Raw genomic sequence first — 57671 nt, forward strand, 5'->3', positions numbered from 1 at the left:
ACTGCCAGGGTGCCAGCGGCGCGTCGTCGCACATGATCCACGGTGGTATCCGCTACCTGGAAAACGGCGAGTTCCGCCTGGTGAAGGAATCTGTGGTGGAACGCAACCGCCTGCTGCGGATAGCACCCCACTACGTCAAGCCGCTCCAGACCACCATCCCGATCTTCAGCACCTTCTCCGGCATTCTTTCTGCCCCGGTGCGTTTCCTGACCCACAAGCAGGGAAAGCCGAAGGAACGCGGCGCTTTCCTCATCAAGCTCGGTTTGAGCATCTACGATTTCTTCTCCCGCGATGGCGGCAGTGTTCCGAAGCACCAGTTCCTTGGCCGCGACAAGGCCCTGGCCGCGTTGCCGCAACTGCACCAAGGCATCAAGTACACCGCCACCTACTTCGACGCTTCCGTGCACAACCCGGAGCGGCTCACGCTGGATGTCCTCCAGGACGGCGAGAAGGCAGGACACGCGGCAGGCGGAGCAGCAGGGGGCAGCGCCCGTGCCAGCAACTATGTTTCACTGGTCTCCATGGGGGCCAACGGGGTGCGGCTTCGCGATGAACTGACCGGTGCGGAATTCGATTTCCAGGCGGACGTCATCGTCAACACCACTGGTGCGTGGGTGGATCTCACCAACCAGGCCATGGGTGCTGCCAGCACCTTCATGGGCGGCACCAAGGGATCGCACATCGTCCTGGACCACCCGGAACTCCTCGCCGCCTGCAACGGCAGGGAAATCTTCTTCGAGCACACTGATGGCCGCATCGTCCTCATCTACCCCATGGGCGACCGCGTGCTGGTGGGAACCACCGACGTCGACGCGGACATGTCCCAGGATGCGGTGTGCACCGAAGAAGAGGTGGACTACTTCTTCGACTTGGTGGGCCACGTGTTTCCCACCATCGCCGTGGACCGCAACCACATCGTCTACAGCTTTTCCGGCGTCCGACCCCTGCCGCGGCATGACGCCACCCAGCCCGGGTTCGTCTCCCGGGACTACCGGATCGAACGCTCGGTTCGCACCGGCGAAGGCGCGGCCGCGACGCCGGGCGGCAAGGCCGCCGTCGTACTGAGCCTGGTGGGCGGCAAATGGACAACGTTCCGCGCGTTGGCCGAACACATGACCAACGACGTCCTCCGGGAACTCGGAAAAGAACGCAAGGTCTCGACGGCGAAACTCGCCATCGGCGGCGGCGCGGGCTTCCCCGTGACCGCCCAGGCCGAACAGGAATGGATCAAGTCGCATATGGGACCGGGGTTGGATGCGGGCCGGGTTGAAGGGCTGCTGACCCGCTACGGCACCCGCGCCGGGGAAGTCATCGCTTTCCTGAAAGCCGGCGAGGACGCCCCGCTGCGGTCCACCCGCGAACTCAGTGTCAGGGAACTGGAATTCATGGCACATAACGAGCAGGTAGGGCACTTGGTTGACGTGCTGATCCGCCGCACCTCGCTCGCATTCCGTGGCCTGGTCACGGGCGAACTGCTGAACGAGATTGCCGAGGCACTTGGTGGCCCCCTCGGTTGGGACGCCACGAAACGGCAGGCGGAAGTCCGCCTCGCGCAGGAGGTCCTGCACCGTTACCACAAGGTCAACGTGCACAGCCTGGTGGACTGAAACCCACCACCGGAACGGCACTGGCGACGGTGCCGTTCCAACAGCCTCTTCCACCCGCGAGGGGGCTGATAACAGAAGAATGAGGAGTCAAAGATGTCTCTTGGAATTGTTTTCCTTTCCGAAGTATTCGGAACCATGATGCTGACCCTTCTGGGTTGCGGTGTCGTGGCCAACGTTGCGCTCAAAGGCACCAAGGGCAACAACGCTGGATTCTTGATGGTGACCTGGGGCTGGGGAATTGCGGTCTTCGCGGGCGTCTTTGTGGCCGCAAAGTCCGGGGCCCACCTCAACCCCGCCGTCACCCTGGGCCTGCTCGTCAAGGGCAGCAAGGAATACGCCCCCGACGTCGCAGTCACCTTTGGATCCACGCTGACCTACTTCGGCGGCGAACTCCTGGGCGCCTTCCTTGGTGCCGTGGTGTGCTGGCTCGCGTACAAGCAGCACTTCGACGCCGAGCCCCTTCCGGCCAACAAGCTGGGCACCTTTTCCACCGGCCCCGCCATCCGTTCCACGCCGTGGAATCTGATCACCGAAATCATCGGCACCTTCGTGCTGGTCTTCGTGATCCTGACCTTCGGCGGTACGCCTTCGGGCCTTGGACCGCTGGCCGTGGCACTGCTCGTTGTCGGCATTGGCGTGTCGCTTGGCGGACCCACCGGCTACGCCATCAACCCCGCGCGTGACCTGGGCCCGCGCATTGCGCACGCTGTCCTCCCCATCCAGGGCAAGGGTTCCAGCGACTGGGCCTATTCCTGGATTCCGGTAGTGGGACCCCTTGTTGGTGGCGCCCTCGCAGGCCTCGTGGCCATCTGGGTTCCGGACATCATGCCCGCCGTCGCCGGCTGATCCCTTTCCAAACAGGCAATACCCAACCACCCAACCACAGACAAGGACGTCACCATGAACCAATACGTCATCGCCATTGACCAGGGCACCACGAGTTCCCGCGCCATCGTGTTCGACCACGCGGGAACCATCGTTTCCACGGGCCAGATGGAGCACGAGCAGATCTTCCCGCAGGCAGGATGGGTGGAGCACAACCCGGCCGAAATCTGGGACAACACCCGCGAGGTCATTGCCTCAGCCCTCTCCAAGGCGAACCTGACACGGCACGATATTGCCGCCGTCGGAATCACCAACCAGCGCGAAACCGCGGTGGTTTGGGACAAGAACACCGGCGAGGCCGTCTACAACGCGATCGTCTGGCAGGACACCCGCACCCAGCCGATCGTCGACGAACTGGCCAAGGACGGGGGAGTGGAGCGGTTCAAACAAAAGGTAGGCCTGCCGCTGGCCACGTACTTCTCCGGGACCAAGATCAAATGGATCCTGGACAACGTCGAAGGAGCCCGGGAGAAGGCCGAAGCGGGAGACCTCCTCTTCGGAAACACCGACGCCTGGGTGCTGTGGAACCTCACCGGCGGGACCGACGGCGGCGTGCACGTTACCGATGTCACCAACGCCTCACGCACATTGTTCATGGACCTGGAGACGCTTCAGTGGGACCAGGAGATCCTGGACGTCTTTGGGGTTCCGGCCTCCATGATGCCGGCCATCAAGTCCTCCTCCGAGGTCTACGGCCAGGTCCACACGTCCCAGTTGCTCCGGGAAACCCCGGTTGCCGGCATCCTGGGCGACCAGCAGGCAGCCACGTTCGGCCAGGCGGCTTTCCAGCCCGGTGAAGCCAAGAACACCTATGGCACCGGATGCTTCCTGATCTTCAACACCGGCGAGGAGATTGTCCATTCCAAGAACGGCCTGCTGACAACGCTTGGCTACAAGTTGGGAGACCAGAAACCGCACTACGCGCTGGAAGGATCCATCGCGGTCACGGGCTCGCTCATCCAGTGGCTCCGGGACAACCTCGGCATGATCAGTTCGGCCCCGCAGGTGGAAGAACTTGCTGCCGCGGTGGAGGACAACGGCGGCGTGTACATCGTGCCCGCCTTCTCCGGCCTCTTCGCCCCGTACTGGCGTGCCGACGCACGCGGCGCGATCGTAGGTCTCACCCGGTACGCCAACAAGGGCCACATCGCCCGGGCAGCCCTGGAAGCCACGGCCTTCCAGACCCGCGAGGTACTCGACGCTGTCAACGCGGACTCCGGCGTGCCGCTCACCGAGCTGAAGGTCGACGGCGGCATGGTCGCCAACGATGCCCTCATGCAGTTCCAGGCGGACATCCTGGGCGTGCCGGTGGTCCGGCCGAAGGTTATTGAAACCACCGCCCTCGGTGCGGCCTACGCCGCTGGCCTGGCTGTGGGCTTCTGGAACGACCTCGGCGAGCTCAGTGCCAACTGGGGCGAGGACAAGCGCTGGGAACCGCAACTGGATGCGGCAGAGCAGGAGCGGCAGTTGCGGTTGTGGAAGAAGGCTGTGACCAAGTCCATGGATTGGGTGGACGAGGATGTGAAGTAGTTCAAAAAAGGGGCCGATGACTCCCGCCTGCCCGTCCCCAGCTGCTCCCGCCGCTCGCAAGCTCGCGGTGGGGCCCTCGCAGCTGGGGGCCCACCGTGGGTGCCCACCACACCATGGCGGGAGTCCCCGGAACCTCTGTCTGCCCAGGCTCCGCGCCGCACCAACCGCATGGGCTTGGTGCGGTAAGGTATGTGTATGCGTGCGAACCTTCTGCTTAGTTAGCCGCCCGGCAATCTTCGCCGTGCGGCCGCCCCTCCATTGTCGAGGGGCTTTTGTGTGTCCGGGGGTTTTTGTGCCTTTGGGATCGTGCGACAACAGCAGAAGGTAATTCCGCCATCGAGAACAGAAGAGGGCAGCAGTGAGCGTTCAGCCGGAGACAGAGACCGGAACAGCACAGGCAACGGCAGCCGGAGCACCCGAAGAGGGCGTCTACAGCTTCGCGGCCATGGAAGCCAAGTGGCCGCAGGTCTGGGACGACCTCAAGGTGTTCACCCCCGTAGATGACGGTTCGCGGGAGCGCCGCTATGTGCTGGACATGTTCCCCTACCCCTCGGGCGACCTCCACATGGGCCACGCCGAGGCTTTCGCCATGGGCGATGTCGTGGCGCGCTACCTCCGGCAGAAGGGCTACGACGTCCTGCATCCGATCGGCTGGGACTCCTTTGGCCTGCCGGCCGAGAACGCGGCCATCAAGCGCAATGCCCACCCCAGCGAGTGGACCTACGCCAACATCGATACGCAGGCCGCGTCCTTCAAGCGCTATGCCATTTCCGCCGACTGGTCCCGCCGCCTGCACACCTCCGATCCCGAGTACTACCGCTGGACGCAGTGGCTGTTCAAGCGCTTCTACGAGCGTGGCCTGGCCTACCGCAAGGACTCGCCGGTCAACTGGTGCCCCAAGGACCTCACCGTCCTGGCCAACGAACAGGTGGTCAACGGTGCCTGTGAACGCTGCGGCACTCCCGTCACCAAGAAGTCGCTGAACCAGTGGTACTTCAAGATCACGGAGTACGCCGATCGCCTGCTCGAAGACATGGACCAGTTGCAGGGCCACTGGCCTGAACGGGTCCTCGCCATGCAGCGGAACTGGATCGGCCGCTCGGAAGGCGCCCACGTCCGCTTCGTCATTGAAGCCGAAGGAAGCCGCCCCGAACGCGAAGTCACTGTCTTCACCACCCGGCCGGACACCCTGTACGGCGCAACCTTCTTTGTTGTCGCAGCAGACGCCCACCTGGCCCTGGACCTGGTCACCCCGGAACAGCATGACGAACTCATGGCGTACCGCGAAAAGGTCAAGGCACTCTCGGAAATCGAGCGCCAGTCCACAGAGCGGGAAAAGACCGGTGTGTTCACTGGCCGCTACGCCATCAATCCGCTCAACGGCGAAAAGCTGCCCGTGTGGGCCGCGGACTACGTCCTGGCCGACTACGGGACGGGCGCCATCATGGCTGTTCCCGCACACGACCAGCGCGACCTCGATTTCGCCAAGGCGTTCAACCTGCCTGTCCGCGCCGTACTGAACACGGGCGAGGACGATCCTGCGGAATCCGGCGTAGCCACCGCAGGCGAAGGCACCCTGCAGAACTCGGGCGCACTGGACGGCCTGAGCAAGGCCGAGGCCATCCCTGCTGCCATCGACATCCTGGAAAAGCAGGGCACCGGTGAGAAGTTCGTCAACTTCCGCCTCCGCGACTGGCTGTTGAGCCGCCAGCGGTTCTGGGGCACGCCGATTCCGATCATTCACTGCGGCGAATGCGGCGAGGTGCCGGTTCCGGATGACCAGTTGCCGGTGAGGCTGCCTGAAGATCTCCGCGGAGAGGCGCTGGCGCCCAAGGGCACATCACCGCTGGCCGCCGCCGTCGAATGGGTCAACGTCGAGTGCCCCAACTGTGGCCGCGCCGCACAGCGCGATACCGACACCATGGACACGTTCGTCGATTCGTCCTGGTACTTCCTGCGTTTCGTCTCGCCGAACTTCACTGAAGGCCCGTTCGATCCGGCGAAGATCAACGACTGGATGCCGGTAGGGCAGTATGTGGGCGGCGTGGAGCACGCCATCCTGCACTTGCTGTATGCCCGCTTCTTCACCAAGGTCATCAAGGACATCGGCCTCATCGAAGCCAACGAGCCCTTCAGCGCCCTGCTCAACCAGGGGCAGGTGCTCAATGGCGGCAAGGCCATGAGCAAGTCCCTGGGCAACGGCGTGGACCTCGGCGAACAGTTGGACAAGTTTGGTGTGGACGCTGTCCGCCTGACCATGGTTTTTGCCTCTCCGCCCGAGGACGACGTTGACTGGGCAGACGTTTCGCCCGCCGGGTCGGGTAAGTTCCTGGCCCGTGCGTGGCGCCTTGGCCAGGACGTCACCAGCGAACCCGGCACCGATCCGGCCACGGGCGACCGTGCCCTGCGGACCGTGACCCACAAGACCATTGCCGATGCCGCGGAACTGCTGGACAACAACAAGTTCAACGTGGTTGTCGCGCGCCTCATGGAGCTGGTCAACGCGACGCGCAAGACCATCGACTCCGGTGCCGGTGGAGCCGATCCCGCCGTCCGTGAGGCCGTTGAGGCTGTTGCCGTGATCCTCAGCCTCTTCGCTCCGTACACTGCGGAGGATCTGTGGAACGCCCTTGGCCACCCTGTCTCCGTGGCCAACGCAGGTTGGCCCGCACACGACGAGTCCTTGCTGGTCCAGGAAACCGTCACTGCCGTTGTCCAGGTGCAAGGGAAAGTCCGTGACCGCCTGGAAGTCTCCCCGGACATCAGCGAAGACGAACTGCGTGAACGCGCGCTGGCATCGGAAAACGTCCAGCGCGCCATGGACGGCCGTGGCATCCGCACCGTCATCGTGCGGGCACCTAAACTGGTGAACATCGTTCCTGCCTAGCGGGGATTGTGCGGCCGCCGGCACTGTGCCGGCGGCCGGCCATCATCTTTGGAGGTTGCGTGCCTGAGCGAGAACCACCCGCGTGGATGTGGCTCAAGGAAAGAGTGGCGCGCCTCCGGCAACCAGCGGCGCCGGTTCCTGTCGCTGAAGAGCCCCTTGCCGCCGTCGTCACGACTGCCGTGGTCACCGATTCGGCAGCCGCGTTGCCCGCCGACTGGGTTTCCGCCTTTACGGCCGACGGTCGTTTGGCTGTTGTTCCCATGCCGGTGATGGTGGGAAACGAAATATACGGTGAAGGTGAAGACGACATCACCCAGACGTTGTCGTTGGCGCTTGCCTCCGGCGCCTCGGTGAAGACCTCACGGCCATCGCCAGGCCAATTCGAGCAGGCGTATCTGGCCGCCCAACGTCGTGGATTTGAGGCCGTAGTCTCCATCCACATCTCGTCCGAACTCTCCGGAACCGCCGATGCAGCCCGCCTGGCTGCAGCCCGCGTGACGATTCCCGTGGAAGTTGTTGATTCCCGGACCGTGGGTATGGCGCAGGGGATGGGTGTTCAAAGCGCTGTTGTTGCCGCGGCCGACGGCCGGGGAGCTGCTGAGGTCCGGGACTTCGCCGTGGAGCGGATGGACCGCACCAAGGTCTACTTCTACGTCCCCAGCCTTGAGCAGCTTCGCCGCGGCGGCCGCATCGGCGCCGCCGCCTCGCTCCTGGGAACGGTGCTTTCCATCAAACCGATCCTCGCCGTCGACGGCGGCAAGATCGTCCCGCTGGAAAAGGTCCGGTCCGCTGTACGGGCCATCTCCCGGTTGGAAGAGATCGTCGTCGCCGACGTCGCGTCCCGCGCTCCCGGCCAGGCGCGTCTGGCCGTACACCACTTCGGGAATCCAGCCGAGGCAAAGTCACTTGCCGCCCGGCTGGCCGAAAAATGTCCCCAGTCTCCGCTTGCCCAGATCAGTTCCCTCCCCGCCGTTCTTGCCGCACACGCCGGTTTGGGTGTGTTGGCCGTCATTGTGGGAGAAAGCAGTACGCCGGGCAATTGACGGCTTTATCCACATAGTCCCGATGGGGAACAGTGCCCGTTCGGACCCGGCCATAGGCTCGATTCATGCCACGCCGGACCCAGGACGCCTCGTCCGATGCCGCAACCGCGGTGTTCAGGCGGCGGCTGTCCCGTCATGTCCAGCCCGCTGTGCAGGCGGAACCGCTGCTGGCGATTGCGGTGGAGGAGCAGACCTCCGACGGCGGTGACAGTGCCGGACTGCCGACGGCGGTCCCTTCCCGTTTCCGGTGGCGCAGCCCCCGCGCCGTGGTGTTCGTGGTGGCTCCGGCCGCCGTGGTGGCGGCCGTGTGCTTTGTCTGGCAAACCGGCCAGGACCAACCATTGATCGAACCGCTCACCCCTGCTGCAACCTCCGAGGCAGCAGTTCCCGGTGCGGAGGCCGGGCAAGTCACGATGACCGGTGCGACCGTGGTTATCCACATCGCCGGTGCCGTGCAAAAACCTGGAGTGGTCTCCTTGCCGGAGGGCAGCAGGGTTTTCCAGGCCATTGACGCGGCCGGAGGTGCTGCCCAGGATGCCCGTCTTGACGGACTGAACCTGGCCGAAGTGGTGGCGGACGGGGCCAAGATCGTGGTGCCGCGTGCGGGGGATGCGCCCGTCCCGCCTCCGGGGCAGGAACAGTCTGATGCGGAAGTCGGAAGTGCCGCGGGGCCGGGAAGTTCGGCCAAAGTCAATATCAACACCGCCAGTGTCGAGGAGCTCGGCACGTTGCCCCGCGTGGGACCCGTCATGGCGCAGCGCATCGCGGACTGGCGAAAGGATCACGGCCCCTTCACGTCCGTCGAGGAATTGGACGCGATCGACGGCATCGGCCCCAAGCTCATGGAAGCGCTCAAGGGCCTGGTGACGGTGCAGGGTGGCTGAGTCCGCCGAAGGAACCTCGGCCAGGCGACTGGACGTACGCCTGGTCCCGACAGCCCTCGCAGCCTGGGCGGCGGCTTTGGCGGGAACGGTGGCTCCCCAGCCGTGGTCCGCCTCGATCTGCGCTGTGCTGGTGGTGGGTGCCTTGGGTTTGACGGTGTCCGGACGGAAACGCCGACGCCGGGGGATGTGGGTACGGACCACGTCGTCCACCCTCGCGCTGGCCTGCGTGGCCGGTGCCGCCGTGGCCCTGCACTGTGCCTTGGACATGGCCTGGCGCGAGCAGGGCCCGCTTGCCGCCGCTGCCGCCCGAAGCGATGGAGTGGTCATTACGGTCCGCGTTACCGGTCCTCCGGCGGCGCTGTCCGTTCCAGGGCATTCCGGGGAAAGCCGCTGGGCCGTCCCGGCGCAGGTGGAACACTTCACCTCCCAAGGCAATACCGTGACAGATTCGGCCGCGGTGTTGGTCATCGGTGGGGACGCCTGGGAGCGCGTGCGGCCGGGACAATCGCTGAGAACCGCGGGAACCCTGGGGGAGGGCAAGCAGGGCCAGCCCGAGGCCGCTGTCCTGGCCGCGTCAACGGCGCCCGTGCTGGAGGCTGATTCCTACGACCCCCAACAAACCGCGGCCCGGGCCCGGGAGCAATTCCGCACAGCGTCGGCTTGGTTGCCCCTGGACGCGGCAGGCCTGCTGCCGGGCATGGTTACCGGCGACACCTCCACGCTGCCGGAGAGCCTCGAAGCGGCCATGAAAACTACGGGCATGACCCATCTGACCGCGGTCAGCGGTGCAAACTGCAGCCTGGTCCTGGGTGGATTCATCCTGCTGGCCCGGACCTTCCGCCTGCCGCGGCCCCTGGCGGCCATCAGTGGGGTTGCCGGTCTGGCGGCCTTCGTGGTCCTGGTCGGACCGGATCCGAGCGTCCTGCGGGCGGCGGTCATGGGCACGGTGGGGCTGGCCGCCCTCACCGCGGGGCGTCGCGGCAGGTCACTGTCCTTCCTCTGCCTTGCGAGCACCTCGCTTTTGCTCCTTGACCCCGGCTTGTCGGTGTCATTCGGGTTCCTGCTTTCCGTCCTGGCCACCCTCGGTATCGTGTTGCTCGCCGGCCGCCTGGCGTCATGGTTTCCGGCATGGGTTCCCGCGTGGTTGGCCACGGGCATCGCCGTTCCACTGTCAGCGCAGTTCATGTGTGGACCCGCCATCGTTGCACTGCAGCCCCAATTCTCGCCCTACTCCCTCGCAGCCAATGTGCTGGCTGGGCCATTGGTAGCCCCCGTCACCATCCTCGGAACCATCTCCGTGCCGTTGGCTTCGGTGCCATGGCTGGCCGCGGCTCCCGTGGCCGTGGCGGGGACCAGCGCCGGAATGGTGGCAGCTGTGGCCCGGTTCTTCGCCGCCCTGCCAGGTGCTGCCATGCCGTGGGCGGAGGGGCCGGTCGGGATCGCATCCATGCTTGCCTTCTCCACCGTTGCTGTCCTCGTAACGTGGAGCCTGCTCCATCCGGCAGGCTTCCGCGTGGCGGTGCTGACCTTCCACAGCAACATCATGAAGGGCCTGGAATCCCTCGAGCGACCTGCTTCGTGCCGGGCTGCGCTGCGGGGTGCCGGTCGACGCCATCAACACCTACGCCGCGGACGTGGCAGACTTAAACCTTGCGCAAACCCGTCCGGAAGGAATCACCAGTGGCTGCTGCCCAGAACACCCGGGCCAAGAACATCCCGGCAAACAACGCCGGATGGCGCGACGCAACGCCTGCCGCCGTAGTGCTGGTCACCGGACCGGAAGAGTACTTGGGAATCCGTGCGATGGACCGCATCAGGTCCCTGGTCCGCTCCTCAACCCCGGATGTGGAGCTGACCAGGCTCAACGCGGGAGCATACGAGGGCGGCTCCTTGGCCATGACGGTAACCCCATCGCTTTTCGGTGAAGGAAAGCTGGTCGAAGTCGAAGGCCTCGAGTCGATGAACGACGCCTTCCTTGCTGACGCCATGAAGTACCTTCCCCAGCCGGAAGACGACGTGGTCCTTGTCCTGCGGCACGCGGGGGGAGTCCGGGGCAAGAAGTTGCTCGACGCCGTCAAGGCCGCAGGCTGGCCCGTGATCGACTGCCAGCCCCTCAAAAAGGACGCCGACAAGACGGCATTCGTCGTAGCGGAGTTCAAAGCCGGCGGCCGGCGGATCGAGGGCGGGGCGGTCCAGGCCCTCGTCAATGCAGTGGGAGCCAATCTTTCGGAGCTTGCCGCAGCATGTAACCAACTCATCGCCGACGCCACCACTGCCGTCACCGCGGACACCGTAGACAGATACTATGGCGGCCGCGTCGAGGCCACGGCCTTCAAAGTAGCGGACGCGGCCATGGCAGGAAATGGTCCGTTGGCCCTCTCCACCCTGCGGCATGCGGTCTCCACCGGAGTTGATCCCGTTCCGTTGGTGGCGGCACTGGCGGCCAAGCTGCGGACCATTGCCAAAGTGGCGGGCGCCAAGGGGTCCTCAGCGACCATCGCGAAGAGCCTGGGCATGCAGCCCTGGCTCGTGGAGCAGGCGCAGCGGGATGTCCGCCGTTGGACTCCCGAGGGGCTCATCCGCTCCATCCAGGTCATTGCCGAGGCTGACGCCCAGGTCAAGGGCGAGTCGAGGGATCCCGTGTATGCCGTGGAGCATGCAGTCACAGTCATCTCGACGTCGGCCCAGCGCAAGTGAGGACGCCCTGGTTGGGCTGGGCGCTGGGCTGGGCTTAAAAGCCAGGAGGCCGGCACCCGTGGGTGCCGGCCTCCTGTTCAGCTCAGTCGAACTGGAAAAACCTTAGAGTGCGTTGACCTTCTTGGAGATCGCCGACTTGCGGTTAGCAGCGTTGTTCTTGTGAATAACGCCCTTGCTGACAGCCTTGTCCAGCTTACGGCTGGCAGCAGCAAGTGCAGTTCCAGCAGCATCCTTGTCAGCAGACGCAACGGCGGTGTTGACGGCGCGGATGGCCGTCTTCAGCTCGGACTTGACTGCGTTGTTGCGCAGGCGAGCCTTCTCGTTGGTGAGGATGCGCTTCTTCTGGGACTTGATATTAGCCACGTATGAACTCTCTTTTTAATGCGGAAATGGTCTAGAGGGTTGTCAGGTTGGCCATCGACTGAGCGGCGTGGGGATGCCTATGGCAGCCAACCATGTGTGGCCGTCGACCTGCACGGACACACAGCTATAAAGAATAGCAGAAAGACGAGCGAACTGCGGAATGCCTCAGTTCCTGGTGGACTTCCCGTCCAGGGCCCGAGCGACATCACCGAAGGCAGCTTTACCGAGTACAGCTCCTTCGCGCCGGACTGCGCCCGGATCCAGTCGGATGACGCGGTCCACTTTAACTTCGCTGGGGCGGCCCTGGCGGTCCCAAGGACCTGCGCCGATGTCCACGTAGTCGTCCGCCCGCATCCCGTTGTCGTGGTCCTTGGAGGTCAGCATCAGTCCAAGAAGCCACTTTCCATCACGTCCCACCAGCAGCACCGGCCGGTCCTTGCCCTGCGCGTGATCCTCCTCGTACGGCACCCAACTCCACACGATCTCGCCCGGATCGGGCTTCCCGTCCGGTTTGGGGGCGTAATGCGGTGTGACCCGGCCGTGGTAGTCGCCGGGATAAGCGCCGCGCAAGGGTTCGACGCCGGTGGGCCGGCTCTGCTGCCTGGCCGCCGGGGTCCCGGAGCGTTGCCGATCCCGGGGAACTGAGGCGGTGCCGTTTCCCCGCAACGCCTTAAGGGAGCGCAGGATGAAGGTGCCGAGGGGTCGCAAGTCCAAAGCCATGGGATAAAGCTACCCCTTGGCCACGGGGTGCGTCGGACCGGAATGTACGTTGAACGGCCGGTTCATGGGACACTGGAGGATCAGATATGCGGTATGTCCTGCGCTGGCCCCTGCCCAGTGAACGGTGAAGCCGCGTGAATGCCGACAGTTAGGACCCTGCGTGTCTCCCATGGCCCGCACCGCACCGGTGCCCGCCGCAACAGATCCGGCCATCATCCGGAACTTCTGCATCATCGCCCACATCGACCACGGCAAGTCCACCCTGGCCGACCGCATGTTGCAGTTCACCGGCGTCGTTCAGCAGCGCGACATGAAGGCCCAGTATCTGGACCGCATGGACATTGAGCGTGAGCGCGGCATCACCATCAAGTCCCAGGCCGTCCGGATGCCGTGGGAAGTCGAAGGCACCGCCTACGCCCTGAACATGATCGACACCCCCGGCCACGTGGACTTTACGTACGAGGTCTCCCGCTCCCTGGCAGCTTGTGAAGGCGCAGTGCTGCTGGTCGACGCGGCCCAGGGCATCGAGGCGCAGACCCTGGCCAACCTTTACTTGGCGATGGAAAACAACCTCACCATCATTCCCGTGCTGAACAAGATTGACCTCCCGGCAGCCCAGCCGGAGAAGTATGCGGCTGAACTGGCCAATCTCATTGGTGGCGACCCGGATGACGTCCTCAAGGTGTCCGGCAAGACCGGCGTAGGCGTCGAGGCGCTCCTGGACAAGATTGTTCACGATCTCCCGGCTCCCGTTGGCGATCCCAATGCCCCTGCGCGAGCCATGATCTTTGACTCGGTGTATGACACCTATCGTGGCGTAGTTACCTATGTCCGGGTGGTGGACGGCAAGCTCAACCCACGCGAACGCATCCAGATGATGTCCACCCGCGCTTCGCATGAGCTGCTGGAAATCGGTGTCAGCTCACCGGAACCCACGCCATCCAAGGGCCTCGGTGTGGGTGAGGTGGGATACCTCATCACCGGAGTGAAGGATGTCCGCCAGTCCAAGGTTGGTGATACGGTCACCAACCTGGCCAAGCCGGCATCCGAGTCGCTCAGCGGCTACGCCGACGCCAAGCCCATGGTCTTCTCCGGTCTCTATCCGCTGGATGGTACGGATTACCCGGTCCTCCGCGACGCCCTGGAAAAGCTGATGCTCAACGACGCGGCGCTCGTGTACGAGCCGGAGACTTCGGCAGCGCTGGGCTTTGGATTCCGGGTCGGTTTCCTCGGCCTGCTGCACCTTGAAATCACGCGTGAGCGCCTGGAGCGGGAGTACAACCTCGACCTCATCTCAACTGCGCCCAACGTGGAGTACGAGGTAACGCTCGAGGACAAGAAGGTGGTCCACGTCACGAACCCGAGTGAGTACCCTGTGGGTAAGATCGCCGAGGTCCGTGAGCCGATGGTGTCGGCTACTGTCCTCGCCCCCAATGAGTTCGTCGGTGCCATCATGGAACTCTGCCAAAGCCGCCGCGGCCAGATGAAGGGCATGGACTACCTCTCCGAGGATCGTGTTGAGCTCAGGTACTGGATTCCGCTTGCTGAAATCGTGTTCGACTTCTTCGACCTCCTCAAGTCCAAGACCCGTGGCTATGCGTCGCTGGACTGGAAGGCGGACGGCGAACAGGTGGCTGATCTCGTCAAGGTGGATATCCTCCTTCAGGGCGAACAGGTGGATGCCTTCAGTGCCATCACCCACCGCGACAAGGCCTACTCGTACGGGGTCATGATGACCTCGAAGCTTCGCGAGCTCATTCCGAGGCAACAATTCGAGGTGCCCATCCAGGCCGCCATCGGCTCGCGGATCATCGCCCGTGAAAGCATCAGGGCCATCCGCAAGGACGTCCTTGCCAAGTGCTATGGCGGTGACATCACCCGTAAGCGCAAGCTGCTTGAGAAGCAAAAAGAGGGCAAGAAGCGCATGAAGATGGTGGGTCGTGTGGAGGTTCCCCAAGAGGCCTTCATCGCAGCCCTCACCACGGACGAGTCCAAGGACAAGGCCAAGAAATAAATGCCCAGCGTCCTTCCTTTGGGCGATCCGGCACCTGCGGACGGGCTCCTGCCCCCGCAGGTGCTCAGTGGCGTCCAAGACCGTAAATTCGGCCTGTATGTCCACATCCCTTTTTGCGCGGTCCGCTGCGGTTACTGCGATTTCAACACCTACACCGCCACTGAACTGGGCGGCGGCGCGTCGCAGGACGCCTATGCCGGCACGGCCGTGGCCGAAGTGGATTTCGCCGTTCGCGCGCTGGAGGCTTCCGGCGTTCCATCCCGCCCGCTGAGCACCGTCTTCTTCGGCGGTGGCACCCCTACGCTGCTCCCGGCGGAAGACCTGGCACGGATCCTGCGTGCCGCCGTCGGACACTGGGGACTTGGGCCGGACGCAGAGGTGACCACCGAGGCGAACCCTGATTCCGTCACGCCCGAGTCCCTCCAAGTGCTCGCGGATGCCGGGTTTACCCGGGTGTCGTTCGGCATGCAGTCCGCTGTGCCGCATGTCCTCAAGGTCCTTGACCGCACCCACACCCCCAGCAGGGTCCCGCTGGTTGTTCAATGGGCACGCGACGCGGGCCTGGCGGTAAGCCTCGACCTGATCTACGGCACCCCGGGTGAGTCCATGGACGACTGGCGGCTGTCCTTGGAAACCGCCCTGTCCTACAATCCTGACCACATCAGTGCGTACGCGCTGATCGTCGAGGATGGCACCAAACTGGCTGCCCAGATCCGGCGTGGGGAAGTGCCGGGAATCGACGACGACGACCACGCAGCAAAGTACGAGCTCGCCGACCAGCTGATTTCAGCGGCAGGCCTCACCTGGTACGAGGTCAGCAACTGGGCCAGGACTCCCGAACAGGCGTGCCGCCACAACCTCGCCTATTGGCGGGGCGACGACTGGTGGGGGATCGGCCCGGGAGCCCATTCCCATGTTGGCGGTGTCCGGTGGTGGAACGTCAAGCACCCCACTGCCTACGCTTCACGCCTGGCGGCGGCAACGTCGCCTGCTGCGGGCAGGGAAACCCTCGACGCCGGTACGCGGGAAGTGGAGCGCATCATGCTTGAGGCGCGCCTTGGCTCGGGATTGGACGTGGATGCCTTGGACAAAGTGGGCAGACATGCCATGGCCGGGCTGATTGCCGATGGCCTGGTGGATCCCGCTGCGGCCTTCAAGGGCCGCTTGGTGCTGACCCTCAAGGGCCGTTTGTTGGCGGACGCAGTGGTGCGCAGGATCCTGCCGGACTGACCGCCCGCGGCGCTATTTGATCCAGCGCAGGTTGAAACGGTAGCGGTGGGGTTGGCCGTGGTTGACGCGGATGCCCGCGGAAACCGAGAAGCACGTCAAGGCCACCCAGATGGCTGTCGCGATGACCGCGAAGATGTTGCCCACAACCGGCAGCAGGACCAGGATGTTCGCCAACACGGCCGCGATGGTGGGCGGAAGCGTGAAGTTCAGGGCTTCCTTGGACTCCTGCGCCGTAAACGGTCCACGCTCGCGGAAGATCAAGTAGATGAGCAAGGACGGAAGGCAGCCGAGGATTCCACCGAAGTGCGCCAACGTGGCCCACTGCCGGTCTTCGCTTGCCGTGAGGGGCAGTGCATTCGCAGGTGCGCCATGGTACTGGGGCTGGCCTGCGGCCCTGCCCTGTTCTTCTGGAGCGTTCTCTGCCACGGTGTCTTCCCTTTGCTGTAAAAATGCGGTGTTGCTGTCCCAGAATACTGGGTCCGGACTCCCTGCAGGGACCATCCGTCCCTGAAACGGGCAGGTGTCCCTGCTCAGGGGGCGGTCAGGAAGTCGATGACTTCCTCCACGCGCCCCAGAAGGGACGCTTCCAGGTCCGCATACGTCCGCACAGCCCCGAGCAAGCGCTGCCAACCAAGCCCGATGTCCTCCGCCGTTTCGTGCGGCCAGCCGAAAGCCCTCAGGATTCCCGTCTTCCAGTCCGTGCCGCGAGGCACGTCGGGCCACTGTTCGATGCCCAGTACCTTGGGGCGGATCGCCTGCCATACATCGACGTAGGGGTGTCCCACGATCAACACGTTTCCCGTGGCTCCCGGTACCTGCATGGCCTCGGCCGCAATGCGTGACTCCTTCGAACCGGCCACCAAGTGGTCCACCAGGATTCCGAGCTTGCGTTGCGGTCCGGGTCCGAAGGCGGCGATGGCGGACCGGAGGTCGTCCACGCCATGTAGCGGCTCCACGACGATGCCTTCCACCCGGAGGTCGTCACCCCAGACCTTTTCTACGAGTTCGGCGTCGTGCTTGCCTTCCACCCAGATCCGGCTGGCTTTTGCCACTTGTGCGCGTTGGCCCTGGACTTTGACAGAGCCCGACGCCGTCCGGCCGGGCTGGACAGCGCCGGCCTGGACAGCGCCGGCCGGTTGCCTGGCGGCCGGGGGGAGCAGACGAATGGCCTGGCCCTCCAGGAGGAAGCCGAACCCCAGTTGGAAGGACCGCGTCTTGCCCCGGCGGTCCTCAAGCGACACGATGTGCATTCCGCCGGACTTCTCTACCCGGACGACCTCGCCCACCCACCCGGATTGGACGTCTTCCAGGACCATCCCGCGCTGGACAGGCACTTCGGGAAGCTGCTGTTTGACGGGTGCGGAAAGGTCCTGCGGACCCCATGTGTCGAAAGCCAAGGACTTCATACCTCTTCGCGCTGGGTTTGATGGGCCGGTAACGGGTGGAGCCGGCTCCCCGGACGTCATCCGCGGGCGTTTTCAATGCTAGCAACGGGGTGGCCCATACTAGACTTGTTAGCACTTAGGCATGTTGAGTGCTAAAAGCAAGGGTCAGTCCGGGTCCATCCCATGCCGGGCAGCCCGCATTCGGAGCGTCGACAGGAGGTGTTGCACATGAGTGAGCCGCGCAAGCTGGAAGTGTTGCGTGCCATCGTCGAGGATTACGTGCACTCTCGCGAACCTGTCGGGTCCAAGGCATTGGTGGAGAGGCACCATCTGGGCGTTTCCAGTGCCACCATCAGGAATGACATGGCCGTCCTGGAAGAGGAAGGCCTCATTGCCGCCCCGCACACCAGCGCGGGCCGCATTCCCACGGACAAGGGCTACAGGTTGTTCGTGGACCGGATTTCCCAAGTGAAGCCGCTCTCGGCCGCCGAGCGCCGGGCCATCCATTCCCTGCTTGAAGGCCCCGACGATCTTGACGACATCCTGGAGCGGACAGTCAGGCTCCTGTCGCAGTTGACCAACCAGGTAGCGGTGGTGCAATACCCGCACTCCAAGCGGGCCCTGGTCCGGCATGTGGAGTTCGTGCTGCTGGCACCCAAGCAGGTGTTGGTGGTCCTGATCGCGGACACCGGCAGCGTGGGACAAAAAGTCATCGATGCCGGAACCGAGGTCAGCAACGAGTCGTTGCTGGCCCTGCGTGCGAGGTTCCTGGGCAGCATTGCCGGCACTCCCTTGGAGCTGTTGCCGCAGGTGCTGCCCTCCGTCGTGGCCTTGTGCAGGCCGGAAGTCCGTGGGGTGGCGCAGGTCCTGGCCTCCGGACTCCAATCCCTCAGCGATACCGGCCGCGAAGAGCGCATCCTGATGGCGGGAACAGCAAACCTGGCCCGCTCCAACGTGGACTTCCCCCTGAGCATCGGCCCGGTACTTGAGGCCCTCGAGGAACAAGTAGTGATGCTTCGGTTGTTGTCTGACATGGGTGATGATCCACGCGGGGTCACCGTCAGCATCGGCCGGGAGAACCCCTATGACGGGCTGTCCGAGGCCTCGGTGGTCGCCACGGGTTACGGCTCCGGCGCCAAGGTGGGCATCCTGGGGCCCACCCGGATGGACTATCCCACCACCATGGCCGCCGTGCGGGCCGTGGCCCGCTACCTTTCCCGTATTCTCGGCGGCTGAGGCCGGCCACCAACGTAAGAACCGCAGCACAACAAGGAAGAGATACTGACTTTGAGCAGCCACTATGACGTTTTGGGAGTCTCCCCGGAAGCCACCGGAGAAGAGATCAAAAAGGCGTACCGCAAGTTGGCGCGAAAACTGCACCCGGACGTGAACCCGGGCGAGGATGTCGCTGAGCAGTTCAAGGCCGTGACGCACGCCTACGAAGTGCTGTCCGACCCGCAGAAACGCCGCGTGTACGACGCCACCGGCAACGAGAACGGAACCGACAACGGTTTCGGTGGCGGCTACTCCGGGCAGGGCTTTGCCTTCCAGGACATCTTCGATACCTTCTTTGGCGGTGGCGGCGGGGGACACGCAGGTCCTGCCTCCCGCGTCCGGCGCGGCCAGGATGCCCTCATCAGCGTCCGCATCGACCTCAAGGACGCGGTCTTCGGCGTCAACAAGAAGCTTGAAGTCGACACCGCGGTTGTCTGCCCCACCTGTGATGGCAGCTGCTGCCGTCCCGGAACGCACCCTGAACGCTGCGACATCTGTGGTGGCAGCGGCCAGGTCCAGCGGGCAGTGCGCTCCATCCTCGGCCAAGTCATGACCACGGCCCCGTGTGGCTCCTGCGAAGGCTTCGGCACCATCATCAAGGACCCCTGCAACGAGTGCAGCGGCCAGGGCCGCATCCGCAGCCGCCGCTCGCTGACCATCAAGGTGCCGGCGGGCGTGGCAACGGGAACGCGCATCCAGCTGTCCGGCCAGGGTGAGGCAGGCCCTGCCGGAGGCCCTGCCGGCGACCTCTACGTTGAGATCCGCGTCAACAGCGATTCCACGTACATCCGCGAAGGCGACGACCTCCACGCAACACTGAGCGTGCCGATGACTGCTGCCGCGCTGGGAACGGAACTGACCCTGGAGACCTTCGATGGCGCCCAGGAAATCGACGTCAAGGCGGGCACGCAGTCGGGTGAAATCATTACCCTCCGCGGTTTGGGGGTCACCCATCTTCGTGGCTACGGCCGCGGAGACCTCAAGGTGCACTTGCACGTCGAGACGCCGGTCAAGCTGGATGCCGCGCAGGAAGACCTGCTGAGGCAGCTTGCGAAGTTGCGCGGTGAGCAGTTCACGGAAGGCAAGCTCGTAGCCAGTGGCGGCATGTTCGCCAAGCTCCGGGACAAGCTCGGTAACCTGTAGCGGTGAGCAACCCCGTCTTCTTCACCCCGGCCGGGAGCCTGGACGGACTGGGGCCGGGTTCCGTGTTCATCCTCGAAGGTCCTGAAGCCCGCCACGCCGTGACCGTGAAGCGGCTGGCCGTCGGCGAACCCGTGGATCTCGCGGACGGGTCCGGCGCCCGGCTCACTGGCAAGGTGTCCGACGCCGGCCAAGGCTCGCTTTCGGTGACGGCAACGGACGTGGTCTTCGAGGAACAACCGTCGGTGCGGCTGGTGCTGGTCCAGGCCCTGGCCAAGGGCGACCGGGACGAGCTCGCCATCGAGACCGCCACGGAACTCGGCATCGACGCTGTCATTCCCTGGCAGGCGGAACGTTCCATCGTGCGGTGGAAGGGCGACCGTGCGGCCAAGGCCCATGCAAAGTGGCAGTCGGTGGTCACCGCCGCTGCCAAGCAGGCACGTCGCGCCTGGATCCCCGAGGTCAGGTCCATCGTGGACTCCGCATCGCTGGCCAAGGCAGTCGCTGAGGCAGACGTGGCCGTCATCCTCCATGAGGATGCAAAGAATGGACTGCGGTCCGTCCTGGAAGGCGCGGCCCAACTGGCCGGTGCCGACCCTCACGCACCCCGGGAAGTCCTGTTGATCGTTGGACCGGAGGGTGGCATCTCGCCGCGCGAAGTAACCCGCCTGAGCGATGCTGGTGCCGTGACGGCCCTGTTGGGCCACCATGTCCTGAGGTCATCGACGGCCGGGCCTGCCGCCGTCGTACTGGCGAGCGATGTCCTGGGGCGCTGGCAGGAGGCTTGACCCAGGGCGTCAGTTGACGTTGAAGAGCCTGGTATCCAGTGTCGATTCGTCGGCTTGCCCGGAACTGTCCACCTGGGTCACGCGAAGCTCGTAGCGCCCGGGCTTCAGCGTGGCGCTGAAGGTGAAGACGCCGAATTGTCCCGGTTCACCGGTGGATTTCACTTGGCCGGTGAGCAGGCTGGTCCTGGCGCCGCCGTTATCCTGCAGGATTTGCCAGTTCACCGGCTTGGAGCTGTCCGTGCTGCGGCCGTTGAACTTGACGGCACCGGCCGGCAAAGTCGTGTCCTCCTGGGGGTCGATGATCCACAGGGGAGCCACCATCGAGGCGTCCCTCGCCATGGGTTGGCCGAGTTTCACTTGGCCGAAGGCCATGAAGTCGGTGTGTCCATCCACCAGGATGACCACCTGGATCTGTTGCCCGGAGTTGATCAGCCCGGAGGACGAGGCTGCTGCAGTGGCTGTGTACACCAACTGCTGGACCGCCCGTTGGGCCATGCCGGCGTCGAGGTTCGAGTTGAAGGCGTCCCGCGAAATGTCCACCGTGATGACGTTCTTGCCTGAGATCGATGTGGCCAGGCTGCCGGGTTCCTGCCATGGGGTGAAGAAATCGTGGTCCAGCGGCTTCTCGGCCATCATGATGCGCAAGGCCGTGGTGACGGGGTTCCCGTCGCCGGAGATGTCCCGGAACTCGCGGTAGAGGTAGACGTTGTCCTTGCTCCGCCCGATCCAATAGACCGGGATCTTGGTGGAGGCCTGGGTGGTTTCCAACGGCGCGTTGCTCGCGGGGGCGTCCTGGACATTGATGGCCGGGCTTGAGGTGGGCGCGGTGGTGCCGCCGTTGGCGATGCAACCGGTCAGGAACAGGACGGCAGCCATAGCGGGCGCGGCAACGGCGGACTTCGTCCGCTTGCGGGCGCCTTGCTGTGGGGTGGCTGACTGCGTGATGTGGGGTTTCCTTGCCTTGCTTCCGCCGGAGTGGGCATCCGGTCCTGCGCGGGCGGACTTTTCACCCCGCCTTGCCAGCTTGGCATACGTCCGACGGCGGCTGGCCGGGTTTTGCCGGGCCGGCACCAACTGAAACAGGATTGATACCGGCTTGATGCCGAGTTGAGACAAACAGCCAACGTAGCGGTGGTGGCATCCGGCTCTTCGTGCGATGGTGCCGTGCCAGTTCGGACGGCAGCTTGCTGGCGTAGGATTGAAGGCATTCCGGCATATGGCCGGACCACGGTGGGCGCGGCGCCTGACCGGGGAAAAGACGATAACCAACCGGAGGAGAACAGGCCGTACGGCCAGCACTATGAGTGAATCCCTGAATGGGCGGCTGCGGACCGGCAACGGGAACCCGGCGGCCACAGAGTTCCCGCACACCTTGCCGGGCACGCGCACGGAAATCGTCACGTTCGACAATTCAGACCAGATGGTTCACTCGCTGGGCAGCCACGACGAAGCCCTGCGTTACATCGAGGACCAGTTCCCGGACGTCAACTTCCATGTGCGGGGCAACGAGTTGTCCATGTCCGGTCCGTCGGCGGTCATCCCGCGGATCATGCGGCTTCTGGAAGAAGTGCGCGGGCTCGTCGCCAAGGGCACTACCGTCACGCCGGACATCCTGCAGCAGCTCGTTTCCCTGCTGGGGGCGCAGTCCGTCCAGAACCCTGTTGACGTCCTGACACACAACATCCTGTCCAGCCGGGGCAAGACCATCCGCCCCAAGACGCTGAACCAGAAGAACTACGTCGACGCCATCGACGACAACACCGTGATCTTCGGCATCGGCCCGGCCGGTACGGGCAAGACGTACCTGGCCATGGCAAAGGCCGTCCAGGCCTTGCAAAACAAGGAAGTCAGCCGGATCATCCTGACGCGTCCGGCAGTGGAAGCAGGGGAGCGGCTGGGCTTCCTTCCCGGTACCCTCAGCGACAAGATCGACCCCTACCTCCGTCCGCTGTACGACGCCTTGCACGACATGATGGACCCCGAGTCGATTCCCCGCCTCATGGCCGCCGGCACCATCGAAGTTGCCCCGCTGGCCTACATGCGTGGTCGGACGCTCAACGATGCCTTCATCATCCTGGACGAGGCGCAGAACACTACTCCGGAGCAGATGAAGATGTTCCTGACGCGCCTTGGTTTCGGTTCCAAGATGGTTGTGACGGGAGACGTGACCCAGATCGACCTTCCCTTCGGCGCAACGTCCGGCCTGCGGATCGTGAGGGAGATCCTGACGGGCATCGACGACGTCAACTTCTCGATCCTGGAGGCGGCCGACGTCGTCAGGCACCGCCTCGTGGCAGACATTGTTTCTGCGTACAGCAAATGGGACGACGCCCACCGCCCGGCGACAGCGGGCACCCAGCACAAACGCGGAGAACACAAATGAGCATTGAGGTCAACAACGAATCCGGCGTGGAGGTGGACGAAGCCCAGCTGGTCACGTTGTCGCGCTTCATCTTCGAGCGCTTGTACATCCACCCCCAGGCCGAGCTGTCCATCTTGTTGGTGGATGAGGCGGCCATGGAGAAACTCCACATCGAACTCATGGATGAGCCAGGGGCCACGGATGTGCTGTCCGTCCCGATGGACGAGTTGACGCAGGGCACGCCGGACCGGCCCACACCCCAGGGCATGCTCGGCGATATTGCCATTTGCCCGCAGGTGGCCGAAGTCCAGGCACGCAATGCGGGACACCCCACGCAGGACGAGATGTTGTTGTTGACCACCCACGGCATCCTGCACCTGCTGGGCTTCGACCACGCCGAGCCGGACGAGAAGGAAGAGATGTTCGGCCTGCAGCGCGAACTGCTGTCTGAGTTCCTGGGCAAGGATGCCCCCATGGAGACCATGCAGTGACCTCGCTCCTCCTGGTCGGCATGGCGCTGGTCTTCCTGAGCTTTGTCGCCCTTCTGACGGCGGCCGAGGCCGCCTTCAATTTCCTGCCCCGGCATGAAGCTGAACAATCCGTGCACCGGAGCAAGGGCAAAGCACTGGGGAGCATCCTCCAGAACCCCGTTGCGCACATCCGCGCGCTGCGCTTTTGGCGCGTATGGTTCGAAATGGCAGCTGCGGTGGCGGTCGCCGTCGTACTTCACAGCCTGTTGGACAACGTATGGCTCGCCGGGCTCGCAGCCACCGGCATCATGGCGGTCATAGGTTTTGTCCTGGTTGGGGTTTCGCCGCGGCAGCTGGGGAGGGCGCACTCAGGTCCGGTGGTGCGGTTCACGGCACCGCTGATCCGGTTCCTCTGCTGGATACTCGGACCAATTCCCGGGTGGCTCGTGGCCCTGGGCAGCGCGGTGGCACCCGGCGCCCCGGGCGGCGACGACGCTTTCGTCAGCGAGGAAGAGTTCCGGGAGTTCGTGGACCGCGCGGCCGAGTCGGACATGATCGAGGACAACGAGGCCGAACTCATCCACTCGGTGTTCGACTTTGGGGATACCTTGGTGCGGTCGGTCATGGTTCCCCGAACGGACATCGTCAGCATCGGTACCGGTTCCGGGCTGGAAGCGGCGATGGCCCTGTTTCTCCGGTCAGGCTATTCGCGGATTCCGGTCATCGGCGAGAACACCGACCAGATCCGGGGCATCCTCTACCTTAAGGACGTTGCTGCGGCGCTCCACCGCAACGAGCACGGCCTGCAGCCGCACGACGTCGATTCGCTGGCCCGCGAGGTCCGGTACGTTCCGGAGTCCAAGCCGGTGAGCGACCTCTTGAAGGAACTCCAGCAGGAATCGACGCACGTGGCCATCGTGATCGACGAGTACGGTGGCACGGCCGGCCTGGTGACCCTTGAGGACCTCATCGAGGAAATCGTCGGGGAAATCGTGGACGAGTACGACGCCGCGGCGGAAGAGGCTGTTGACCTGGGCGACGGAACCTACCGTGTCAGCGCCCGCATGAGCATCGACGATCTCGGCGAACTCTTCGACATGGATCTCGACGACGACGAGGTGGACACGGTGGGTGGCCTCCTGGCGAAGGCGCTGGGCCAGGTACCGATCGTGGGAAGTTCAGTGGAGGTGAACGGGGTGTCGCTCAGGGCCGATAGGCTTGAGGGTCGGCGAAACCGGGTCAGCCACATCATTGCGGCAGCAATGCCAAAAGAAGAAACTGACCTTGAAGACCTTCTCGACGAGGCCGGCACAACGCAACAGGGAGTTCCACGTGAGCAAGCAAAATAAGAAATTCGACGCCGAGGACGCATTCGGCGGCTTCCACGCCGGTTTCTCGGTCCTGGTTGGCCGCCCCAACGCCGGTAAATCCACTTTGACCAATGCCTTGGTGGGGCAGAAGGTGGCCATCACGTCGGCCAAACCGCAGACCACGCGGCACACGATCCGCGGCATCGTGCACCGGGAAGATGCCCAGCTCATCCTCGTGGATACTCCCGGACTCCACCGTCCCCGCACCCTGCTGGGCAAGCGGCTCAACGAACTTGTGGCGGACACCCTGGCAGAGGTAGATGCCATTGGTTTCTGCCTTCCTGCGAACGAGAAGATCGGCCCCGGCGACAAGTACATCGCCGCCCAATTGGCGGGAGTGGGCCGCAAGCCCATCGTGGCGATCGTGACGAAGACCGACCTGGTGGACCGGCAGGCCCTGACTGAGCAATTGCTTGCCGTCGCCGAACTGGGAAGGGAAGTCCTCGGAGACCAGGGGTGGGCGGACATCGTCCCCGTTTCGGCCGCCGATGGATTCCAGGTCAACACGGTTGCCGATGTCCTCATTGGGCACATGCCGTCATCTCCGCCGCTCTACCCGGATGGCGAACTGACCGACGAACCTGAAGCAGTCATGATTGCCGAACTGATCCGCGAGGCGGCACTCGAAGGTGTCCGCGACGAACTTCCGCACTCGTTGGCCGTGGTGGTCGAGGAGATTGTTCCCCGTGAGGGCCGTACCGAGGACAACCCCCTGCTGGATGTCCGCGTCAATCTTTACGTGGAGCGTCCCTCGCAGAAGGCCATCATCATTGGCAAGGGCGGAAGCCGGCTGCGCGAGGTGGGCACCAACGCACGCAAAGGTATCGAAACCCTGCTGGGCACCCGTATCTACCTGGATTTGCACGTCAAGGTCGCCAAAGACTGGCAGCGGGACCCCAAGCAATTGGTGAAGCTGGGCTTCTGATTGGCCCTATGCATCGGCGTGGTCAGGGGATGGATGAGCAAGTTCACAGAAACGGCCACTATGATTGCGGAGATTCACCTGTTTGAGGAAAGGTAACCGAATAGTGCGACGTCGTGAAGCCCACGCCCAGGGCACCGGCACCGCTGCTCCCGGTGAGGCGCGCCATGGTGGGGGTCCCGAAGGAACTCCGCGCCACATGAACGCGCCCAAGGGGCTGCCCGTGTGGCTGAAAATCGTTACCGGAGTGGTTTCCGTGGCTTTGGTGGCCGGCGTAGCTTTCGCGGCATTCTGGTTCATCCGGCTCCAGAGCAACATCACCAAGGCACCGCTGAGCGCCGGCGACGAGCGGGTTTCCGGCGATGCCACTGTCAACGACAAGTCGGACAGGCTCCAGATCCTCATCCTGGGATCCGACACCCGCGACGGCAAGAACGCGCAATACGGCACGTCTGAGGATTCCACGGGCTACGGCCACTCGGACGTCATGATGTTGCTGGACATCTCTGCCGACAACAAGCGGGTCAGCGTCATGAGCTTCCCTCGTGACCTGCTGGTCGACGTCCCGCAATGCACCGACCACACCAACAACCAGACCTTCCCCGCGCGCAGTGGCGTCATGATCAATGCCGCCATGGCGGAAGCCGGGATCGGTTGCGCCGTGGATACGATCAACAAGCTCACGGGCCTCACCGTGGACCACTTCATGATGGCAGACTTCAACGCGGTCAAGGAGTTGTCCAAGGCCGTTGGCGGCGTGGACGTGTGCGTCAGCGACCCCGTTTTCGACCCCGACTCCGGCCTTCGCCTTGCCAAGGGCAACTCGCAGGTGGAAGGTGAGCAGGCTTTGGCCTTCCTCCGTACGCGCCATGCGTTCGGCGACGGCGGCGACCTTGGCCGCATCAAGGGGCAGCAGGCCTTCCTTTCTTCCCTGACCCGGAAGTTGAAGTCGGAAGGCACCTTGGCCAACCCGCAGCGCCTGCTGCAGATTGCCGATGTGGTGACACAGAACCTCACGGTGGACGAAGGCTTGGCCTCGGTCCCAACGTTGCTGACCATCGGCGGCCGGTTGAAGGACATTGATGTCTCCAAGGTGGCGTTTGTCTCTGTACCCACCCAGCCGGCGGCCATTGATCCCAACAGGCTTGAATTGGTGGAACCCCAGGCCTCGCAGCTCTTTGCTGCGCTCCGCGCGGACCTTGACCTGACCAACCCGGGAGCTACGTCGAGTCCTTCGGCAACGCCTTCCGCCACGGACGCGGCGTCGGCTGCACCCACTACGGTTGCGCCTCCGGCGCCGGCGTACAACAAGGCCATCCAGCCCGTTTCCGTGGCCAATGGCAGTGGCGTGGGTACGCGGGCACAGGAAATCATGTCCGTTCTGACCGGAAGTGGATTCACCCAGGCGGTGTCCTATCTGGCCAACCCGGTGGAACAGACGGTCGTTTACTACGGTGCCGACTTCGCTGACGTGGCTACGGATGTGGCGGCGCTCTTCGGTATCCCGGCAACCCAGGTCAAACAAGCCGCGGGCGTTTCCGGAGTCCAGGTTTACGTGGGTACGGACTTTGCAAGCGGTACCGCGTATGGTGCGGCTTCAGTTCCTACGGATGTGGTGAACCAGACGGCCAAGGATGCGGTGTGCCAACAAGTGAACCCCCTCTACATCACCCAGTAACTATCCGGACTTAATGAACAGTGGCCGGTTCCCTGGTGGGAACCGGCCACTGTTCATTGCTGACGTTTACCAGATGCTGACGCGCTCCCCGGGTGCCATCCACATGGTGTCCTGCTCTTGGACATTGAAGGCTTCATGGAAGGCGTTGAGGTTCCGGGCGATCGCGTTGGTCCGGAATTCGTTGGGGGAGTGGGGATCAGTGGCGAGGCGTCGGATGGCTTCCTCGGAACGGATCACTTGGCGCCATCCCGCAGCCCAGGACATGAAGAAGCGCTGCTGTCCTGTGAAACCATCGATCACCTCCGGCTCGGCACCGTCGAGGCTGAGGAGGTAGGCCTTGTAGGCGATGGTGAGTCCGCCGAGGTCGCCAATGTTTTCGCCCAGCGTGAGCTTGCCGTTGACTTTGTGGTCCGGTGCGGCATAGGGAGACAGGGCGTCGTACTGGGCAACCAGCTTGGCGGTGCGGGTCTCGAAGGCCGCGCGGTCCTCTTCGGTCCACCAGTTGCGCAGGGCGCCACTGCCGTCGAATTGGGACCCCTGATCGTCAAAACCGTGGCCGATTTCATGGCCGATCACTGCGCCGATGCCGCCGTAGTTCACAGCGTCGTCCGCGTCCGCGTTGAAGAACGGTGGCTGCAGGATGGCTGCGGGGAAGACGATTTCGTTCAGCATCGGGTGGTAGTAGGCGTTGACCGTCTGCGGCGTCATGAGCCACTTGTTGAGGTCCACCGGCTTGCCGATTTCATCCAGGTGGCGGTCGATGTCTGCGTCGTGGGCGCGCTCCACATTGCCCAGGAGGTCATTGGGGTGGATCTCAACGGCGGAGTAGTCGATCCACTTCTCGGGGAAGCCGATCTTGGGGCGGAAGGCTTCCAGTTTCTTCAGGGCCTCCGCCTTGGTCGCCTCGCCCATCCACTCAAGGGAGGAAATGCTGGCGCGGTACGCCTCGATCAGGTTTGCAACCAGGGTTTGCATCCGTGCTTTGTGGCCTTGCGGGAAATGCCGTTCAACGTAGATCTGGCCTACTGCTTCACCCAGGGCTGACTCCACCACCGCCACGCCACGCTTCCAGCGTTCCTTGTTTTGCGGAGTGCCGCTGAGCGTGGTGCCGTAGAAGTCGAAGTTCGCATCAACGAACTCAGCGGACAGGTAGGGCGCAGCCGAGCCGAGGACACGAAGGGTGAGCCATTCCTTCCACGTCGCAAGGTCGGCCGACTCCAGCAGCCCGGCGGCGCCGGCAAAGAAGTCGGGCGTGCTGACCACGATTTCCGTGCGTTTCCCTTCGTCAATGCGGGCTGCCTCGAACCATGCATTGAGCAGGGGGAAGAGGTCGGCCGCCTCTTTCGCGGTCTTGAGGTTGTAGGTTTTCTGCGGATCCCGCAGTGTGACGTTGTCCCAGTGGTGGGAGGCGAGCGATGTCTCCAGGGCAACGATCCGGCCTGCGGCCGCCTCGGCGTCCGGTACGCCGGCCAGGCTGAAGAGCTTCGAAATGTACTCACCGTAGGCGGTGACGATGGGAGCGAATTTCTCTTCACGGTAGTACGACTCGTCCGGCAGGCCCAGGCCGCCCTGGCTGATGTACAGGAGGATGCGCTCGGGATTGCCGGCATCCGGGGCGGGGTAGATACCGAAGAGCCCGGAGACATCGGAACGGAACAACCGTCCGATCAGGGCAACGAGGTCACCGCTGGAGGACACCGCGCGGACATCCTCGAGACGGCCGCGAACGGGGTCGAGCCCCTTGGCCTCAGCGGCCGCCTCGTCCATGAAGCTTGCGTAGAGACCGCCGACTTTCCGTTCGACGCCGGTCGCGGCCTCGCCCTTGCCAGCAGCTTCTTCGATGATCGCCTTTACTGCCAGTTCCGCTTCGTCGCGCAGGGCGGTAAAGGTGCCTTCCAACGGGCGGTCGTCCGGAATGGTTGTGTTGTTAAGCCAGGCTCCGTTGACGTGCTGGTAAAGATCGTCCTGCGGCCGGACGTTGTGATCGATGTTGGAAAGAGTGATCCCCGACTGTGGCACTGTGGCTCCTTGGATGGACGCTGCAGCCGGCGTTGCCACCGTCGCGGCGTCTGCATAGTGGACGTTGCATTGGGTGTTGCAATGTCATCATACGCACCGTGTTACTGTGAACTTGTGCGTGCGGAGATGCTTCTTCTTAGCTGCCGCGGCGAGGCCTGATAGCTGATTGAAAGCTGGGCCATCCTCGCCGCGGAGTTTCGGTGTGCCCGGCTAAGCTTTCACTTAGTTCTTAGAGAAAAGGCCACACGTCATGCGCAATGCACAAAAGCCCTCCGGTATGCCGATTCACCGCTACCTGCCGTTCCAGGACCAGATCACCGTTGAAGTCCCGGACCGCACGTGGCCGGACAAGGTCATTACCAAAGCTCCCCGCTGGTGCGCCGTCGACCTCCGGGACGGCAACCAGGCCCTGATCGATCCCATGAGCCCGGCCCGCAAGCTGAAGATGTTCCAGTTGCTGGTGAAGATGGGTTTCAAGGAGATTGAGGTCGGTTTCCCTTCGGCATCGCAAACAGACTTCGACTTTGTCCGGCAGCTGATCGAAGGCGGCCACATTCCGGACGACGTCACCATCCAGGTGTTGACCCAGGCCCGCGAGCACCTGATCGAGCGGACGTACGAGTCCCTGGTTGGTGCCAAGCAGGCGATCGTGCACCTCTACAACTCCACGTCCGTGCTGCAGCGCCGGGTGGTCTTCAATCAGGATGAGGACGGAATCCTGGACATCGCCCTGCAGGGCGCGCGGCTGTGCAAGAAGTACGAAGAGACCCTCGCGGATACGCACATCACCTACGAGTACTCGCCCGAGTCGTTCACGGGAACCGAGCTGGAGTACGCAGCCCGCGTGTGCAACGCCATCGCAGACGTCTTCGAAGCTTCGGCGGACAAGCAAGTCATCATCAACCTGCCGGCCACGGTGGAGATGGCAACGCCGAATGTCTACGCCGATTCGATTGAGTGGATGCACCGGAACCTGCACCCGCGTGAGGGCATCATTATTTCGCTGCACCCGCACAACGACCGCGGCACCGGTGTTGCTGCTGCCGAACTGGGCTACCTGGCCGGCGCTGACCGGATTGAGGGTTGCTTGTTCGGCAACGGCGAGCGGACGGGCAATGTGGACCTGGTGACGCTGGGCCTGAACATGTTCGTCCAGGGGATCGACCCCATGATCGATTTCTCTGACATCGACGAGGTGCGCCGAACGGTCGAATACTGCAACCAACTGCCGGTCCCGGAGCGCGCGCCCTACGGTGGCGACCTCGTATTTACGGCTTTCTCCGGTTCGCACCAGGATGCCATCAAGAAGGGCTTCGAAGCCCTGGAGAAGGACGCCGCCACAGCAGGGGTTCCGGTCAAGGATTTCACGTGGCAGGTTCCGTACCTGCCGATCGATCCCAAGGACCTCGGCCGCAGCTACGAGGCCGTTATCCGCGTCAACTCCCAGTCCGGCAAGGGCGGCGTGGCCTACCTGCTGAAGAACGAGCACAACCTCGACCTGCCACGCCGGGCGCAAATCGAGTTCTCGGGAGTGATCCAGCGCCGCACCGACGCCGTTGGCGGCGAAGTCAGTGGCGCCCAGCTGTGGCAGATTTTCCAGGATGAATACCTGCCCTCGGACGAAGAACAGTCGCAGTGGGGCCGTTACTCGCTGGGCAGCGTCAGCACGGAGACGGACGAGTCGGGCGCCATGACCATGAACGCCTCCCTGCGCATTGACGGCGTCGAAGTACGGCGGACCGGACACGGCAACGGGCCCATCGCCGCGTTCCTGGACATCCTGCACCATGACGGCGTGGACGTCCGCGTCCTGGACTACAGCGAACATGCACTGTCCGAAGGCGGCAGCGCCAGTGCCGCTGCCTACGTTGAGTGCGCAGTCGGCGAGCGGGTCCTGTGGGGGGTAGGGATCGATCCCAGCACCACCACGTCCTCGCTGAAGGCCCTGATTTCCGCAGTGAACCGGGCTGTCCGCGACGCCCAGGCCTAGGCGGTCCGTGGGGTGACGTGAAATACCGTCACCCCACGGCTTGGCGGTGCTCCAGGAAGCCGCCGCAATGCGAAGATTAGATGTGGCCAATCCATCCTCTTTCGCAGCCCGGTCCTACCGGGACGATGCTGTGGTGCTCCGTACCCACAAGCTCGGCGAGGCCGACCGGATCATCACGCTGCTCACCAAGCACCATGGGCAGGTCCGGGCAGTGGCCAAGGGCGTGCGCAGGACCAGCAGCCGATTCGGGGCCCGGCTTGAACCGTTCATGGTGGCCGACCTCCAGTTGGTGTCCGGCCGTACCCTGGACATCGTGACGCAAGCGGTGGCGAAGGGAGCCTACGGCAGCAGCATCGCTGCGGATTATGGCCGCTTCACGGTGGCCGCTGCCATGACCGAGACGGCAGAGAAGTTGACAGACGTCGACGCTGAATCAGGCACAGCCCAGTACAACCTGTTGGTGGGTGCCTTGGCAGCGCTGAGCCGTTCGGAGCATCCGCCGGAACTCATCCTGGACTCCTACCTGCTGCGGGCTTTGGCCACGGGCGGCTGGGCGCCCAGTTTCACCGATTGTGCCCGTTGTGCAACCCCTGGTCCGCATACAGCCTTCGCCGCGCCCTTGGGAGGGATGGTTTGTGGCGACTGCCGTCCGCCAGGATCGCCGGCGCCTGCCCCTGAAACGGTGGTGCTTCTTGGTGCCCTGTTGACGGGGAACTGGGGTGTGGCCGACGGCTCTGACCCCCGGCACCGCAGGGAAGCGGCAGGCCTGGTGGCGGGCTATCTGCAATGGCATTTGGAACGCGCCGTGAAATCACTCAAACATGTGGAGCGAAGCTAGCAGTGGTACTAGGTAAGAAGAGCAAATCACCCGCCCGGACCGCGCCGGTCACCGCACCCTACGCCCACCCGTCGGGAGCAGTTCCACCGGAAATTCCCCAAGAGCTCATTCCGCAGCACGTGGCCATTGTCATGGATGGCAACGGTCGTTGGGCGAACCAGCGCGGGCTTCCCCGCATCGAGGGGCACAAGGCGGGAGAACCAGCCCTCCTCGACGTCATGGCAGGAGCAATCGAGCTCGGCATCAAATACGTCAGTGTCTATGCCTTTTCCACGGAAAACTGGCGGCGGTCGCCGGAAGAAGTCCGCTTCCTCATGGGATTTAACAAGGACGTGCTACGGCGCCAGCGGAACCAGCTCGACGAATGGGGAGTCCGGATCCGTTGGGCGGGGCGCAGGCCCAAGCTGTGGGGGTCGGTGATCCGCGAACTGGAAGAGGCGGAGGATTACACGCGGGGCAACGACACCTGCACATTGACCATGTGTGTTAATTACGGCGGCCGGGCAGAAATTGCCGACGCAGTATCCGCCATCGCCCAGGACGTGGCGGCGGGCGTCCTGAAGCCGGGCTCGGTGACTGAAAAGACCATCCAGAAGTACCTGGATGAGCCGGATCTTCCCGACGTTGATCTTTTCCTGCGCAGCTCCGGCGAACAGAGATTGTCAAACTTCCTGCTGTGGCAGTCGGCCTACGCGGAGTTCGTCTTCATGGACACACTGTGGCCCGATGTGGACAGGCGGACCCTCTGGGACGCTGTGGAAATCTATGCCAAGCGCGATCGCCGCTACGGTGGCGCCGTGGATGCAGCCCCCTCGGCCACGTAGCGCGGTCGTGCTATTTCAATAGGGATAGGACGCCAACCACACAGCGACGTCACGGTACGCCTGCTGGCGGATGGTCCTGCGTGACAGGAAAACATCGTGGAGCGCGCCGGGGTAGCGGAACACCGCCGTGCGCCGGCCCAGGCCGAGGGCCCTTCTGGATGTTTCCTCCACATCGATCACTGCGTCGGCGCGCATGAGTTCGGCGGTCCATTCGGCCTGGATCCTCGTGCGCCCGGACAACAGGACCAGGACGGGAGCGTCGATGTTGAGTTTCCTCTCCACCGTACTGTGCCCGGCCAGGACGGCCTTGGTCCAGCCGGCCCTGATCGGGAACGATGCCCGGGGCCGCCACACAGGATCCAACAGCCACTCTCCGTGGGCATCGCTGCTGACACTTTCCCAGTAGGCGGGCATATCAGGGAACCGGAAGGGCCGCTTCGGGTCCGTGCGGGCGAACGGCTCAATCAGGTGCATGGCTATGCTGCGTACCAGGCTGCTGCCCTGGAGTTCCAACCAGGGGGAATTCAGCACGAGCGTCCCGATGCGGCCCGGATTGCGGTCCGCCCACAAGGCCGCGATCAGGCCGCCCAGGGAGTGGGCGATCATGTGCACCGTTGGTGGAACAGGGTTGCCGGTCCTCGAGGCCACGTCCACTTCGATTTCGTCCAGCGCGGCAGCTATGTCGTTGTCGTAGATGGCGAGGTCCGAGGTGTACCCGGGCGTTTGACCCGGAAGCAGGCTACGGCCGAACTTGCGGAGATCCAGGGCGTAAAAGTGGAATCCCGAGGCCGTGAGGTACTCGGCCAGTTCGGTTTGCAGAAAGTAATCGGCCCATCCGTGCAGGTAGAGGACCGCGCGTGGAGCCGCTGAAGGGTCGGGCGGGATGTGGCGGCGCTTGCGTCGCGCAAAGCCCTGGAAAAAGTCCAGGATGCCGTGCGGCAGGGGCGCGGCCGGCTCGGGGAGATACCGGACCAGGGTTGCTTTGACCTCGCCTTCCTCGTCCGTCCCCAGGGGCAGGTCGAGGCGTTGGTAGCCACCTCCGAGGATGTCCGGTTGCCAGGTGCCTACTGATTCTTCCGTGGTGGTCATGTATCGCCTTCCCCCTGGCTGACAGATGTGTTCTCCTCCATGAAACCGTGGATCCACCGTGCCAGCCGTGAGTACGCATCGGCGCGTACCTTCGGCGCGGAGAGGAAGACGTCATGGAGTCCGCCGTCCACCCGCTCCAACGTGACACTCTGTGCAAGTGCCATGGCGCGCACGGCGATAATATCCACATCCAGGACGGCATCGGAGCGGCGCATGGATTCCTGCCACACCATGCCGTTGGCGCTGGCGGCAGACGTGAGGACCAGCACGGGAATCTCCAGCCCCAACCCGCGCGCCACCCGTGTGTGTCCGTCGAGGACGGCCCGGAGCCATCCCGCCCGGACCGGAAAGGCCAGCGGTGGCCTGTATTGCTCATCAAGTGGCCATTCCCCTTCGGCCGTACTGCTGATGCTCCGGAAGTAGAAGCCCCGCTCCGGAAGCTTCAGCACCATTTCGGGGCGCAGCCGGGCCAGGGGATGGACCATGGCCTGCGCGGCCCGGCGCACCACCGAATTGCCGTGCATTTCCAGCCAAGGGCTGTTCAGGATCAAGTACTGGATTGCGCCGGGATGCCGGCTGGCCCACAGCGCGGCGATGAGGCCACCGGTCGAGTGGCCCATAAGTGCCACATTGTGCCCGTTCCGCGCCGGGGGGTCGTTGCGGATGACGTCCAGGGCCTGCTGGATCTCGGCATCGTAGTCGTTGAGGTCGGCAACGTAGCCGCCGGTGGTATCGGTACCCAGGCTCCGGCCGTGGTTGTGCATGTCCAAGGCATAGAACCCGTATCCCAGGCGGGCCCAGAACTGCGCCAGTTCAACATTGAAGAAGTAGTCACTCCACCCATGAAGGAAAAGCACGGCACCGCGACCCTCCACGGGAGCGCCCTGCCCGTTGCTGTCGTCGGGAACCGCATCCGGCCTGTGGCGCACCAAGGTGGCCCGCCGGCTTGCGCCGCCGGGTCCAGGGGCCTGGATGCTGCAGGACTGGAAGTCCGTGCCGAGGATGTCCGTTGACCACTCCATGGCTCCAGCTTAGACACTGGCTGCTGCTTCTCGACCGGCCGCCCTGCCGGTGAAGAGGCACCCACCCAGGAACGTTCCTTCAAGCGCCCTGTAACCATGGATGCCACCACCGCCGAATCCGGCAGCTTCTCCCACGGCGTACAACCCCGCGATGGGAGAACCGTCGCTGCCCAGGACCCGCGAACGCAGGTCTGTTTGCAAACCGCCAAGGCTTTTGCGGGTAACCACCGACAGCCGGATGGCAAGCAGCGGCCCATGGGCGGTGTCCGTGAGGCGGTGCGGGGGAGCCACCCTCATGAGGCGGTCCGTCGCGAAACGCCTGGCCGCACGAATCTGGGCCAGCTGGGGATCCTTTCCGAGCCCGCTGGAAACCTGGAGATCGCGGGAATGAATGAGCGCAGCCAAAGAGTCCGGGTCGATCAGTTCCGTACCGGCCAGCGCGTTCATGCGGGCGGCCAGTTCCCGGGGCGAGGTTCCCTGGACGAAATCCGCGCCCCGCTCCAGCAACCGTTCGATGGGCGTGTCGCCCCGCGGCTTGAGGCGGCCCAGCAACAACGGGATGTCCTTGCCGGTCAGGTCCGGGTTCTGCTCGGATCCGGAGAGGGCCAGTTCCTTCAGGGCGATGGTGCGGTTCAGGACGAACCAGGAGTAACCGTGTCCGGTTCGCACGATGTGACGGAGCGCGCCCTGGGAGTCAAAGCCCGGAAACAACGGGGCCGGCAGCTGCCTGCCCTCGGCGTCCAACCACAGCGACGAAGGCCCGGGCAGGATCCTGATTCCGTGCTTGGGCCACACGGGATCGTCGTTGTGGATGCCTTCCGGGTAGTGCCACATGCGGTCCCCGTTGACCAGCGACGCACCGGCGGTCTCCGCAACCGCCAGGAAGGCGCCATCAACGGAGGCGGGCACACCGCTGAGCATTTCCGGAGGCGCCAGGCCACCTGGCCATTGGCGGCGCACCGTCTCGTGGTTGCCGCCGATACCGCCGGTGGCTACCACCACGGCTCCTGCCGTCGCTTCGAAAGGCCCGACGACGGCACGCGAGGAAGCCTGGCCGCGCGCCGCCGTCGTCGGTTCCAAAACGTCGCCGCCAACACCGGTGACGGTGCCCGAGGCGACGGTCAGGGTTGTTGCGCGGTGCCGCAGGTGCAGCGAGATGCGTCGGGCGGCGACTCCCTCCCGCACCTTGGCGGCGAAGGGTTCGACGATGGCGGGACCGGTTCCCCAGGCGACGTGGAAGCGGGGGACAGTGTTTCCGTGGTCCTGGGGGCCGTAGCCGCCGCGTTCTGCCCACTGCACGAGCGGGAAGATGCCCACGCCCAGGTTCCTGAGCCACGAACGCTTTTCCCCGGAGGCGAAGTCAACGTAGGCCTCGGCCCACCGTCGCGCATGGGCATCGTCGTCGCGATCGAATCCGGCAGAGGACAACCAGTCCTGGAGGGCCAGTTCTGCACTGTCCCTGACGCCCAGGCGCCGCTGTTCAGGGGTGTCCACCATGAACAAGCCACCGAACGACCAATGTGCCTGGCCACCGAGCGATGCGGATCCTTCCTGGTCCAGGATGGCCACGGACTTGCCCGCTGCATAGACCGTGGCGGCAGCAACCAGGCCCGAAAGGCCGGCCCCGATCACCAGCACATCTGCGTTGATGCGGTTTCCATGATGTCCGTCACGATCCTGAAGCGGCATGGGTACATGCTAGCCCCAGGCAGGTCACGGGTTTGGTGAGTCGTGCGGAAACCGGAAAACTAGGATCATGCGTGTTTACCCCACCTTCTTCAAGCTTGCCTTTTCCTGGATGGATGCCGAGAAGGCACACAAGATCGGTTTCCAGGCCATCCGGGCAGCCCACCGCACTGGTGCCGGCCGGATCCTGGCCAGGATCACCGCCCCCGATGCATCGCTGCGCACCGAGGCGCTGGGCTTGACCTTCCCCTCTCCATTCGGCCTGGCCGCGGGATTCGACAAGGAGGGCCATGGCATCGAGGCGCTCTCCGAACTTGGTTTCGGTCACATCGAGGTGGGCACCATTACGGGGCAGGCCCAGCCCGGAAACGACAAGCCGCGGCTGTTCCGCTTGGTTGAGGACCGCGCGGTCATCAACCGCATGGGCTTCAACAACGACGGCGCCGCAGCAGTGGCTCCCCGGCTGAAGTCCGCGCGGGCCGCCCTGCAGCGTGCCCATGCGGGCGTGCGGCCGGTGATTGGCGTCAACATTGGCAAGACCAAAGTGGTGGAACTCGATGCTGCCACAGAGGATTACCTGGTCAGCGCACGCGGGCTGGCCCCGGCAGCCGACTACCTGGTGGTCAACGTCAGCTCTCCCAATACGCCGGGGCTGCGGCTGCTCCAGAACGTCGAAACACTGCGCCCCCTGCTGCGGGCCGTCGGTGACGCGGCTGACGAATCCGCGGGACGCCACGTTCCGCTGCTGGTCAAGATCGCTCCTGACCTCAGCAACGACGACATCGACGACGTCGCCCGGCTGGCGTTGGACCTTAAGCTGGACGGCATCATCGCCACGAACACCACCATCGGCCGCGAAGGCCTCGCCAGCGATGCCGCCAAGGTGGAATCCCTCGGCGCCGGGGGGCTGTCCGGTGCACCGCTGAAGCAGCGTTCCCTGGAGGTGCTGCGCCGCCTCAAGGAAGCGGTGGGGGACCAGTTGGTGCTGATCGCCGTTGGCGGGGTGGAAACAGCACACGACGTCCAGGAACGGCTGGATGCCGGCGCCACGCTGGTACAGGGTTACACGGCATTCCTTTACGAGGGTCCCTTCTGGGCATCACGCATCAACAAGGGACTTGCCAGGATCCGGAAGCGCGCTGTTTAGGGGATAGGCCCAGGCAGCACGAAGGCCCCGGACCAGGATGGTCCGGGGCCTTCACATTAAGGTTGGTGTGCTCTTAGGACGGGTACTGGCCGCGCTTGACCAGAGGCTTGGGGAGGCGGAGCTTGCGGAACTGGAGGGCGCGCATGCAGCCATACCAGACGGTGCCGCGTTCAACCTCGCCGAACTTGGCAGTAAGCCGCTTGCGGAGCTGGCGGGAGAGGATGAAGACATCCACGAAGACTGCCAGGAACATGATCCAGAAACCGATAAGCACATACGTGATCTGGGCGTTGTTGGACGGAATGATGAACGACACCACCACGAACAGTAGCGCGCCGAACATCAGGTACTCGCCGAGGGTGAAGCGGGCATCGACGTAGTCGCGGGCAAAGCGCTTCTGCGGACCCTTGTCCCTGAGGGGAAGATACTTTTCCTCGCCGGTGTCCAGGGCCTGCCGCATCTTCTGCCGCTGGTCCTGGATGGCCACCCGCTCTGCCTCCTTGGAGGCTTTGCGGTCCGTCGGCACCAGGGGGCGCTTACGTGCCGCTTCCTGGGCCTTTCGTTTGGGCGTGGGTGCGCCCTTCCCAATAACGGGGTCATGGGCGGCGGCGTGGGCCTGGTCAACTACTGATTGAGCGCTTGGCTCTTCCTTTTTGCGTCCGAACACCACTACAGAATACAGCGCGGGCTGGTGGCGCACGTTACGTACGGGGCTGGAGCGAAGGTGGGGGGTGCCGTGCCTCACCAAGCGGGGAGCTACCCGGCGGTAAGGTGTGGGGCATGACTTCAGCACATGCGGGGAACCCGCAGAACACGCCAGGGAACTCCGACACCACCCCGGTCGCGGGCCAATCCGTGGACGGTGTGGACACCGTCGCACTCAACGCAGCCGTCAACGAGCATTTCGACGGGACGGTCTCAGCCCTCAAGGACCTGGTGGCCATCCCGGGTATCGCGTGGGCCAGTTTCGACCCTGCGGAACTTGACCGCAGCGCCGAAGCCGTCGCGGCACTGGTGCGCGAATCGGGCATGGAGGACGTCCGGATCCTGCGGGCCGCAAAAGCCGACGGGACGCCCGGTGGGCCGGCTGTCGTCGCCCACCGGCCCGCGCGCGACGGAAAGCCCACCATCCTGCTGTACGCCCACCACGACGTCCAGCCTCCGGGTGAACGTTCGCTCTGGACATCGGAGCCGTTCGTGGCGGAGGAGCGCGGGGGCCGCCTCTATGGGCGGGGTGCTGCCGATGACAAAGCAGGCATCATGGCCCACCTTGCGGCCTACAGGGCCGCCGTGAAAGTCCTGGGCCAGGACTTTGGCCTTGGCGTCACCTTCTTCTTCGAAGGTGAAGAGGAAGCCGGCTCGCCAACGTTCCGCACCTTCCTTGAGGAACACAAAGAGCTCCTGCGCTCCGATGTGATCGTGGTGGCTGATTCCAGTAACTGGAAAGTGGGCGTTCCTGCCCTCACCACCAGCCTTCGTGGACTAGTCGACGGCACGTTTGAAGTGCGGGTCCTGGAGCACGCCGTCCATTCGGGAATGTTTGGCGGGCCGGTGCTGGATGCGCCCACCCTGCTCTCCCGCCTGATCGCAACCCTCCACGATGAGGACGGCAATGTGGCCGTCGAGGGTTTGGTGGCGCGTGACGAGGTTGCAGTCGACCTTGCCGAAGCCGACTACCGGGCCGATGCGTCAGTGCTCGACGGCGTGCAGCTGGCCGGCAGCGGCACTATCGCCTCGCGTCTGTGGACCAAGCCGGCACTGTCCATCATCGGCATCGACGCGCCGGCGGTGGCCGTTGCCTCCAACACGCTGATTCCAGCAGCCCGGGCAAAATTCAGCATGCGCCTGGCGCCCGGGCAGGATCCGGAAGCAGCCATGGACGCCCTGGAGCGGCACGTCCACGCCCACGCGCCGTTCGGTGCAAAGGTCACCTTCACCCCGGGGGAGCGGGGCAATGCATTCTCGACGGACACCAGTTCCGAAACAGCGCAGGTGGCGTTGTGGGCGCTTGGCCAGGCCTGGGGAGTGGAGCCCGTCGAAATGGGCATAGGGGGTTCCATCCCGTTCATCGCCGACTTGATGGAGGTCTACCCCGAGGTCCAGATCCTGGTCACCGGCGTGGAGGATCCGGACAGCCGGGCACACAGCGCCAACGAATCACTGCACCTTGAGGACTTCCGGCACGCCGTATTGGCCGAGGCGCTGATGCTGGCCAGGTTGAACGGGAACAAGTAACTGCGGGCCGTGGTTACGTCAGGAGTTATAGCTCAGCGCCTGCGCGACGTAGCATGGAGCTATAACCCGTACGTAATTGGGTAAGGGCAGGCAGCGTCCCCGGCGCCGCCGCCAAGCGCGTTATAAGAAGGTAGGCCAATGAGCACTGCAACCAACGAAAACAGCACTGGAGCACAGCTCGCCGAGAGCGAAGAGCTTCCCACGCACGAGGTCAACCTGACCGACGTCGCAGCAGGCAAGGTCCGCAGCCTCCTGGAACAGGAAGGGCGTACTGACCTGCGCCTGCGCGTTGCAGTCCAGCCGGGCGGTTGCTCGGGCCTGATCTACCAGCTCTACTTCGATGAGCGCCTGCTCGACGGCGACGCCGTACGGGACTACGACGGCGTCGAGGTTGTCGTGGACAAAATGAGCGTCCCTTACCTCAGCGGTGCGAGCATCGACTTCGAGGACACCATCTCGAAGCAGGGCTTCACCATTGACAACCCGAACGCCGGCGGCTCGTGCGCTTGCGGCGACTCGTTCCACTGACGTGAGCCATCGCCGCATGTCGGCGCCGTCCCGGACGTGTTTTATCGCGTTCGGAGCCACGGCGCCGACATGTGCGCGAAAACCGCTTCATAGCGGTAAGCTCTACATCGGGTAGTAAAACTTTTAGTGTGCCCGGTGGGCCTTTGGCCTGCCGGGCGACAGCAACAAGAGGAAGGGCCGTCTGTGAGTTCGCAGAACCGAACCGGCAGCCGACGCATAAAGATCACCTCGATCACTGGCTTGGCACTAGCCGGCGCGTTGGTTTTGACCGGATGTTCACCAGAGGTAGAGAAGGGTTGGCTGCCTACAGAGCGCGGCACCACCAACCACACTGACCGGATCATGGACCTCTGGGTCAACTCATGGATCGCCGCCTTGGCAGTCGGTATCATCACGTGGGGCCTGCTGGTCTGGTGCATCATTGCCTACCGCCGCCGCAAGGGCACCACCGGTTTCCCGAAGCAGCTCAGCTACAACCTGCCGCTCGAGGTCTTCTACTTGACCATCCCGCTGTTCATGGTGCTGGTGTTCTTCTACTTCACCGACCAGGACCAGCGCGCGATCGATGACCGTTCGCAGGCCGCAGACGTCGTCGTTGACGTCCGTGGCAAGCAGTGGGCTTGGGACTTCAACTACAAGCAGGGCCAGGTTATTTCCGAGGACCTCCACGAGGCCGGCGTCCAGGCCCACCTGACGGGCAACGAGGTCAACAAGGATCTCCTCCCCACCCTTTACTTGCCGGTCAACAAGTCGGTTGACCTGGAGCTCAACTCCCGCGATGTCATCCACTCCTTCTGGGTTCCCGCCTTCCTGCAGAAGCGCGACATGATCCCCGGCAAGACCAACTACATCCGTTTCACCCCCACCAAGGAAGGCACCTTCGACGGTAAGTGTGCTGAACTTTGCGGTGAATACCACTCCGAAATGCTCTTCCGCGTCAAGGTAGTCTCCGAGTCCGAATTCCAGGCTCACATGGACCAGCTTCGCCAAGAGGGCAACACGGGCCTGCTCGGTGCGGAATACGACCGCAACCCGAACCTGAACGAAAAGTAAGGGGAACGACGTGGCTACTTACACTCAATCCGCCGGGACCCTAGAGGCTCCCGTAGTTCCTAAATCCAAGGGACGCATTGTCGTCAACTGGATCACCTCCACGGACCACAAGACCATCGGGTACATGTACCTCATCGCGTCGTTCGTGTTCTTCTGCCTCGGCGGCGTCATGGCGCTGCTCATCCGTGCTGAACTGTTCGAACCCGGCATGCAGATCCTGCAGACCAAGGAACAGTACAACCAGATGTTCACCATGCATGGCACGGTCATGCTCCTCATGTTCGCGACGCCGCTGTTCGCCGGCTTCGCCAACGTGATCATGCCGCTCCAGATCGGTGCACCGGACGTCGCGTTCCCGCGTCTGAACGCGTTGGCCTTCTGGTTCTTCCTGTTCGGTTCCACCATCGCCGTCTCCGGCTTCATCACCCCCCAGGGTGCTGCGTCCTTCGGTTGGTTCGCCTACGCTCCGTTGTCCAACACGACATTCAGTCCGGGTGTTGGTGGTGACTTGTGGGTCTTCGGCCTCGCGCTGTCAGGTTTCGGAACCATCCTCGGTGCCGTCAACTTCATCACCACCATCATCTGCATGCGTGCTCCCGGCATGACCATGTGGCGTATGCCGATCTTCACCTGGAACACGCTGGTTACGGCCATCCTGGTGCTGATGGCCTTCCCGCCGCTCGCTGCTGCGCTCTTTGCACTCGGTGCCGACCGCCGCTTCGGCGCGCACATCTTCGATCCCGAAAACGGTGGCGCGGTCCTGTGGCAGCACCTGTTCTGGTTCTTTGGCCACCCCGAGGTGTACATCATCGCGCTGCCGTTCTTCGGCATCGTCTCTGAGATCTTCCCGGTCTTCAGCCGCAAGCCGATCTTCGGTTACAAGGGCCTCGTCTACGCAACCATCGCCATTGCGGCCCTGTCCGTCACGGTGTGGGCGCACCACATGTACGTAACCGGTTCCGTGCTGCTGCCGTTCTTCGCCTTCATGACCATGCTCATCGCGGTCCCTACCGGCGTGAAGTTCTTCAACTGGATCGGAACGCTGTGGCAGGGGTCCATCACCTTCGAGACACCCATGCTGTGGAGCATCGGCTTCCTGGTGACCTTCCTCTTCGGTGGCCTCACCGGCATCATCCTGGCTTCGCCGCCGCTGGACTTCCACGTCTCCGACTCCTACTTCGTGGTGGCACACTTCCACTACGTGGTGTTCGGTACCGTCGTCTTCGCAATGTTCGCCGGCTTCTACTTCTGGTGGCCCAAGTGGACAGGCAAGATGCTCAACGAGCGCCTCGGCAAGATCCACTTCTGGCTGCTGTTCCTTGGCTTCCACGGAACGTTCCTGATCCAGCACTGGCTCGGTGTTGAAGGTATGCCCCGCCGTTACGCCGACTACATGCCGCAGGACAACTTCACCTGGATGAACCAGTTCTCCACGATTTCCTCCTTCGTCCTGGGCGCATCCCTGCTGCCGTTCTTCTGGAACGTGTACATCACCTGGCGCAGCAACAAGAAGGTTGAAGTTGACGATCCCTGGGGCTTCGGTGCCTCGCTTGAGTGGGCAACGTCCTGCCCGCCGCCGCGTCACAACTTCACCTCCCTGCCCCGGATCCGTTCGGAGCGTCCGGCCCTGGACCTTCACCACCCCGAGCTTGCACAGGTCCACACCGCAGAAGCCCCCTCGCCCGCAGCTGCCGTTCTCGGCAACGCAGACCAGAAGGACGTCCGCAAGTGAAAATCGAATCCTGGCTTTTCGGTGCCGGAGTCTTCTTCTTCGTCCCCGTGACCATCGTCTACGGCATCCTGACCGGATGGACTGAATGGGTTGGCGTGCTCGGCATCCTGCTCGTGGGTGGCCTGGCGGGCATGATTGGTGCCTACCTTGGCTTCACCGGCCGGCGTGTCGGCATGCGTCCCGAAGACCGCCCCGACGCGGAAATCCACGAGGGTGCCGGCGAGCAGGGTCACTTCAGCCCCTGGAGCTGGTGGCCTCTGGTTCTGGGCCTTGCCTGCGCAGGCGGCTTCCTGGGCCTGGCAATTGGCTTTTGGGTCACGTTCGTTGCTGCTGGTCTTGCCGTCGTCGCACTCGTCGGCTGGGTCTTCGAGTACAGCCGCGGCGACCACGCCCACTAAGCAACACAGTCATTACGACGTCGGCCCCCACCTTATGGTGGGGGCCGACGTCGTTTTTCACGTTTGTGCAGGTGCCGCCCCGCTGATTCTCACCGGCACTTGGCGGCCGCTCAGTGGGCCTCCGAAGCCTCAAGAATGGCGGAGAGTGCTGAGAGTGCATCTGCGGCTTGCAACGCCGTCTGCGGGCCTTCAGGGGTGTCTTGGGTGACTTCCAGGACAACCTCGCAGCCGTGGGCGAAGTCTTCGGTCATGACTTCCAGAAGGGACCTGGCATCCACCGGCTGGCCATCGATCTTTCGGATGGTGACGGGAAGGCCTGTCTCCGTGACGGCGCGGACAAAAACGGCCGCCGCCCGGGCGTGAAGCCCGATTTCGGCGGCGACAAAGGATTTCAGCTGCGGCAAGCCAGCTCCTAGCGTTGGGCGATAGACCCGTTGGGGTAGGGGATCAATGCAAGCCTAGCTGCCGCTCTTCCCTTTGCCGATATTGCGACCGTTACTGGTCTAGACCTCCGCACGACTGACTTACCCTTGTTGTATGAGCCAAACATCGGTTGGGAGACGTTGTGCCTGAAGCAGCGAACATCGCCGGCGAGATTGACCGCACCAGCAGTACGCCCATTTACATTCAGCTCAGGGAGATCCTGCGGGCCTTCATTGGGCAGTCCTGCCCACCGGGTTCTTCCTTGCCCTCGGAGCGGGATCTGTCGCTGCGCTTCGGCCTCGCCAGGATGACCGTGCGCCAAGCCATCGACGCCTTGGTGGGCGAGGAAGTGCTGGAACGGGTTGTGGGTTTGGGGACCTTCGTCAAGAAACCCAAACTGGACCTCCAGGTGAAGCTGACGTCCTACAGCGAGGAAATGCAGCGCCGTGGCATGGTACCGGCTGCGAAGGTGCTCAGCTTTGAGCAAATCGCGGCCAGCGCCTTCCTGGCGAGGGAACTACAACTGGAGGAGGGCACACCCCTGGTGCGCTTCCGCCGGTTGCTCCTCGCCGACAATGAGCCCATGAGCGTGGACGAGAACTTCATCCCCGCACACCGTGTCCCCGGGCTGTTGGACGATGCACCACCAACCTCCCTCTACAACGTCCTCAGTGAGCGGTTCGGCTTGGTGATGGAGTGGGGCGAGGACATGATCGAAGCGACGGCGGCCTCACCATCCACGGCACGGCTCTTGAACGTGGACGTCGGCTCGCCGCTGTTGAAAATCCAGCGCCACGCCTTCGTGGCCCGTGCCATGGTGGACTACTCGGTCTCCTACTATCGTGCGGACAGGTACAAGCTGTGGATACCCCTGCAGCGGCCCGGTGTGCGGCCTACCAGGAACTATTCGTCGGGCTACAGGACGCAGTAGCAGCATCACTTGCTCCGGCACGCAGGGCAGCGGCCGGATATGCAGAAAGGGCGGGTCCGATCCTTGGGGATCGGACCCGCCCTTTCGGCGGTTTCAGCTAGTGGCTGAGGCTCTTCTGGTCGGAACCAGCTTCAATGGCCTCGTGGTGGCCATGAGCATGTGCGGCCTCGAGTTCGGCAGGTGTCGCCGGGGCAACCCTGTCCTCGAAGAACCACTTGGAGAGAGCAGCGCGACGCTTTTCCTTGCGGGTGACCACGCCGTGCTCGTTCGGTTCTGCAGGCAGCGGAGCCGGTGACTCGAATCCAACGAGCTTGTAGCGCTTGTACTCGTCAAGCGGAGCATGGACCTCAATGAACTCACCATGGGGGAGTCGCACGATGCGACCGGTTTCGCGGCCGTGGAGTGCGATTTCGCGGTCCTTGCGCTGCAAGGCGAGGGCGATGCGCTTGGTGACGATGAACGCGATGACCGGACCCACGAAGAACAGCGCACGCAGCCAATAGGTGACGTCGTTCAGCGAAACGTGGAAGTGCGTCGCGATGAGGTCGGATCCGGCAGCTGCCCACATGACGCAGTACCAGGTGAAGCCGGCAACGCCGATGGCCGTACGCGTCGGAGCGTTGCGGGGACGGTCGAGAACGTGGTGCTCACGGTTGTCCTTGGTGATCCAACGCTCGATCCACGGGTACATGAACAGCACCGTGAAGATAATGCCCGCCGGGACCAGTGCCGGCAGAAGCACGTTCAGCGTCAGCGTGTGCCCGAAGATGATGTACTCGAAGTGGAAACCATTCACAACACCAGGCATCAAGCGCAGGGCGCCGTCAACGAACCCGATGTACCAGTCAGGCTGGGTACCAGCCGAAACCGGGGAGGGGTCGTACGGGCCGTAGTTCCAGATCGGGTTGATGGTGAAAGCGGCTGCCATGAGAGCCAGGACACCGAAGACGATGAAGAAGAAGCCGCCGGCCTTGGCTGCGTAGACAGGACCGAGGGGGTAGCCAACAACGTTGCCGTCGTTACGGCCCGGGCCCGGGTACTGGGTGTGCTTGTGGACCACAACCATGAACAAGTGCACGACGATCATCAGGAGGATCAGGGCAGGCACGAGCAGGATGTGCAGGACGTACAGGCGGCCGATGATGGCCGTACCCGGGAACTCGCCGCCGAAGAGGAAGAACGAGATGTACGTGCCGATGACCGGGATGGACTTGATCACGCCGTCGATGATGCGCAGGCCGTTGCCGGACAGCAGGTCATCGGGGAGGGAATAGCCGGTGAAGCCTGCGGCCATCGCCAGGATGAGCAGGACGCCACCAACAACCCAGTTCATTTCACGCGGCTTGCGGAATGCACCCGTGAAGAAAACGCGCAGCATGTGGACACCGAGGGAGGCTACGAACAGCAGGGCCGCCCAGTGGTGTACCTGGCGCATGAAGAGGCCGCCGCGAACGTCGAAGGAGATGTTCAGCGACGAGTTGTAGGCCACGGACATTTCGACGTTGTACAACGGCGTGTACGAACCCTGGTAGTGCGTTTCCGCCATGGAGGGATCGAAGAAGAACGTCAGGAACGTTCCGGACATCAGCAGGATGACGAAGGAATACAGCGCCACCTCACCGAACATGAATGACCAGTGGTCGGGAAAGACCTTGCGACCGAATTCGCGCAGGATACCGGAGCCACCTACACGCTCGTCCACGAAGTCAGTAAAACGGCCAACCTTGGTCTTCGCTACGAAGGGGGCTTCAGCTGTTGATGAGGCGCTCATGCTCGTCACGCTCCCAGTAACTCGGTCCTACAGGTTCTTTGAAGTCGCTTGTGGCGACGAGGTAGCCCTCTGCGTCAACTGCGATGGGCAGCTGGGGAAGCGGACGGCTGGCCGGTCCAAAGATGACCTTGCATTCCTGCGTCAGGTCGAACGTGGACTGGTGGCAGGGGCACAGGAGGTGGTGGGTCTGCTGCTCGTAGAGAGCAACAGGGCAACCAACGTGCGTGCAGATCTTGGAGTAGGCAACAATGCCGTTGTAGCTCCAGTTTTCGCGGCCCTCGGACGGGTGCAACGAGTTCGGGTCGAGGCGCATGAGCAACACGACGGCCTTGGCCTTCTCGTTGAGCTTGCCCTCGTGAAGTTCGTTGAGGCCCTCGGGAATGACGTGGAAGGCAGAACCGATGGTGACGTCCGATGCCTTGATGGGGGTGCCATCGGGGTCGCGGGTGAGGCGCTTGAGCTTGCCATCCTGCGGAGCCCACATGGTGTGCGCCAGCTTGTCATCCGGACGGGGGCCGAGGTCCCCGAAGATGGCCAGCGCCGGCAGGGGAGCCAGTGCTACAGCTCCAAGGAGCGTGTTGCGGATCAGCGGGCGGCGCTTGATGCCGGTCTCTTCGACGATGTCATCCACGATGCGGACGGCCGCCTGGCGGTCTTCCTCGGTACGGATGGCGTGGCGCTCTTCCGATACTTCGTGGTCCGGCATGAGTGCCTTGGCCCAGTGGACGATTCCGGTGCCGATACCGAGCATGGCGAAGGCGGTGCCCAGGCCAAGCAGCAGGTTCTGCGTGCGGATCGTCGCGATCGTGGAGTCCTCGCCCAGATCGATGGCGAAGTACGCCACCAGGAACACCAGGGTGCCGATGACGGAAATGCCAAACAGAATGGCTACCTGACGCTCGGCGCGCTTTGCGGCTACCGGGTCCGTGTCAGCCAGGCGCAAACGATGCGGAGGAAGACCAGGATCCTGGAACTTCTCCACCTCATTCTGACCAGCCGTAGCTACGGTGCCCGAGTGGTTCGGACTGCCGTCACTATGGTTGCCCATAATTCGCCTCATCCTTCTCTCGTTGTCCCGGCCTGCGCCGGGTTTGTTTTCAGTTCAAAACTGCTGTCAGTGCAGCAGAAGATTGTTTCCGCGTGGATCAGGACGTACGGGACGTCAGCCAGATGGTGAAGGCGATGATCACGCCAAGGCCGGCCACCCACACGAACAGGCCCTCAGACACCGGACCGAGCGAGCCGAGGTCGGCTCCACCGGGCGATCCGTTTGCTTCGATGGTCTTGAGGAAGGTGATGATGTCGCGCTTGTCTTCCGGGGTGACGTTCGAGTCGTTGAACACGGGCATGTTCTGCGGTCCCGTGGCCATTGCCTCATAGATGTGCTTGCCGGTGACATCGGCAAGGGCGGGTGCGAACTTACCGCGGGTCAGTGCACCACCTGCGGCTGCGGCGTTGTGGCACATGGCGCAGTTCACACGGAAGAGCTCGCCACCCTTGGCAGCGTCACCCTTCTCATCCAGGAGGTGCTCCTCAGGGATGGCCGGGCCAGCGCCGAGGGATGCGACGTAGGCCGAGAGCTGCTTGGTCTGCTCGTCGTTGAACTGAACGGGCTTCTTCTGGGCCTGCGGGCCGTTCATCTGCATGGGCATACGGCCGGTGCCAACCTGGAAGTCAACTGCTGCTGCACCCACACCGACCAGCGAAGGGCCGTCCTGGGTACCGCTTGCACCCATGCCGTGGCAGGTGGCGCAGTTGGCGGCAAAGAGCTTGCCGCCTTCCTCTACGTCACTGGCGCTGTAGCTCGTGGTGTCGGCCTTGGCCTGGTTGACGGAAGTGGCAATGGCGTAAAGCCCACCAGTGAGGAGGAGGCCCATCAGCAGCAGTGCAATGGCTGCCAGTGGGTGACGTCGCTTCTGCGAGAGTGCCTTCACGTGGTGGTTCCTTTATTCGATCCTGCGTCGGCTCCGTGAGCCGCTTCTTGAAATTCTGCCTCTTGTAGAAAAAGAGTCAAGGCCGGCTACTTGAGGACGTAGATGACCAGGAAGAGGCCGATCCACACGACGTCGACGAAGTGCCAGTAGTACGAGGTGACGATCGCCGAGGTAGCTTCAAAGTGTCCGAACTTCTTGGCTGCGAAGGCGCGGCCAATGATGAAGAGGAACGCGATCAAACCGCCGATGACGTGGAGGCCGTGGAAGCCGGTGGTCATGTAGAAGGCGGAACCGTAGGCGTTGGAGGACAACGAAACGTGCTCGGAGACGAGCATGGCGTATTCCGTGGTCTGACCGGCTACGAAGAAGGCACCCATGATGAAGGTGAGGATGAACCATTCATTCATGCCCCAGCGGGTGAACTGGAAAGGGCCGCCCGTGCGGCGCGGTTCGAGCCGTTCGGCAGCAAACACGCCCATCTGGCAAGTGAAGGAACTGGCCACGAGGACGATGGTGTTTACGAGCGCAAACGGGAAGTTGAGCTTGGCCGTCTCTTCGGCCCACAGCGCTCCGGACGTGGAACGCAGGGTGAAGTACATGGCAAAGAGGCCGGCGAAGAACATCAACTCACTGGACAGCCAAACAACGGTTCCAACAGAAACCAGGTTGGGGCGGTTCAGCGTCGGGTGCGCCGGGGTACTGGGGGCATGGGTCGCAGATGTCACAAGGACATTATGTCTGTAAAAGTCCAGAGTTCCCAATGCAAACCACCGTTTGGGAAGACTTTTTCTACAAAGACGCGAAATCGCGCGGAAAAGTTCCCGGGCAGGTTCACATTGGTCATCGGCGCTGCTCGGTCGATAGCATCGGGGAGTGACTTCTCCGGCATCGGCACCTGCAGCCAGCAACACCTGGCCAGGGCTCATCTCTGCACTGATCAATGGCGACGACCTTGCGGTGGAGAACACGCAGTGGGCCATGAACACGATCATGGCCGGAGATGCGACTCCGGCGCAGATCGCCGGCTTCCTCGTGGCCCTGCGCGCCAAGGGTGAGACCGTGGAAGAACTTGCGGGCCTGGTGGAAGCCATGGTCCAGAACGCAAACCCCATAGAAATCTCCGGTGAGAAGCTGGACATTGTTGGTACCGGCGGCGACCGCCTCAACACGGTGAACATTTCCACCATGGCGGCCCTTGTTGCTGCCGGCGCCGGGGCCAAGGTCGTTAAGCACGGCAACCGTGCCGCATCTTCCGCCTCTGGCTCCGCCGACGTCCTCGAAGCGCTCGGGGTCCGTTTGGACCTGTCCATAGAGCAGGTAGCCCGCAATGCGGAGGAGGCAGGAATCACCTTCTGCTTCGCGCAGGTCTTCCACCCGTCCTTCCGGCATACCGCTGTTCCTCGCAGGGAACTTGCCGTTCCTACGGCCTTCAACTTCCTGGGGCCCATGACCAATCCTGCCCACGTGCAGGCTTCCGCTGTGGGTGTGGCCAATGCCCGCATGGCACCCCTGGTGGCAGGCGTTCTTGCGCGGCGTGGCAGCCGCGGACTCGTTTTCCGTGGTGACGACGGACTGGATGAACTGACTCCAACGGGTCCCTCGACTGTCTGGGAGATCCGTGACGGTGTGGTTGCCGAGCAGGTCTTTTCGCCAACGGACCTTGGAATCCGCCCGTCCACCGTGGCGGACCTCCGCGGCGGTGATGCCGCGGCCAATGCCCAGGTGGTGCGGGACATCCTCGACGGCAAGAACGGCCCCGTACGTGATGCCGTGCTGCTGAACGCGGCCGCGGGGCTTGTCGCTGCTGACCTTGCCGCGGAGGGAACGCTCGTTGACCGGATGCGGGCCGCTTTCGGCCGGGCTGCCGAGTCCGTCGATACCGGTGCTGCCGCCGGCGTCCTGGCGAAATGGACGGACCTCAGCCGGAGCCAGGTTCCGGGGTAATTTCCGGACTGGATTCGGAAATTTACTCGAATCCGAGCGCAAAGGCAGCATCGAGGTCGTGCTGCGAGTAGGCGCGGAAAGCGATGTGCGTGGTGGTGTGGACCACCGACGGAACCTTGGACAGGCGGTCTGCGATGACGTCTGCCAGGTCCTCGTGCTTGGAGACACGGGCCACGGCGATCAGGTCCCATTCGCCAGTCACTGAATAGACCTCGCTGATCCCTTGGATGGCCGAAATTTGTTCGGCAGTTTCCGGGATACGGGAAGCGTCGGTCTTGATCAGGACAAATGCGGTGATCACGGGGGGCCTTTCCGAAAAATGCGTCATTGCGGACGTTCTCCAGCCTAGTGCATATGGTCTGTTCCGGTCCCTGTCAGGAGCGGCTGTGGCGTTTCCTCGAAAGCCTGCTGGCGATCGCCACAATCCCGCGGAACCCCAGGAACAGGATGCCCAGGGCAAGGAGTGCCACGATCACGAAGGGCAATACGACGCTTTGGCCGTTGAGTGCCCTGAGCAGCATTCCTCCAATGAGCGCGCCCATCCATACGGCCACACCGGAGGGCCAGAGTGCAAAAGGCCTGGACCACACCCGCAGGGCCAGCCAAGCTGCGGCGGCACCCACGAGGAACGGCCAGGCGGTGAGGAAAGCACCGCCGATGATGTCGCCCCGGGCGTGGGCGTCACGTCCTATGGCGGCGAAAACAAGGATCAGGATGAGGTCACCGGTGGCAGCGAAAATCCACCGGCTCTTGGGGGTAGGCATGCAACCGACACTATCCGTGCGCGGCGAATATCGCGAAGCAGGGGAACTTCCCTTGATCGGCGGGCTCCTTATGGGGACGATGGCTGCGGAAGAAGCCTGGCAGGCCATCATGGAGGTTGATCATGCGGTTCATCCAAGTCGCCCAACGCGCCGAGGACCTGGAACGGGCAGCGGAGTTCTATTCCTCGCTCCTCGGGAGGGAACCCCAGGCCGTCTTTGATCCGCCCGGCCTCTTGTTCTTCGATGTCGGTGGCGTCCGTCTCCTGCTGGAGAAGGGCGCGCCGTCGGCGTTGGTCTACCTGGAGGTAGCAGACCTCCACTCGTCCGTTGAAGGGCTTCGCGCCAAGGGAGTGCGGATACTCGCAGAACCGCACGTCATCTTCGTCCACGAGGACGATCGGCTAGGCCCGGCGGGATCGGAGGAATGGATGGCGTTCGTGGAGGACAGCGAGGGCAATACCGTGGGCCTGGTGAGCCGGATCCGGACGTCCGGCGACTAGGAGCATTTCGCGGAACAGGGCCGGTGACCCGTGCCGCCGTCGGGCATTGTCCCGAACGCGCCGGAGCGCTAGCCTCAACCGGGGACGGCTTGTCCCGAGTCACATGGGAGGACCAAGGCAATGCAGAAGATTTCCACGTGTTTGTGGTTCGACGGCCAGGCAGCGGAAGCAGCCGGGTTCTACACCTCGACCTTTGACAACGCAGTCATGGGGCAGTCCATGCCGGGGCCGGACGGCCAGCCCTTGACGGTGGAGTTCGAGCTTGAGGGGCGGCAGTTCATGGCCCTGAACGGCGGCCCGGCCTTCACCTTCAACGAGGCTGTTTCGCTGGTGATCAACTGCGATTCGCAGGAAGAGGTGGACCGCTACTGGGAGGCCCTGCTGGTGGGCGGGGAGGAAAGCATGTGCGGTTGGCTGAAGGACAAGTACGGGCTCTCCTGGCAGGTTATTCCCAAAGGCTTTACGGACGTCCTCACCGGACCGGATCCCGAGGGTGCGCGCCGTGCCATGGAAGCCATGATGAAGATGCGGAAGCTTGACATCGCAGCTCTTCGGAAGGCCTACGACGGCGACTGAAAAGACTGCGCGACAGGCACCTGATGCCGCTGCTAGCATGGCCGCACGGCGACCAGCGCGCCCAACACAACCATGAGGAGAACACTGCCATGACATCGCGCCTCAACCCCTATATCTCTTTCCGCGACAACGCCCGTGACGCCATCACTTTCTACGAAACCGTCTTCGGCGGAGAACTGACCATCAGTACGTTCGGCGACTACCAGGCCAGCCAGGATCCCGCCGAAGCCGACAAAGTGATGCACGGCATGCTTGTCTCGCCGAATGGCCTGACGCTGATGGCTTCGGATACGCCCAACGGCATGGACTACAACCCGGGAAACAACATCTCCGTGTCCCTCAGCGGTGAGTCGTCGGATGAAGCAGAACTCCGCGGCTACTGGGACAAGCTGGTTGATGGCGGCACCGTCACCATGCCCCTCGAGAGCGCCCCCTGGGGTGACGTCTTTGGCATGTGCGTTGACAAGTTCGGCATTGCCTGGCTGGTGAATATTGCCGGAGACCAGCCGGCCCAGTAGTTTCTACCGCAGGCAGTCGAGGTGCCCTTCCCGGAGTTCCGGGGAGGGCACACCTATCTGGGTACCGAGGAGGACCATGGTTGATGTCCAGCGTTTCCGCGTCCTTTTGGAGCGTGAGCGGGACGCGAAGCTGGCCTTGCTGGGCGCCCTTCGCGGTGACATTGCCTCGGTCAGTGCGGCGAGGCTGGACTCGAATGTCGACGACGAGCACGACCCCGAGGGCAGCACGATCGCCTTTGAGCTCTCGCAGGCCTCAGCGCTGATGGAGCAAAGCCGCGCCGGACTGGGCCAGATCGAGGAAGCCCTGGCGCGCATCGAAGCCGGTACCTTCGGGATATGCATCGTTTGTGGGGTGCAGATACCGGAGGGACGGCTTGATGCCCGGCCGTGGACGCCGTACTGCGTCAATCACGCCTCAGCCGGTCGCTGACAGTTCCGTCCTGCTAGGCCGCCGGTCCGGGCTGCCATTCGTCCTTTGCTGGCCCCTGTTGGTCAGTGCCGGCCGGAGTGGAAGTCGACCGATCGGCTGAGGCGGACTGCCGCCGGCTGGCGATGAGGAACGGGACGGCAATGATCTCGATGACTCCAGCCATGGCCAGTGAGGCCGGGTAGCCATAGAGGTCGGCGCCGCGTCCCAGCAGGGGCTGCACCACGACGCCGCCACTGGATCCCATCAGGGAATCAAAGCTCAGGACCGTGGCACGCTGTTTGGACGGGATGAGGTCGTTGACATAGGCCTGGCGCACGGGGGTGGCAGCGGACCCCACTACAGCCCACAGGGCGAGCAGCACCAGCGCAATCCAGAACACGCGGGTGAATCCGAGGACCAGCAGGATCACGGCGCCCACCACGCTGCCGAGGATCAGGACCGAGGTCCGCTTATGGAAGAGCCTGCGGGCGAGCGGTGCGAGCCACCCTCCCAGCACTTGCGAACCCGCCACGATCGCGGCGGCGAGCCCCGCAATCGAATACGCGTGCGGATCGCCGAACAAGTCCAGCAGATATGGCTGCAGTGCGTAGAAGACATAGATTCCGACGCCGGCGCTGAAGGGCGCGGCGAGCATCACGTAGCGGACGGGCGGGTTTTTCAGGCCGTTGTCGATCGAAGCGGCCAGGACTGCCCGGGTGGCCTCCAAGGGGTGCGTCGACCGCTCAGGCGAGAAGCCGACGTCGTGCATCAACCAGAAAGCCACGGCGAACATCGCCACCAAAACCAGGACGCGCAACAGGAACGGCACGCCAAGGTTGGTGGCCTGGGCAATGACGCCACCTGCCACGGACCCAAGCAGCATGGCTACGCCCTGGACCATCTGGCCCCGGCCGAGCACGGTCTCGAGCCCGCCTTCATAGCCCGAGAAGCGGAGGGCATCCACCAGCCAGGCCTCCACCGCGCCGGAGAAGAACGTGAAGCCGAGTCCCAAGAGCACTGAAACGACGGCCCACATCCAGAACGGCGCCGAAATTTGCCACATCACGTAGTACAAGTACGTGGACGCCGCCAAGGTGATGGTGCCCAGGAGGAAGGAGACCCTGCGTCCCCAGCCATCGGCAACCACTCCCGTGGGGACTTCGAACAGGACCATGCCGGCGGTGAAGAAAGCATTTGCGGCGAAGGCTTCGAGGTTGCTGAGGCCGGCGTCAAGCAGGAAAAGGGTGTTGATGCCCCAAATGAACGACGCGGCGATGGTGTTTCCCAGCGTCAGCGTCAGATAGACACGCTGGATTTTCCGGGCGGCATCGTTCATGGTGTCGCCGCTTCCTTCAGCACGAGGGTGGGCCACGTGCCCATTCTCGTCCCGATGTGCGTGCTCCGCCAGAGCTTGTCACTGGCACAAGTGATCCAGCGTTTCCTGCGCCGCGGAGACCATTTGCGAGGCGTAAAGTCCTATGCGCCGGTCCGCCACGGGGTCATCAACGGGCAGCGGCGGCAGGGCCAGCCCCATGGTGACCTGGCTGCCGCCGTCGTCGCTGCTGATCGACGCAGAAAGGTAGCCGAACACGCGGCCGGTGCTGCCGTACCTGTGTTCGCCGGAGCAACCAATGCTGAAGCGTTGGAGCCCCAGGCCGTAGTTGCCGTTGCCCGTTTCCTTCATTTCCCGGACCAGCCCGGGGGAAGCGATGCGGCCCGACAACAGGCTGCGGTAGAAGTTGTTGATGTCCGCGGTGGTGGACACTACGCCACCGGCGGGGGAGCCCACCACATAGTCGGCCTGTGTGACATCAACCTGCCGGTTGCCGTCCATGACATAGCCGTGAAGGTTGTCCCGGGCTCCCCGGTCAGGCCCGGAAAGGGTGGTTTTTCCATGCCCATCGGACGGAACAGATCGTTCTGGAGGATCTCGTCCAGGGGACGCGAGCGGGCGTCCTCGATCAACAACCCGAGGGCAAGGTAGTTGGACTCCGAATAGTTGAAGAATCCGGTGTTGAAGGATTCCCATGGCAGTCTGGCAGCCAACCGCAGGCCATCCTGCGAGCTGATGTGTGCTTGGAGGGTCCCGCCCGCCCTGGACCCGCGGAATGACTCGTCCGAGAAGTCGGGCAAACCTGACGTATGGTTCAGCAATTGCCGCAGTGTCACAACGCCTGGTGGTTTCAGTTCCGGTGCCACGCGGGCGAGGGCATCATTGATCGGCCCATCGAGGCTCAGCCGGTGTTCATCCACCAATTTGAGGACTTCGGCGGCCACCATGGACTGGGTCAGGCCGCCGGCCGGGAACCTGTCCAATGGCCGTGCGGGATCGTTGGTGGACAGGTTCCGGACACCGTATGCCTTGGACCATTCACCCCCGGGCCACCGGACCTGGACAACAACGGACGTGACGCCGTCCTCCAGGAAATGCAGGACCGTCCGCTCAAGCGAGTCTGTGGTACCGGGCGCCGGGGCAGGCAGGGGCGACGGCTCCGGTGGGCCGGCCGTGCATCCGCCCAGGAACCACAAACTGAGGCAAAGGGCCAGCAGGAACCGCCCGCGCCTGGTGGCCATAAGCCCGTTCTACGCCGGGCGCACAGCAAAATCCAGCGCCTTACATGCGGGGTGCTGGACTCGGAGACATTTCCGCGGCCTGCCTCAGTGCTTCGATCATGCTGCCGACCTCAACGACGCCCTTTCCGGCAATATCGAAGGCCGTGCCGTGGTCCACTGAGGTGCGGATAACGGGCAGTCCCACCGTGATGTTGACGCCGGCCTCGATGCCCAGGACCTTGACCGGGCCGTGGCCCTGGTCGTGGTACATGGCCACGATGAGGTCGTAGTCGCCGCGTCCGGCCAGGAAGAAGGCAGTATCGGCTGGAAGCGGCCCGCGGGCGTCGATGCCGTCAGCCTGGACCTTCTCGATGGCAGGAGTAATTTTCTCCGCTTCTTCGCCGTAACCGAACAGTCCGTTCTCGCCGGCGTGGGGGTTGATGGCGCACACGCCGATCTTCGGATCAGCAATACCTGCCCGCTGCATGGCGCCGTGGCCGCGGCGGATGGTCCGTTCCACCAGGCCGGGTTCAATCTTGTTGATGGCGTCAATGAGCCCGATGTGGGTGGTGACGTGGATGACTTTGACCTTGGGGGTGGAGAGCATCATTGACACCTCGTCGATTCCCATGAAGTGCGCAAGAAGTTCCGTATGTCCCGGGTACACATGGCCGGCCATGTGCAATGCGGCCTTATTGAGGGGAGCGGTGCAGATACCCTGCACCTGCCCGTCCATCCCCAGTTCGCATGCGATCCGGATGTAGTGGTAGGCGGCGTTGCCCGCTTCGGCTGATTCCTTGCCCCACTCGAGGTCGGGAGAGAGGAGCTTGGGGTCAATGACATTGATGCGGCCCGGTTCGAAGACGGCGTCCGGTACGGACGTGATTTCCACAATGTCCGCAGTTGCACCCAGGGCTTGTGCCCCGAGGCGGAGCCGGTACGCGTCGCCGATGACAACCGGCCGGCAGTCGTCGTAGGCATTTTCGGCCAGGAGGGCCCCGACGGTGACTTCGGGGCCTACGCCTGCGCCGTCACCCATGGTGACGGCGATAAATGGCCGGTTGTCGTGGTGGGCAGAGGTTGAAGTCATGGTTGCTCCGTCGTTCGAGGGGGAATGGTTGTCTGCGGGCGGCTGGGGAGACGAGCCGCTCCTAAGGTTCCGGATACTGAGGTACAGCTGCGACAGGACATCCTTGGTGCCGAAGCTGCCGGGTTTGGTGGCGACCAGCCGGCCATCGTCGGCCACACTGATGACGGCGCCGTGCTGCACTGAAGCGAGGGGCTGGAGCGAAGCGATATCCAGGGCATCAAGCACCTCCCGCGCCGTCTCGCCCCCGGTCAGGATGAGGTCGGGTGCAGGATCGTCATGGGCGTTGTCCGCGACGACGCCGGCCAGCGCCTTCACGATGTTCCGGGCATCACGGGGATCCACGACGGAAGAGTCCACGGTGACCACCATGTTGGGCGCTTCGGCGGACTCCTCCACCAACGGCTGGGCGGCTCCAGTGTGGAGTTGCCGGGGCTGGAGGCGAACGGT

General features: G+C 63.7%; 54 protein-coding genes (2 of these 54 only partly in view). 33 read left to right on the forward strand and 21 right to left on the reverse strand.

Going from position 1 to position 57671, the window contains the following annotated elements:
• The 8 genes from ACIQTZ_RS03460 to holA all read left to right on the forward strand — a co-directional run.
• On the forward strand, positions 1 to 1607 hold the 3' portion of the coding sequence (locus tag ACIQTZ_RS03460) for a glycerol-3-phosphate dehydrogenase/oxidase (RefSeq protein ID WP_402977544.1). Its footprint begins 178 nt before the window's first position; the window shows 1607 of its 1785 coding nt (coding positions 179-1785); its start codon lies off the left edge, out of view; the stop codon is at positions 1605 to 1607.
• Between the two features lie 93 nt (positions 1608 to 1700).
• Positions 1701 to 2453, forward strand: coding sequence for an MIP/aquaporin family protein (locus ACIQTZ_RS03465; protein WP_397321664.1), 753 nt, complete (start codon positions 1701 to 1703; stop codon positions 2451 to 2453).
• Positions 2454 to 2507: 54 nt separating this feature from the next.
• The gene (glpK, locus tag ACIQTZ_RS03470; protein WP_402977547.1) at positions 2508 to 4022 is read left to right on the forward strand and encodes a glycerol kinase GlpK; all 1515 of its coding nucleotides are present in this window, start codon (positions 2508 to 2510) and stop codon (positions 4020 to 4022) included.
• A gap of 358 nt (positions 4023 to 4380) precedes the next feature.
• On the forward strand, positions 4381 to 6909 hold the full coding sequence (gene leuS, locus ACIQTZ_RS03475; protein ID WP_402977550.1) for a leucine--tRNA ligase: 2529 nt from the start codon (positions 4381 to 4383) through the stop codon (positions 6907 to 6909).
• 8 nt (positions 6910 to 6917) lie between these two features.
• On the forward strand, positions 6918 to 7952 hold the full coding sequence (locus tag ACIQTZ_RS03480) for a DegV family protein (RefSeq protein ID WP_402977553.1): 1035 nt from the start codon (positions 6918 to 6920) through the stop codon (positions 7950 to 7952).
• 65 nt (positions 7953 to 8017) lie between these two features.
• Entirely contained in the window at positions 8018 to 8836 is an 819-nt protein-coding gene (locus ACIQTZ_RS03485) for a helix-hairpin-helix domain-containing protein (protein WP_402977556.1), read from the forward strand.
• Positions 8829 to 10598 carry a ComEC/Rec2 family competence protein gene (locus tag ACIQTZ_RS03490; RefSeq protein WP_402977559.1) on the forward strand — a complete coding sequence of 590 codons (1770 nt, stop codon included), beginning with the start codon at positions 8829 to 8831 and terminating at the stop codon, positions 10596 to 10598. The genes ACIQTZ_RS03485 and ACIQTZ_RS03490 overlap by 8 nt, the downstream gene beginning before the upstream one ends.
• On the forward strand, positions 10517 to 11533 hold the full coding sequence (holA, locus tag ACIQTZ_RS03495) for a DNA polymerase III subunit delta (RefSeq protein ID WP_402977562.1): 1017 nt from the start codon (positions 10517 to 10519) through the stop codon (positions 11531 to 11533). The genes ACIQTZ_RS03490 and holA overlap by 82 nt, the downstream gene beginning before the upstream one ends.
• A 102-nt stretch (positions 11534 to 11635) precedes the next feature.
• Here holA and rpsT read toward each other — a convergent pair whose 3' ends face one another.
• Entirely contained in the window at positions 11636 to 11896 is a 261-nt protein-coding gene (gene rpsT / locus ACIQTZ_RS03500) for a 30S ribosomal protein S20 (protein ID WP_347107561.1), read from the reverse strand.
• A 165-nt stretch (positions 11897 to 12061) separates the two neighbouring features.
• Positions 12062 to 12616: a type II toxin-antitoxin system PemK/MazF family toxin gene (locus ACIQTZ_RS03505; RefSeq protein WP_402977566.1), complete on the reverse strand. Its 555-nt coding sequence runs from the start codon at positions 12614 to 12616 to the stop codon at positions 12062 to 12064.
• 160 nt (positions 12617 to 12776) lie between these two features.
• Between ACIQTZ_RS03505 and lepA the strand changes: the two genes are divergently transcribed.
• Together lepA and hemW are read left to right on the forward strand one after the other, a co-directional pair.
• Positions 12777 to 14630 (forward strand): translation elongation factor 4, encoded by a 1854-nt coding sequence (gene lepA / locus ACIQTZ_RS03510; RefSeq protein ID WP_400332050.1) that lies wholly within the window; start codon positions 12777 to 12779, stop codon positions 14628 to 14630.
• A complete protein-coding gene (gene hemW, locus ACIQTZ_RS03515; RefSeq protein WP_402977569.1) occupies positions 14631 to 15860 on the forward strand; it encodes a radical SAM family heme chaperone HemW in 1230 nt (409 codons plus the stop codon).
• 12 nt (positions 15861 to 15872) lie between these two features.
• Here hemW and ACIQTZ_RS03520 read toward each other — a convergent pair whose 3' ends face one another.
• Both ACIQTZ_RS03520 and ACIQTZ_RS03525 read right to left on the reverse strand, forming a co-directional pair.
• The gene (locus ACIQTZ_RS03520) at positions 15873 to 16286 is read right to left on the reverse strand and encodes a DUF4870 domain-containing protein (RefSeq protein WP_387437228.1); all 414 of its coding nucleotides are present in this window, start codon (positions 16284 to 16286) and stop codon (positions 15873 to 15875) included.
• A 104-nt stretch (positions 16287 to 16390) separates the two neighbouring features.
• A complete protein-coding gene (locus ACIQTZ_RS03525; RefSeq protein WP_402977573.1) occupies positions 16391 to 17257 on the reverse strand; it encodes a DUF3097 domain-containing protein in 867 nt (288 codons plus the stop codon).
• Positions 17258 to 17473: 216 nt separating this feature from the next.
• Between ACIQTZ_RS03525 and hrcA the strand changes: the two genes are divergently transcribed.
• From hrcA to ACIQTZ_RS03540, 3 genes are read left to right on the forward strand one after another with little or no spacing between them, the layout of a single operon-like run.
• Entirely contained in the window at positions 17474 to 18481 is a 1008-nt protein-coding gene (gene hrcA / locus ACIQTZ_RS03530) for a heat-inducible transcriptional repressor HrcA (protein ID WP_402977576.1), read from the forward strand.
• Positions 18482 to 18532: 51 nt separating this feature from the next.
• A complete protein-coding gene (dnaJ, locus tag ACIQTZ_RS03535; protein ID WP_400269262.1) occupies positions 18533 to 19663 on the forward strand; it encodes a molecular chaperone DnaJ in 1131 nt (376 codons plus the stop codon).
• A 2-nt stretch (positions 19664 to 19665) separates the two neighbouring features.
• Positions 19666 to 20448, forward strand: a complete 783-nt coding sequence (locus ACIQTZ_RS03540) for a 16S rRNA (uracil(1498)-N(3))-methyltransferase (RefSeq protein ID WP_400332062.1) — start codon at positions 19666 to 19668, stop codon at positions 20446 to 20448.
• A 9-nt stretch (positions 20449 to 20457) separates the two neighbouring features.
• Here ACIQTZ_RS03540 and ACIQTZ_RS03545 read toward each other — a convergent pair whose 3' ends face one another.
• The gene (locus ACIQTZ_RS03545; protein ID WP_402977580.1) at positions 20458 to 21564 is read right to left on the reverse strand and encodes a GerMN domain-containing protein; all 1107 of its coding nucleotides are present in this window, start codon (positions 21562 to 21564) and stop codon (positions 20458 to 20460) included.
• A gap of 184 nt (positions 21565 to 21748) precedes the next feature.
• On the opposite strand from ACIQTZ_RS03545, the gene ACIQTZ_RS03550 reads away from it, so the two are divergent.
• The 5 genes from ACIQTZ_RS03550 (at position 21749) to ACIQTZ_RS03570 (ending at position 27250) form a co-directional block, all read left to right on the forward strand.
• Positions 21749 to 22831, forward strand: coding sequence for a PhoH family protein (locus tag ACIQTZ_RS03550; RefSeq protein ID WP_400332068.1), 1083 nt, complete (start codon positions 21749 to 21751; stop codon positions 22829 to 22831).
• Complete coding sequence (ybeY, locus tag ACIQTZ_RS03555) at positions 22828 to 23301, forward strand: rRNA maturation RNase YbeY (protein ID WP_402977582.1); 474 nt, start codon at positions 22828 to 22830, stop codon at positions 23299 to 23301. Before ACIQTZ_RS03550 ends, ybeY begins: the two co-directional genes overlap by 4 nt.
• Positions 23298 to 24629 carry a hemolysin family protein gene (locus ACIQTZ_RS03560; protein ID WP_400332071.1) on the forward strand — a complete coding sequence of 444 codons (1332 nt, stop codon included), beginning with the start codon at positions 23298 to 23300 and terminating at the stop codon, positions 24627 to 24629. The genes ybeY and ACIQTZ_RS03560 overlap by 4 nt, the downstream gene beginning before the upstream one ends.
• A complete protein-coding gene (gene era, locus ACIQTZ_RS03565) occupies positions 24613 to 25575 on the forward strand; it encodes a GTPase Era (protein WP_402977585.1) in 963 nt (320 codons plus the stop codon). Before ACIQTZ_RS03560 ends, era begins: the two co-directional genes overlap by 17 nt.
• A 196-nt stretch (positions 25576 to 25771) precedes the next feature.
• Complete coding sequence (locus ACIQTZ_RS03570) at positions 25772 to 27250, forward strand: LCP family protein (RefSeq protein WP_402977588.1); 1479 nt, start codon at positions 25772 to 25774, stop codon at positions 27248 to 27250.
• 66 nt (positions 27251 to 27316) lie between these two features.
• On the opposite strand, the gene ACIQTZ_RS03575 is transcribed toward ACIQTZ_RS03570, so the two are convergent.
• Entirely contained in the window at positions 27317 to 29269 is a 1953-nt protein-coding gene (locus ACIQTZ_RS03575) for a M13 family metallopeptidase (RefSeq protein ID WP_402977591.1), read from the reverse strand.
• 250 nt (positions 29270 to 29519) lie between these two features.
• Here ACIQTZ_RS03575 and leuA point away from each other — a divergent pair, with 250 nt between their 5' ends.
• The 3 genes from leuA (at position 29520) to ACIQTZ_RS03590 (ending at position 32921) form a co-directional block, all read left to right on the forward strand.
• Positions 29520 to 31259 (forward strand): 2-isopropylmalate synthase, encoded by a 1740-nt coding sequence (leuA, locus tag ACIQTZ_RS03580; RefSeq protein ID WP_400332083.1) that lies wholly within the window; start codon positions 29520 to 29522, stop codon positions 31257 to 31259.
• Positions 31260 to 31326: 67 nt separating this feature from the next.
• Complete coding sequence (recO, locus tag ACIQTZ_RS03585; protein ID WP_400332085.1) at positions 31327 to 32097, forward strand: DNA repair protein RecO; 771 nt, start codon at positions 31327 to 31329, stop codon at positions 32095 to 32097.
• Between the two features lie 2 nt (positions 32098 to 32099).
• Positions 32100 to 32921: an isoprenyl transferase gene (locus ACIQTZ_RS03590; RefSeq protein WP_402942758.1), complete on the forward strand. Its 822-nt coding sequence runs from the start codon at positions 32100 to 32102 to the stop codon at positions 32919 to 32921.
• 15 nt (positions 32922 to 32936) lie between these two features.
• Here the strand turns inward: ACIQTZ_RS03590 and ACIQTZ_RS03595 are convergent, their stop codons facing one another.
• From ACIQTZ_RS03595 to ACIQTZ_RS03605, 3 genes are read right to left on the reverse strand one after another with little or no spacing between them, the layout of a single operon-like run.
• Positions 32937 to 34010, reverse strand: coding sequence for an alpha/beta hydrolase (locus ACIQTZ_RS03595; protein ID WP_400332091.1), 1074 nt, complete (start codon positions 34008 to 34010; stop codon positions 32937 to 32939).
• The gene (locus tag ACIQTZ_RS03600) at positions 34007 to 35032 is read right to left on the reverse strand and encodes an alpha/beta hydrolase (RefSeq protein ID WP_402977594.1); all 1026 of its coding nucleotides are present in this window, start codon (positions 35030 to 35032) and stop codon (positions 34007 to 34009) included. Before ACIQTZ_RS03600 ends, ACIQTZ_RS03595 begins: the two co-directional genes overlap by 4 nt.
• Before the next feature lie 9 nt (positions 35033 to 35041).
• Positions 35042 to 36721, reverse strand: a complete 1680-nt coding sequence (locus ACIQTZ_RS03605; RefSeq protein WP_402977596.1) for an FAD-binding dehydrogenase — start codon at positions 36719 to 36721, stop codon at positions 35042 to 35044.
• Between the two features lie 67 nt (positions 36722 to 36788).
• Here ACIQTZ_RS03605 and ACIQTZ_RS03610 point away from each other — a divergent pair, with 67 nt between their 5' ends.
• Positions 36789 to 37865: a quinone-dependent dihydroorotate dehydrogenase gene (locus ACIQTZ_RS03610; RefSeq protein ID WP_402977599.1), complete on the forward strand. Its 1077-nt coding sequence runs from the start codon at positions 36789 to 36791 to the stop codon at positions 37863 to 37865.
• Positions 37866 to 37938: 73 nt separating this feature from the next.
• Here the strand turns inward: ACIQTZ_RS03610 and ACIQTZ_RS03615 are convergent, their stop codons facing one another.
• On the reverse strand, positions 37939 to 38532 hold the full coding sequence (locus ACIQTZ_RS03615) for a DUF3043 domain-containing protein (protein ID WP_402977602.1): 594 nt from the start codon (positions 38530 to 38532) through the stop codon (positions 37939 to 37941).
• A 113-nt stretch (positions 38533 to 38645) separates the two neighbouring features.
• Between ACIQTZ_RS03615 and ACIQTZ_RS03620 the strand changes: the two genes are divergently transcribed.
• The 5 genes from ACIQTZ_RS03620 (at position 38646) to ACIQTZ_RS03640 (ending at position 43811) form a co-directional block, all read left to right on the forward strand.
• Positions 38646 to 40100, forward strand: a complete 1455-nt coding sequence (locus tag ACIQTZ_RS03620; protein WP_402977605.1) for a dipeptidase — start codon at positions 38646 to 38648, stop codon at positions 40098 to 40100.
• Positions 40101 to 40238: 138 nt separating this feature from the next.
• Positions 40239 to 40628 carry a HesB/IscA family protein gene (locus ACIQTZ_RS03625; protein WP_387437248.1) on the forward strand — a complete coding sequence of 130 codons (390 nt, stop codon included), beginning with the start codon at positions 40239 to 40241 and terminating at the stop codon, positions 40626 to 40628.
• 183 nt (positions 40629 to 40811) lie between these two features.
• A complete protein-coding gene (gene coxB, locus ACIQTZ_RS03630; RefSeq protein ID WP_402977608.1) occupies positions 40812 to 41681 on the forward strand; it encodes a cytochrome c oxidase subunit II in 870 nt (289 codons plus the stop codon).
• Between the two features lie 10 nt (positions 41682 to 41691).
• The gene (gene ctaD / locus ACIQTZ_RS03635; protein ID WP_387437250.1) at positions 41692 to 43413 is read left to right on the forward strand and encodes a cytochrome c oxidase subunit I; all 1722 of its coding nucleotides are present in this window, start codon (positions 41692 to 41694) and stop codon (positions 43411 to 43413) included.
• Entirely contained in the window at positions 43410 to 43811 is a 402-nt protein-coding gene (locus ACIQTZ_RS03640) for a cytochrome c oxidase subunit 4 (protein ID WP_400332106.1), read from the forward strand. Before ctaD ends, ACIQTZ_RS03640 begins: the two co-directional genes overlap by 4 nt.
• Positions 43812 to 43921: 110 nt before the next feature.
• On the opposite strand, the gene ACIQTZ_RS03645 is transcribed toward ACIQTZ_RS03640, so the two are convergent.
• Positions 43922 to 44215: an HPr family phosphocarrier protein gene (locus tag ACIQTZ_RS03645; RefSeq protein WP_400332109.1), complete on the reverse strand. Its 294-nt coding sequence runs from the start codon at positions 44213 to 44215 to the stop codon at positions 43922 to 43924.
• Positions 44216 to 44376: 161 nt separating this feature from the next.
• Here ACIQTZ_RS03645 and ACIQTZ_RS03650 point away from each other — a divergent pair, with 161 nt between their 5' ends.
• The gene (locus ACIQTZ_RS03650; protein ID WP_397321697.1) at positions 44377 to 45165 is read left to right on the forward strand and encodes a GntR family transcriptional regulator; all 789 of its coding nucleotides are present in this window, start codon (positions 44377 to 44379) and stop codon (positions 45163 to 45165) included.
• A 97-nt stretch (positions 45166 to 45262) separates the two neighbouring features.
• Here ACIQTZ_RS03650 and ACIQTZ_RS03655 read toward each other — a convergent pair whose 3' ends face one another.
• The 4 genes from ACIQTZ_RS03655 to ACIQTZ_RS03670 form a co-directional block, all read right to left on the reverse strand.
• Positions 45263 to 46936: a cytochrome bc complex cytochrome b subunit gene (locus tag ACIQTZ_RS03655; RefSeq protein WP_400332112.1), complete on the reverse strand. Its 1674-nt coding sequence runs from the start codon at positions 46934 to 46936 to the stop codon at positions 45263 to 45265.
• The gene (locus tag ACIQTZ_RS03660) at positions 46914 to 47984 is read right to left on the reverse strand and encodes a Rieske 2Fe-2S domain-containing protein (protein WP_397321699.1); all 1071 of its coding nucleotides are present in this window, start codon (positions 47982 to 47984) and stop codon (positions 46914 to 46916) included. The genes ACIQTZ_RS03655 and ACIQTZ_RS03660 overlap by 23 nt, the downstream gene beginning before the upstream one ends.
• 97 nt (positions 47985 to 48081) lie before the next feature.
• Positions 48082 to 48870, reverse strand: a complete 789-nt coding sequence (locus ACIQTZ_RS03665) for a c-type cytochrome (RefSeq protein ID WP_397321700.1) — start codon at positions 48868 to 48870, stop codon at positions 48082 to 48084.
• An 86-nt stretch (positions 48871 to 48956) separates the two neighbouring features.
• Positions 48957 to 49595, reverse strand: a complete 639-nt coding sequence (locus ACIQTZ_RS03670; protein ID WP_397321701.1) for a heme-copper oxidase subunit III — start codon at positions 49593 to 49595, stop codon at positions 48957 to 48959.
• Between the two features lie 148 nt (positions 49596 to 49743).
• Between ACIQTZ_RS03670 and trpD the strand changes: the two genes are divergently transcribed.
• Positions 49744 to 50814 (forward strand): anthranilate phosphoribosyltransferase, encoded by a 1071-nt coding sequence (trpD, locus tag ACIQTZ_RS03675; RefSeq protein ID WP_402977612.1) that lies wholly within the window; start codon positions 49744 to 49746, stop codon positions 50812 to 50814.
• A gap of 22 nt (positions 50815 to 50836) precedes the next feature.
• Here the strand turns inward: trpD and ACIQTZ_RS03680 are convergent, their stop codons facing one another.
• Together ACIQTZ_RS03680 and ACIQTZ_RS03685 are read right to left on the reverse strand one after the other, a co-directional pair.
• Entirely contained in the window at positions 50837 to 51115 is a 279-nt protein-coding gene (locus tag ACIQTZ_RS03680; protein WP_018777675.1) for an Lrp/AsnC family transcriptional regulator, read from the reverse strand.
• A 73-nt stretch (positions 51116 to 51188) separates the two neighbouring features.
• Positions 51189 to 51578: a DUF3054 domain-containing protein gene (locus ACIQTZ_RS03685; RefSeq protein WP_402977614.1), complete on the reverse strand. Its 390-nt coding sequence runs from the start codon at positions 51576 to 51578 to the stop codon at positions 51189 to 51191.
• Between the two features lie 122 nt (positions 51579 to 51700).
• On the opposite strand from ACIQTZ_RS03685, the gene ACIQTZ_RS03690 reads away from it, so the two are divergent.
• The 4 genes from ACIQTZ_RS03690 to ACIQTZ_RS03705 all read left to right on the forward strand — a co-directional run bounded on the left by ACIQTZ_RS03690 (position 51701) and on the right by ACIQTZ_RS03705 (position 53602).
• Positions 51701 to 52078: a VOC family protein gene (locus ACIQTZ_RS03690; protein WP_402942729.1), complete on the forward strand. Its 378-nt coding sequence runs from the start codon at positions 51701 to 51703 to the stop codon at positions 52076 to 52078.
• 120 nt (positions 52079 to 52198) lie between these two features.
• A complete protein-coding gene (locus tag ACIQTZ_RS03695) occupies positions 52199 to 52654 on the forward strand; it encodes a VOC family protein (protein ID WP_402942727.1) in 456 nt (151 codons plus the stop codon).
• A gap of 89 nt (positions 52655 to 52743) precedes the next feature.
• Positions 52744 to 53172 carry a VOC family protein gene (locus tag ACIQTZ_RS03700; RefSeq protein ID WP_400332126.1) on the forward strand — a complete coding sequence of 143 codons (429 nt, stop codon included), beginning with the start codon at positions 52744 to 52746 and terminating at the stop codon, positions 53170 to 53172.
• A 76-nt stretch (positions 53173 to 53248) separates the two neighbouring features.
• The gene (locus ACIQTZ_RS03705; RefSeq protein ID WP_400332129.1) at positions 53249 to 53602 is read left to right on the forward strand and encodes a TraR/DksA family transcriptional regulator; all 354 of its coding nucleotides are present in this window, start codon (positions 53249 to 53251) and stop codon (positions 53600 to 53602) included.
• 13 nt (positions 53603 to 53615) lie between these two features.
• Here ACIQTZ_RS03705 and ACIQTZ_RS03710 read toward each other — a convergent pair whose 3' ends face one another.
• The 4 genes from ACIQTZ_RS03710 to pdxA form a co-directional block, all read right to left on the reverse strand.
• The gene (locus tag ACIQTZ_RS03710; protein ID WP_402943120.1) at positions 53616 to 54917 is read right to left on the reverse strand and encodes an MFS transporter; all 1302 of its coding nucleotides are present in this window, start codon (positions 54915 to 54917) and stop codon (positions 53616 to 53618) included.
• Between the two features lie 78 nt (positions 54918 to 54995).
• Positions 54996 to 55415, reverse strand: a complete 420-nt coding sequence (locus tag ACIQTZ_RS03715) for a hypothetical protein (protein ID WP_402977616.1) — start codon at positions 55413 to 55415, stop codon at positions 54996 to 54998.
• Positions 55346 to 56155, reverse strand: a complete 810-nt coding sequence (locus ACIQTZ_RS03720; protein WP_402977618.1) for a serine hydrolase domain-containing protein — start codon at positions 56153 to 56155, stop codon at positions 55346 to 55348. The genes ACIQTZ_RS03715 and ACIQTZ_RS03720 overlap by 70 nt, the downstream gene beginning before the upstream one ends.
• A 40-nt stretch (positions 56156 to 56195) precedes the next feature.
• Positions 56196 to 57671, reverse strand: partial view of a 4-hydroxythreonine-4-phosphate dehydrogenase PdxA gene (pdxA, locus tag ACIQTZ_RS03725; RefSeq protein ID WP_402977620.1) — the 3' portion only. Its footprint extends 855 nt past the window's final position; only the last 1476 of its 2331 coding nucleotides appear in the window; its start codon lies off the right edge, out of view — the gene reads right to left on this strand; the stop codon is at positions 56196 to 56198.

Origin of the sequence: Paenarthrobacter sp. NPDC090520, from assembly GCF_044769205.1 — a bacterium.
Lineage (GTDB): Bacteria > Actinomycetota > Actinomycetes > Actinomycetales > Micrococcaceae > Arthrobacter.

Excerpts from the sequence above, each read along its gene's own strand:
- ACIQTZ_RS03690 (WP_402942729.1), top strand. The coding sequence starts at position 51,701 with ATGCGGTTCATCCAAGTCGCCCAACGCGCCGAGGACCTGGAACGGGCA.
- ACIQTZ_RS03655 (WP_400332112.1), bottom strand. The coding sequence starts at position 46,936 with ATGAGCGCCTCATCAACAGCTGAAGCCCCCTTCGTAGCGAAGACCAAG.
- ACIQTZ_RS03620 (WP_402977605.1), top strand. The coding sequence starts at position 38,646 with ATGACTTCAGCACATGCGGGGAACCCGCAGAACACGCCAGGGAACTCC.
- ACIQTZ_RS03485 (WP_402977556.1), top strand. The coding sequence starts at position 8,018 with ATGCCACGCCGGACCCAGGACGCCTCGTCCGATGCCGCAACCGCGGTG.
- ACIQTZ_RS03715 (WP_402977616.1), bottom strand. The coding sequence starts at position 55,415 with ATGGACGGCAACCGGCAGGTTGATGTCACACAGGCCGACTATGTGGTG.
- hrcA (WP_402977576.1), top strand. The coding sequence starts at position 17,474 with ATGAGTGAGCCGCGCAAGCTGGAAGTGTTGCGTGCCATCGTCGAGGAT.
- ACIQTZ_RS03705 (WP_400332129.1), top strand. The coding sequence starts at position 53,249 with ATGGTTGATGTCCAGCGTTTCCGCGTCCTTTTGGAGCGTGAGCGGGAC.
- ACIQTZ_RS03625 (WP_387437248.1), top strand. The coding sequence starts at position 40,239 with ATGAGCACTGCAACCAACGAAAACAGCACTGGAGCACAGCTCGCCGAG.
- ACIQTZ_RS03695 (WP_402942727.1), top strand. The coding sequence starts at position 52,199 with ATGCAGAAGATTTCCACGTGTTTGTGGTTCGACGGCCAGGCAGCGGAA.
- ACIQTZ_RS03660 (WP_397321699.1), bottom strand. The coding sequence starts at position 47,984 with ATGGGCAACCATAGTGACGGCAGTCCGAACCACTCGGGCACCGTAGCT.
- ACIQTZ_RS03710 (WP_402943120.1), bottom strand. The coding sequence starts at position 54,917 with ATGAACGATGCCGCCCGGAAAATCCAGCGTGTCTATCTGACGCTGACG.
- ACIQTZ_RS03505 (WP_402977566.1), bottom strand. The coding sequence starts at position 12,616 with ATGGCTTTGGACTTGCGACCCCTCGGCACCTTCATCCTGCGCTCCCTT.
- ACIQTZ_RS03550 (WP_400332068.1), top strand. The coding sequence starts at position 21,749 with ATGAGTGAATCCCTGAATGGGCGGCTGCGGACCGGCAACGGGAACCCG.
- ACIQTZ_RS03465 (WP_397321664.1), top strand. The coding sequence starts at position 1,701 with ATGTCTCTTGGAATTGTTTTCCTTTCCGAAGTATTCGGAACCATGATG.
- recO (WP_400332085.1), top strand. The coding sequence starts at position 31,327 with ATGCGAAGATTAGATGTGGCCAATCCATCCTCTTTCGCAGCCCGGTCC.
- ybeY (WP_402977582.1), top strand. The coding sequence starts at position 22,828 with ATGAGCATTGAGGTCAACAACGAATCCGGCGTGGAGGTGGACGAAGCC.
- ACIQTZ_RS03610 (WP_402977599.1), top strand. The coding sequence starts at position 36,789 with ATGCGTGTTTACCCCACCTTCTTCAAGCTTGCCTTTTCCTGGATGGAT.
- ACIQTZ_RS03700 (WP_400332126.1), top strand. The coding sequence starts at position 52,744 with ATGACATCGCGCCTCAACCCCTATATCTCTTTCCGCGACAACGCCCGT.
- leuA (WP_400332083.1), top strand. The coding sequence starts at position 29,520 with ATGCGCAATGCACAAAAGCCCTCCGGTATGCCGATTCACCGCTACCTG.
- ACIQTZ_RS03605 (WP_402977596.1), bottom strand. The coding sequence starts at position 36,721 with ATGCCGCTTCAGGATCGTGACGGACATCATGGAAACCGCATCAACGCA.
- hemW (WP_402977569.1), top strand. The coding sequence starts at position 14,631 with ATGCCCAGCGTCCTTCCTTTGGGCGATCCGGCACCTGCGGACGGGCTC.
- glpK (WP_402977547.1), top strand. The coding sequence starts at position 2,508 with ATGAACCAATACGTCATCGCCATTGACCAGGGCACCACGAGTTCCCGC.
- ACIQTZ_RS03685 (WP_402977614.1), bottom strand. The coding sequence starts at position 51,578 with ATGCCTACCCCCAAGAGCCGGTGGATTTTCGCTGCCACCGGTGACCTC.
- ACIQTZ_RS03600 (WP_402977594.1), bottom strand. The coding sequence starts at position 35,032 with ATGGAGTGGTCAACGGACATCCTCGGCACGGACTTCCAGTCCTGCAGC.
- ACIQTZ_RS03570 (WP_402977588.1), top strand. The coding sequence starts at position 25,772 with ATGAACGCGCCCAAGGGGCTGCCCGTGTGGCTGAAAATCGTTACCGGA.
- ACIQTZ_RS03720 (WP_402977618.1), bottom strand. The coding sequence starts at position 56,155 with ATGGCCACCAGGCGCGGGCGGTTCCTGCTGGCCCTTTGCCTCAGTTTG.
- ACIQTZ_RS03595 (WP_400332091.1), bottom strand. The coding sequence starts at position 34,010 with ATGACCACCACGGAAGAATCAGTAGGCACCTGGCAACCGGACATCCTC.